The 57671-nt window shown below is 59.9% G+C and carries 47 protein-coding genes and 1 pseudogene (2 of these 48 cut by a window edge); 18 read left to right on the top strand and 30 right to left on the bottom strand.

What is annotated here, in order from left to right; all coding sequences use genetic code 11:
- Positions 1-251, bottom strand: partial view of an NAD-dependent succinate-semialdehyde dehydrogenase gene (locus ACVIHF_RS43175; protein ID WP_456794193.1) — the 5' end (the start) only. Its footprint begins 1228 nt before the window's first position; only the first 251 of its 1479 coding nucleotides appear in the window; its start codon is at positions 249-251; its stop codon lies beyond the left edge, outside the window.
- Between the two features lie 192 nt (positions 252-443).
- Between ACVIHF_RS43175 and ACVIHF_RS43170 the strand changes: the two genes are divergently transcribed.
- The 4 genes from ACVIHF_RS43170 to ACVIHF_RS43155 all read left to right on the top strand — a co-directional run bounded on the left by ACVIHF_RS43170 (position 444) and on the right by ACVIHF_RS43155 (position 4216).
- The gene (locus ACVIHF_RS43170) at positions 444-920 is read left to right on the top strand and encodes an Lrp/AsnC ligand binding domain-containing protein (RefSeq protein WP_438074221.1); all 477 of its coding nucleotides are present in this window, start codon (positions 444-446) and stop codon (positions 918-920) included.
- Between the two features lie 204 nt (positions 921-1124).
- The gene (locus ACVIHF_RS43165) at positions 1125-1388 is read left to right on the top strand and encodes a hypothetical protein (protein WP_456794000.1); all 264 of its coding nucleotides are present in this window, start codon (positions 1125-1127) and stop codon (positions 1386-1388) included.
- Between the two features lie 658 nt (positions 1389-2046).
- Positions 2047-2916: a MurR/RpiR family transcriptional regulator gene (locus tag ACVIHF_RS43160; protein WP_456793999.1), complete on the top strand. Its 870-nt coding sequence runs from the start codon at positions 2047-2049 to the stop codon at positions 2914-2916.
- Positions 2906-4216, top strand: a complete 1311-nt coding sequence (locus tag ACVIHF_RS43155) for a glutamine synthetase (protein ID WP_456793998.1) — start codon at positions 2906-2908, stop codon at positions 4214-4216. The genes ACVIHF_RS43160 and ACVIHF_RS43155 overlap by 11 nt, the downstream gene beginning before the upstream one ends.
- Before the next feature lie 293 nt (positions 4217-4509).
- Here the strand turns inward: ACVIHF_RS43155 and ACVIHF_RS43150 are convergent, their stop codons facing one another.
- Positions 4510-4773 carry a hypothetical protein gene (locus ACVIHF_RS43150; RefSeq protein ID WP_456793997.1) on the bottom strand — a complete coding sequence of 88 codons (264 nt, stop codon included), beginning with the start codon at positions 4771-4773 and terminating at the stop codon, positions 4510-4512.
- 200 nt (positions 4774-4973) lie between these two features.
- On the opposite strand from ACVIHF_RS43150, the gene ACVIHF_RS43145 reads away from it, so the two are divergent.
- Complete coding sequence (locus ACVIHF_RS43145; RefSeq protein ID WP_456793996.1) at positions 4974-5978, top strand: phosphotriesterase family protein; 1005 nt, start codon at positions 4974-4976, stop codon at positions 5976-5978.
- A gap of 691 nt (positions 5979-6669) precedes the next feature.
- Positions 6670-7725, top strand: coding sequence for a hypothetical protein (locus tag ACVIHF_RS43140; RefSeq protein WP_456793995.1), 1056 nt, complete (start codon positions 6670-6672; stop codon positions 7723-7725).
- An 82-nt stretch (positions 7726-7807) separates the two neighbouring features.
- Here ACVIHF_RS43140 and ACVIHF_RS43135 read toward each other — a convergent pair whose 3' ends face one another.
- From ACVIHF_RS43135 to ACVIHF_RS43110, 6 genes are all read right to left on the bottom strand, one after another.
- A complete protein-coding gene (locus ACVIHF_RS43135) occupies positions 7808-8503 on the bottom strand; it encodes an isochorismatase family cysteine hydrolase (RefSeq protein ID WP_456793994.1) in 696 nt (231 codons plus the stop codon).
- Between the two features lie 302 nt (positions 8504-8805).
- Complete coding sequence (locus tag ACVIHF_RS43130) at positions 8806-9516, bottom strand: hypothetical protein (RefSeq protein WP_456793993.1); 711 nt, start codon at positions 9514-9516, stop codon at positions 8806-8808.
- Positions 9517-10049: 533 nt separating this feature from the next.
- Positions 10050-11984 (bottom strand): DUF3732 domain-containing protein, encoded by a 1935-nt coding sequence (locus ACVIHF_RS43125; protein WP_456793992.1) that lies wholly within the window; start codon positions 11982-11984, stop codon positions 10050-10052.
- Complete coding sequence (locus tag ACVIHF_RS43120; RefSeq protein ID WP_456793991.1) at positions 11981-12496, bottom strand: three component ABC system middle component; 516 nt, start codon at positions 12494-12496, stop codon at positions 11981-11983. Before ACVIHF_RS43120 ends, ACVIHF_RS43125 begins: the two co-directional genes overlap by 4 nt.
- A gap of 1 nt (position 12497) precedes the next feature.
- Entirely contained in the window at positions 12498-13706 is a 1209-nt protein-coding gene (locus ACVIHF_RS43115; protein WP_456793990.1) for an ABC-three component system protein, read from the bottom strand.
- 936 nt (positions 13707-14642) lie between these two features.
- Positions 14643-17330 carry an AAA family ATPase gene (locus ACVIHF_RS43110; protein ID WP_456793989.1) on the bottom strand — a complete coding sequence of 896 codons (2688 nt, stop codon included), beginning with the start codon at positions 17328-17330 and terminating at the stop codon, positions 14643-14645.
- A gap of 462 nt (positions 17331-17792) precedes the next feature.
- Here ACVIHF_RS43110 and ACVIHF_RS43105 point away from each other — a divergent pair, with 462 nt between their 5' ends.
- From ACVIHF_RS43105 to ACVIHF_RS43090, 4 genes are all read left to right on the top strand, one after another.
- Positions 17793-17945, top strand: coding sequence for a hypothetical protein (locus ACVIHF_RS43105; protein ID WP_456793988.1), 153 nt, complete (start codon positions 17793-17795; stop codon positions 17943-17945).
- Positions 17908-18129 carry a helix-turn-helix domain-containing protein gene (locus ACVIHF_RS43100; protein ID WP_456793987.1) on the top strand — a complete coding sequence of 74 codons (222 nt, stop codon included), beginning with the start codon at positions 17908-17910 and terminating at the stop codon, positions 18127-18129. The genes ACVIHF_RS43105 and ACVIHF_RS43100 overlap by 38 nt, the downstream gene beginning before the upstream one ends.
- 12 nt (positions 18130-18141) lie before the next feature.
- Positions 18142-19455 carry a DUF2130 domain-containing protein gene (locus ACVIHF_RS43095; RefSeq protein ID WP_456793986.1) on the top strand — a complete coding sequence of 438 codons (1314 nt, stop codon included), beginning with the start codon at positions 18142-18144 and terminating at the stop codon, positions 19453-19455.
- 532 nt (positions 19456-19987) lie between these two features.
- Entirely contained in the window at positions 19988-21841 is a 1854-nt protein-coding gene (locus ACVIHF_RS43090; protein ID WP_456793985.1) for a DNA methyltransferase, read from the top strand.
- Between the two features lie 938 nt (positions 21842-22779).
- On the opposite strand, the gene ACVIHF_RS43085 is transcribed toward ACVIHF_RS43090, so the two are convergent.
- On the bottom strand, positions 22780-23022 hold the full coding sequence (locus ACVIHF_RS43085) for a type II toxin-antitoxin system TacA family antitoxin (protein WP_456794192.1): 243 nt from the start codon (positions 23020-23022) through the stop codon (positions 22780-22782).
- A gap of 341 nt (positions 23023-23363) precedes the next feature.
- On the opposite strand from ACVIHF_RS43085, the gene ACVIHF_RS43080 reads away from it, so the two are divergent.
- A complete protein-coding gene (locus tag ACVIHF_RS43080) occupies positions 23364-23873 on the top strand; it encodes a hypothetical protein (protein WP_456793984.1) in 510 nt (169 codons plus the stop codon).
- Between the two features lie 367 nt (positions 23874-24240).
- Here the strand turns inward: ACVIHF_RS43080 and ACVIHF_RS43075 are convergent, their stop codons facing one another.
- The 4 genes from ACVIHF_RS43075 to ACVIHF_RS43060 all read right to left on the bottom strand — a co-directional run bounded on the left by ACVIHF_RS43075 (position 24241) and on the right by ACVIHF_RS43060 (position 29414).
- Positions 24241-26217, bottom strand: coding sequence for an NACHT domain-containing protein (locus ACVIHF_RS43075; RefSeq protein WP_456794191.1), 1977 nt, complete (start codon positions 26215-26217; stop codon positions 24241-24243).
- Positions 26218-26675: 458 nt separating this feature from the next.
- Entirely contained in the window at positions 26676-27416 is a 741-nt protein-coding gene (locus ACVIHF_RS43070) for a hypothetical protein (RefSeq protein WP_456793983.1), read from the bottom strand.
- A gap of 173 nt (positions 27417-27589) precedes the next feature.
- Positions 27590-27814, bottom strand: coding sequence for a hypothetical protein (locus ACVIHF_RS43065; RefSeq protein WP_456793982.1), 225 nt, complete (start codon positions 27812-27814; stop codon positions 27590-27592).
- Positions 27815-27992: 178 nt separating this feature from the next.
- Positions 27993-29414, bottom strand: a complete 1422-nt coding sequence (locus tag ACVIHF_RS43060) for a peptidoglycan recognition protein family protein (RefSeq protein ID WP_456793981.1) — start codon at positions 29412-29414, stop codon at positions 27993-27995.
- 231 nt (positions 29415-29645) lie between these two features.
- Between ACVIHF_RS43060 and ACVIHF_RS43055 the strand changes: the two genes are divergently transcribed.
- Positions 29646-30728 (top strand): DUF3616 domain-containing protein, encoded by a 1083-nt coding sequence (locus ACVIHF_RS43055; protein ID WP_456793979.1) that lies wholly within the window; start codon positions 29646-29648, stop codon positions 30726-30728.
- A 694-nt stretch (positions 30729-31422) separates the two neighbouring features.
- Here the strand turns inward: ACVIHF_RS43055 and ACVIHF_RS43050 are convergent.
- The 4 genes from ACVIHF_RS43050 to ACVIHF_RS43035 all read right to left on the bottom strand — a co-directional run bounded on the left by ACVIHF_RS43050 (position 31423) and on the right by ACVIHF_RS43035 (position 34374).
- A complete protein-coding gene (locus ACVIHF_RS43050; RefSeq protein ID WP_456793978.1) occupies positions 31423-31701 on the bottom strand; it encodes a hypothetical protein in 279 nt (92 codons plus the stop codon).
- Complete coding sequence (locus ACVIHF_RS43045) at positions 31698-32831, bottom strand: hypothetical protein (protein WP_456793977.1); 1134 nt, start codon at positions 32829-32831, stop codon at positions 31698-31700. Before ACVIHF_RS43045 ends, ACVIHF_RS43050 begins: the two co-directional genes overlap by 4 nt.
- 431 nt (positions 32832-33262) lie before the next feature.
- The gene (locus ACVIHF_RS43040) at positions 33263-33784 is read right to left on the bottom strand and encodes a hypothetical protein (protein WP_456793976.1); all 522 of its coding nucleotides are present in this window, start codon (positions 33782-33784) and stop codon (positions 33263-33265) included.
- A gap of 14 nt (positions 33785-33798) precedes the next feature.
- On the bottom strand, positions 33799-34374 hold the full coding sequence (locus ACVIHF_RS43035; protein ID WP_456793975.1) for a hypothetical protein: 576 nt from the start codon (positions 34372-34374) through the stop codon (positions 33799-33801).
- A 229-nt stretch (positions 34375-34603) separates the two neighbouring features.
- Between ACVIHF_RS43035 and ACVIHF_RS43030 the strand changes: the two genes are divergently transcribed.
- Positions 34604-36610: a DUF234 domain-containing protein gene (locus ACVIHF_RS43030; protein WP_456793974.1), complete on the top strand. Its 2007-nt coding sequence runs from the start codon at positions 34604-34606 to the stop codon at positions 36608-36610.
- Here ACVIHF_RS43030 and ACVIHF_RS43025 read toward each other — a convergent pair.
- Together ACVIHF_RS43025 and ACVIHF_RS43020 are read right to left on the bottom strand one after the other, a co-directional pair.
- A pseudogene (locus tag ACVIHF_RS43025) lies at positions 36502-37517 on the bottom strand (nucleotidyl transferase AbiEii/AbiGii toxin family protein). The gene ACVIHF_RS43030 and the pseudogene ACVIHF_RS43025 overlap by 109 nt on opposite strands.
- Positions 37507-38100, bottom strand: a complete 594-nt coding sequence (locus ACVIHF_RS43020) for a DUF6088 family protein (RefSeq protein WP_456793973.1) — start codon at positions 38098-38100, stop codon at positions 37507-37509. The pseudogene ACVIHF_RS43025 and the gene ACVIHF_RS43020 overlap by 11 nt, the downstream one beginning before the upstream one ends.
- A 311-nt stretch (positions 38101-38411) precedes the next feature.
- On the opposite strand from ACVIHF_RS43020, the gene ACVIHF_RS43015 reads away from it, so the two are divergent.
- The 3 genes from ACVIHF_RS43015 to ACVIHF_RS43005 all read left to right on the top strand — a co-directional run bounded on the left by ACVIHF_RS43015 (position 38412) and on the right by ACVIHF_RS43005 (position 40772).
- Positions 38412-38987, top strand: coding sequence for a hypothetical protein (locus tag ACVIHF_RS43015; RefSeq protein WP_456793972.1), 576 nt, complete (start codon positions 38412-38414; stop codon positions 38985-38987).
- Between the two features lie 316 nt (positions 38988-39303).
- Positions 39304-39660, top strand: a complete 357-nt coding sequence (locus ACVIHF_RS43010) for a hypothetical protein (RefSeq protein ID WP_456793971.1) — start codon at positions 39304-39306, stop codon at positions 39658-39660.
- Positions 39657-40772: a hypothetical protein gene (locus ACVIHF_RS43005; RefSeq protein WP_456793970.1), complete on the top strand. Its 1116-nt coding sequence runs from the start codon at positions 39657-39659 to the stop codon at positions 40770-40772. The genes ACVIHF_RS43010 and ACVIHF_RS43005 overlap by 4 nt, the downstream gene beginning before the upstream one ends.
- Positions 40773-41029: 257 nt before the next feature.
- On the opposite strand, the gene ACVIHF_RS43000 is transcribed toward ACVIHF_RS43005, so the two are convergent.
- On the bottom strand, positions 41030-42430 hold the full coding sequence (locus ACVIHF_RS43000; protein ID WP_456793969.1) for a DUF2272 domain-containing protein: 1401 nt from the start codon (positions 42428-42430) through the stop codon (positions 41030-41032).
- A 24-nt stretch (positions 42431-42454) separates the two neighbouring features.
- Positions 42455-43564: a hypothetical protein gene (locus ACVIHF_RS42995; protein ID WP_456793968.1), complete on the bottom strand. Its 1110-nt coding sequence runs from the start codon at positions 43562-43564 to the stop codon at positions 42455-42457.
- Positions 43565-44112: 548 nt separating this feature from the next.
- Here ACVIHF_RS42995 and ACVIHF_RS42990 point away from each other — a divergent pair.
- A complete protein-coding gene (locus ACVIHF_RS42990) occupies positions 44113-44925 on the top strand; it encodes an alpha/beta fold hydrolase (RefSeq protein WP_456793966.1) in 813 nt (270 codons plus the stop codon).
- Positions 44926-44950: 25 nt separating this feature from the next.
- Positions 44951-45658 carry a helix-turn-helix transcriptional regulator gene (locus tag ACVIHF_RS42985; RefSeq protein ID WP_456793964.1) on the top strand — a complete coding sequence of 236 codons (708 nt, stop codon included), beginning with the start codon at positions 44951-44953 and terminating at the stop codon, positions 45656-45658.
- Here the strand turns inward: ACVIHF_RS42985 and ACVIHF_RS42980 are convergent.
- The 9 genes from ACVIHF_RS42980 to ACVIHF_RS42940 form a co-directional block, all read right to left on the bottom strand.
- Positions 45539-46954 (bottom strand): diaminobutyrate--2-oxoglutarate transaminase, encoded by a 1416-nt coding sequence (locus ACVIHF_RS42980; protein WP_456793963.1) that lies wholly within the window; start codon positions 46952-46954, stop codon positions 45539-45541. The genes ACVIHF_RS42985 and ACVIHF_RS42980 overlap by 120 nt on opposite strands.
- Positions 46951-47097 (bottom strand): hypothetical protein, encoded by a 147-nt coding sequence (locus ACVIHF_RS42975; protein ID WP_438074264.1) that lies wholly within the window; start codon positions 47095-47097, stop codon positions 46951-46953. Before ACVIHF_RS42975 ends, ACVIHF_RS42980 begins: the two co-directional genes overlap by 4 nt.
- Before the next feature lie 44 nt (positions 47098-47141).
- Positions 47142-47768 carry an acyl-homoserine-lactone synthase gene (locus ACVIHF_RS42970; RefSeq protein WP_456793962.1) on the bottom strand — a complete coding sequence of 209 codons (627 nt, stop codon included), beginning with the start codon at positions 47766-47768 and terminating at the stop codon, positions 47142-47144.
- 672 nt (positions 47769-48440) lie between these two features.
- Positions 48441-49799: an ankyrin repeat domain-containing protein gene (locus ACVIHF_RS42965; RefSeq protein ID WP_456793961.1), complete on the bottom strand. Its 1359-nt coding sequence runs from the start codon at positions 49797-49799 to the stop codon at positions 48441-48443.
- Between the two features lie 38 nt (positions 49800-49837).
- Positions 49838-50101 (bottom strand): hypothetical protein, encoded by a 264-nt coding sequence (locus ACVIHF_RS42960; RefSeq protein WP_456793959.1) that lies wholly within the window; start codon positions 50099-50101, stop codon positions 49838-49840.
- Positions 50102-50117: 16 nt separating this feature from the next.
- Positions 50118-52316 (bottom strand): hypothetical protein, encoded by a 2199-nt coding sequence (locus ACVIHF_RS42955; RefSeq protein ID WP_456793958.1) that lies wholly within the window; start codon positions 52314-52316, stop codon positions 50118-50120.
- A 470-nt stretch (positions 52317-52786) separates the two neighbouring features.
- The gene (locus tag ACVIHF_RS42950) at positions 52787-56287 is read right to left on the bottom strand and encodes an NACHT domain-containing protein (RefSeq protein ID WP_456793957.1); all 3501 of its coding nucleotides are present in this window, start codon (positions 56285-56287) and stop codon (positions 52787-52789) included.
- A gap of 452 nt (positions 56288-56739) precedes the next feature.
- Positions 56740-57222 (bottom strand): hypothetical protein, encoded by a 483-nt coding sequence (locus ACVIHF_RS42945; protein ID WP_456793956.1) that lies wholly within the window; start codon positions 57220-57222, stop codon positions 56740-56742.
- A 33-nt stretch (positions 57223-57255) separates the two neighbouring features.
- Positions 57256-57671, bottom strand: the 3' portion of a protein-coding gene (locus tag ACVIHF_RS42940; RefSeq protein ID WP_456793955.1) for a hypothetical protein. Its footprint extends 301 nt past the window's final position; the window shows 416 of its 717 coding nt (coding positions 302-717); its start codon lies off the right edge, out of view — the gene reads right to left on this strand; its stop codon occupies positions 57256-57258.

Raw genomic sequence — 57671 nt, 5'->3', positions numbered from 1 at the left:
CTGAGGATCGCTCCACGCCTTGCCGGCAACGATCCCCGCCACGCAGCAAACGATTGATCAGCCGCCGCAATCGCAAGCCCCATATCCAAAGCTGAACAACGGGCCACATCGGCGATCTCTTCCCCGGTCGCCGGATCGACCACCACGTCTCTGTGGTCGCTCGCAACCCAGCGTCCGTCGATCAGCGCATCTCCCGCCACAAAATCGCGACGGCGCAGGTTCTGCAGGTGGCTGGCAGCAAGACCTGGCAAACCAGAGCTTCTGTGCCTGACAGTTTCAAAGTCCATTCAAAGGTCCGAATCGGTCATCTTGTTGAAATTTCCTGTGCATTCAGGATACTGATGCCGCACAAGACATTTGCATCGCATTTTCTGAAGCCCGGATGATTTCCTGCATCGCGCAGGCATTTTGCGACGAAATTCACCTCAAGGCTGGAGACGACCATGCAGTACGATCGGATAGACGCCCGAATCCTCGAGATCGTGCAAAAGAACAATCGTTTGACATCCGAGGTGATCGGCGAGATGGCGAACCTTTCAGCGACCGCATGTCAACGACGACTGAAGAGGCTCCGTTCAGAAGGCATCATCGAGGCCGATGTCTCGATCGTTTCTGCGAAGGCGGTCGGAAGGCCTATTCAAATGCTCGTGCTGGTTAACCTCGAGCGCGAGCGTTCGGATATCATCGACAGGTTCAAGAAAGCGATCAAGTCGTCCGTTGACGTCGTCAATGGATTCTACGTCACCGGTGACGCCGACTTTGTGCTGTATGTTACCGCCCGTACCATGGAAGAGTATGAGCAGTTCACCCGACGATTCTTCTATGAGAACCCCGACATCAAGGGCTTCAAGACGATGGTCATCATGGATCGCGTCAAGGCGGGCTTTGCTGTTCCAATTGAGTCTCCGCCCGAGGATTAATGCTGCCGTTCCGCTTCACCGATCGTCAGGCGTACTGATCTCGCGACAGGGCGCCGATCATTTGATCTCAAGCCAGAACTCATCTCGCCTTGCGTGCGCGGCCGGTCATATCCGCGCCTCGCGCTTGAAGTCCTGGCTCACGGCGTCGGACCCGGCACGGGAAGCTCGTATTCGCTTCGCACATCGACTGTGCCGACGCAGACGATGGTGCCGACGCGGCGAGCGAGCCTGTCGACGCTGTCGCGGATCGCTGATATCAATGGAAGCCGAAATCCGGAACTCGTCCGCGAGCGCCCGGACGCTGATCGCAGCAAGTCCAATCCCGGCAACGCGCGTCTGGTCCAGCAGCCGGCCGAGCGCGGCATGCATATCGCTCGTCTGCAACTCGAGAATAAACATGCTGGCTTCCTTTTGCTATTGTCTGCGCCGCAAAGGAAGGGTGCTGCATGCCGGATTTCCGGGCAATGACCGCAAACGCATGATTCCCTTACCCAACGGGCGGCGTCCTCGGGACTGCTCACTTTCATCCATTCTGCAGAGCACCGCAGTTCCGCGCCGCTCGTTTCTTGCTTGCGAATACACTCACGAGTTTGAAGCTGGCGGATATACCCGCGAGTTTGAGGTAAGAGGCATCGCTCGTGCTGCGCATCGGAATGCACCTGGCCTTCATTCACTGTCGAGGTCTCTCGATAGCAACGCCCGTGCCACTGCATTCAGAGCCTCAAGTTTGCGGCCGGCCTTTATGCACGCCGGCATCCAGGCTGTTTCGAAGCCGACAGTCCGTCGTCGCTGTCTAAACCTGGACAAAATCAGCCGTGTCGGCGCGCAAAGATCGTAGCCGGCTGTTCCTGGGCAGTCGCCGGAACAGAAATCACGCAGTATCCTTGAAAATCGCTAAGGATCTGCCGGGAAGATTTCTTCTCTAATCTCGGGCAGCGGGCTGCCGGAAGCGTGTCGCGCAAGGCCGCGTGCCCGGCACCGCCCCACCGGATATGGTTGCCCATGCCCGCCACAGGAGCGAATAAAACTTTTCGTTCAAAGCATGACACACCTTTTTATTTGACTATTTTTTTTCACAGCTGGTAGGGTGGAACAGATATCCCGTTCTTCAGCTTCCGCAGCCATCATGACCGTACGTGAAACGATAAGGCGTGAAAGTGCCAACCTGACCGCCAGCGAGCGCAAGATTTCGAATGCAGTGCTCGCGGATTATCCCTTCGGCGCCCTCCAGACCATCCAGGAACTGGCCGAGCGCACAGGCGTCAGTGCGCCCTCGATCACACGCTTCGTCACCAAGATCGGCTTTGCCGGCTATCAGGAGTTCCAGCGCCAGTTGATAGCAGAATTGCGGGAAAGCCGGCGCTCGCCGCTGGAGCTCAAGGCCACTGAAAAGCCCGGCAGCCGTCGTGCATTTCTGGCCGACTACGCACGGCGGGCCTCCGACCGGATACAGGAGATGAGCGCAAGCGTTCCGCAGGAACTCTTTGACCGGATCCTTGAGCTCATTGCCGATCCCGCCCGCGCAGTGTTCGTCCTCGGCGGGCGCGTCAGTGACAGCATCGCCGGTTTTCTCTCGGTACACCTCAAGCAGATTCGGCCGAAGGTATATCATCTTCCGCCCAATCCGGAGCACTGGCCGGACCAGCTGCTGGCAATCCGCAAGCAGGATGTCGTGGTCCTGTTCGACTTTCGCCGGTACCAGCCCGACCTGCAGACGCTCGCAGATATCGTCGCAAGGGAGTGCCGGCCGTCGATCGTGCTGATCACCGACAAGTGGATGTCGCCGATCGCCCGTCACAGCGACCATGTCGTTGCCCTGCCAATCGAAATTGAAACAGCGTGGGACACTCTCGTCTGCGCACTCACCCTTGTCGAGGCCTTGATCGTCAAGGCATCGGAATCGAACTGGTCGACGACGAAAAAACGGCTGGAGGCCTGGGACAGACTTCGTCTTGTGCCACCGGATCAGCCTTCGGAGGAAAAAGATGATCGCTGAGGAAATGCTGATTGCATGCTGCACGGATCTCGCCGGCAAGGTTCGTGGCAAGGCGTTTCCCGCTGCGCAGTTCGACAAGCGCGCAAAGCGGGGCATTGGCTGGACGCCGACCAACGCCCAGATCACGTGTTTCGACACCATTGCCGAAAGCCCGTTCGGCTCACTGGGCGACCTCGTCCTCATTCCCGATGAAGCTGCAAGGGTGCGCGTACAATTGAGCGAGGATTTGCCGGTGGAGCATTTCGCGCTCGGTGACATCCGCCACACTGACGGTCGGCCTTGGGAATTCTGCACCCGTTCGATCCTCAGAAGTGCTCTAGAGCGCCTTGATCGGGTTACCGGGCTGACGCTGCTCGGGGCTTTCGAGCACGAATTCCAGTTCCGCAACGAAGCGGGCCGAATGGGAGATGCATACAGCGTTCACGGCTTCCGCATCGAGCGCCGCCTGGCGGAAGCACTCGTTGCAGCCATGCGCGCCGCAGGTCTGGAGCCGGACACATTCATGAAAGAGTTTGGCGCGGGGCAGTATGAAGTCACGATGGGACCCTCGCGTGGGATCGCCGTAGCAGATCAGTCTTCGATCCTGCGCGAGCTCGTCCGCCTCGTTGCCAACGTTTACGGGAAGGACGTTACGTTTACCCCCATCAGGGATCCTGCCGGCGTAGGCAACGGCGTCCACATTCATCTCAGCTTCCTCAATGCCGAGGAGCCCGCAACGTGGGATCCGAACGGCAAACATGAGCTTTCCAGGATCGCAGGCCGGTTTGTTGCCGGCATCCTCAAATATCTTCCCGCGATTGTCGCGATCACGGCGCCGAGCGTCATATCCTACCTGCGGCTTACACCACATCGCTGGAGTGCGGCCTTCAATAACCTCGGCTTCCGCGACCGCGAGGCCGCCGTACGGATCTGTCCCGTTTCTGATCTGAGCGATATTTCCAGGGCAGCTCAGTTCAATTTCGAATTTCGCGCTGCCGATGCCACGGCAAGCCCGCACCTGCAACTGGCCGCCATCGTACACGCCGGCGTCCAGGGCATTGAAGAAGAACTGCCGACACCGGACGCAACCACCGAGGACCTCTCGCTTCTTGATCCGTCGGCTTTGGCGGCGCGTGGATATGTTCGCCTGCCAACATCCCTGCCCGAAGCACTTGATCGCCTGCTGGCGAATCCCGCGGTAACCGGCTGGTTTCCCGCCGGGTTCACCGAGACATACGCAAAGCACAAGAAGGGAGAGATGGCGTTCGTTGAGGGGAAAACCCAACAGGAAATCTGCAGCCTGTATGAGCAGGTCTACTGAAGGACGGAAAGCTCCGTAGCTCTACGGCGCGTGACGGCCGAGGACGCTTCAGGAAACTGCTATTCCTACCCTGCATCCGTGAAGCGTGGACTGCATGCCGGCCGGGTCTGCACATGAGAAATTAGCATCAATTGCGCATGATATTTGGCGACGAGTCAAAGTTGCCCGCCGGAACAGGGATCGCCGCCCCGATCGACGTGACGGCAAACGGTCATTGAGGGTCACGCAACACCTGTCTACCCCCTTGCCATTGCGACATGCGGGCGCCTCTCCGGTGATGCCGGGATGCTTTGTTACGCCTTCACCTGCGCCTTGCGGTTGAACAGGCCATCTAGAGGCCTGGGCCGGAAAGCCTTCCTGATAAGGCCATGCATGGCCATGATCCCGAACGGGTAGCGCTGCCCCAGCTGAAGAAAGCAGTTCGTGCCAACGGCTGGCAGGACGCAGCCATGACGGGGCCGGCCGACCACGTTTTTGATATCGAGTTGTCGGCCCGCGCGGCACGCCAGGTCCTTTTTGTCCGGAAGAAGACCTTTGACGATCGGGAATCTGTCCATGTGTTGCAAACGCGACAATTACCCCGAAATTCCGCAGCAGTCTCTGTCGACATACCTGGCCCAACTCGTGCACCGGAACGAAGCAGTTCAATCCGCCAGCCGGAGCCGCGCAGCGCCTTGCGCCGCACCTGGGCAGATGCCTCCGCCCGGAAGGCGAGCGGATATGCGCCCGGACAGGGCACGCAAGGAGAGGTGGCGCCATGATGATCGAGACCGTTACGGGGGCGATCCCGGTCGAGAGCCTCGGACGCACCCTGATGCATGAGCATCTGTTCATTGCTTTCCCGGGCGCCTGGTTCGATCCGCTTGCCAGATACAGCCGCACGGAATTGATCGCGGAGGCCGTCCGGCGACTGGTGCAACTGCGTACTGAACATCAGGTGCGCACGTTCGTCGACCCCTGTCCAATCGAACTCGGGCGCGACGTCACCCTGATGAAAGAGGTTTCTGAAAAGGCCGGCATGCAGATCATCTGCACGACGGGATTCTATTACGAGGAACGCGGGCTGCCGTTCTACTGGCGCGCCCGTAGCGAAGACGAGATCGCGGAGCTTTACATCCGCGAGATTACCCATGGGATCGGCGAAAGCGGCGTGAAGGCGGGCGCTCTCAAGGTCTCGACGAGCGCGCCGGCCATCACCGGTCAGGAAAAGAAATTTCTCGCCGCTGCGTGCATTGCACAGAAAGCGACGGGAGTGCCGATTATTACCCACACGACAGATGGCTGCGGCGGGCCTGAACAGCAGCAGCTGTTCGCAGTCGGCGGTGTTGCCGCCCATCGATGCCTGATCGGCCATTGCTGTGGCAACGCCGATCACCTTTACCATCGGCGGATCGTGGATGGCGGTTCCTACATCGGGTTCGATCAGATCGGAGCCAACCACTTCCAGCCTGACGATGTTCGCGCCAGCAATGTGGCGAAGCTCGTGCGCGATGGCTTTCGCGCGCAGGTCATGATGAGCATGGATCGCCTCTGCGGCCACCTCGGCAAGCCCAGTGCGCGCCGGATGACTCCCGGGGAGATCGCCAGGATCGAAGAGCAGAAGTCGCGAAGGCTTTGGCAAGAGCATACCTACATGTTCACCGACTTTATCCCGATGCTGCGCGCCCGCGGCGTGAGCGAAACCGACATCACCGCAATTTTGGAAGACAATCCCCGACGTTTCTTTGCCGGTGCGGTTCCGCCGGGAAACCCGGCAAACTAGAGCGCGCGCGCCACACTGCATGAGGCGCGGGCGAAGCCGTTTCGCTGCACTTCGGCTGAATGATTGAAGCTGCACCAATGCAGCGCGGTCAAGCCGTCGGTCCAGGGCCAACTGGTCGGTGAGTTGATCTGACGTCGGCAAATTGAATCGCTTTGGCTGGACTTTTTGCCACCGAACTCTCTTCGAAGGCCCAAGAGGATGACGACTTGACTGGAAGTACTCATCCTGGAGCACCGCAATGATGGACCTGTAGCAGAGTTCCACTGCAGGTCGGGATCAGCCAGCCTGGGGCAAGAGGAGGCACGATGGGCAAGTGCCGACAGAGATGCTGCCGTCGAGACAGCCCGGAGAGGAATACAGGCTGGAGAAGCTGGCGGCGGAGATGTCACCTGACCTGGAAATGCTGCTGCACGTGATCCTTCGAAGGCATGGTACCCGCCGGAAGGTGTGTGCAAGGTGGCGATAACGTCGCAGCGGCTGGCAGATGTCCATTCCCGGCCAGCCCGGCGAGGAGTTTGCCCCCAGGAACCGGCGCCTTCGAACAGCAGGGCGGAGCAGTGTCATGGCCGGCCAGGCTTAGCCCGTTGGCGAACACCGCAAGTCGTCCCGTCCGCACGTCGATACAGAGCGATCGCCGCTGCTCGCGCGTCCTGAAAACCACAATGAAGCAATGCCCCTCACGAGGACGCGCATGGACCTGAAGGTCAACCCGATCGACGCCGACTTCATTCCCGCTCAAAGCCGCGCTGACTATCATCGGCGATCCCTGCTCGGTCTGTGGCGCAAGGCAGTCCGGCATCCTGCCACGCGGCATCAGTTTCCGGCCGGGGCTGCACAACCGACGCTGGCCGACATCCCGTCAGCCTGGGGAACGGTGGGCGTGAGGGATGTCTACGATCACCTCGAGCATCTGAATTCGTCTGCTCTCCCGGAGGCCGGCCGATCATGCCCCCGCTCTGACGTTATCCTTTCCGCAGAGGGCACAGCGAGAACGACAAGGATCCTCATCGGAACGCATGAAGAGATTCTGTACAACGCATGCTTCGATGGAAAGGCATACTGCCTTTCGGGCATCACCAGTGGAGACAGGGTGCTCGTGCTGGGCGGCAGCGGGACCTGGCTGGTGGATGATTGTAGTTTCTATGCTTTGTCACGAACGGCGTGCACGATCATACCGGTCAGGGATTACAGGAGAGGAGGAGAGATTGCTGAAATCATGCGGGCGCTGCGGGCAACCGCAATCCTCGGATCTCTGGGCGCTCTCCTTCCGCTCCTGACTTACCTGGAACTTCGCGATCTGACTTACCCCGGGATTACGCACATTGTTCAAGGCCGGGAGCTGCTGTCCCGGCAGCTTCGATCGAGACTCGTGCAGCGGTTCGGGGAAGATTTATCCTTCCACTCTGTCTTTCAGACGCCGGATCACGGCGCGGTCGGCTTCCAGTGCCCCTCGTGCAGGCCTGGCGAATACCACCTTCATGAGGGCCTGATCTACGCCGAGCTCAGTCCGAGGGACGATGACAGCGCGACAGAGCTCGTTATTTCAAACCTGCACCGCTCCCGCATGCCCGTTGTCCGGCTCCGGACCGGCGACTACGCTGAATGGACTGATGCCGAGGGATGCTGTCCGTGCGGGCTGACCTCCAGAAAAATACGAATTCTGGACAGAACAAGCGAACAAGCGACGACGCGTGATAACGCGGTAGATGCGCACCCGATTACGCAAACCGGCAAAATACCGCCTTGATGGCATCGATCCTGGCCAGGCGCGGCCCGGAATCATCATCACGGAACGCACCAACCGTAAGCCTCGCTGGCGCATTTGTTCATCACCGCGAGCACCTCTTGCCGGGCGCGGCAGGCAGACAAGCAGCAGCAGCGATCTCCTCAATCAGCGGATTTGTACAGACCTGGCGGCAATACCCCGCGGTCACCCGCAAACTGCTGTCGTGGCGCTCCTGGCTGTAGGTGGCGCAGGCATCCGGCACCAGCGTCACGAGGTAACCGAGGTCACAAGCGTCACGCACAGCAGATTCCACGCACTCGTCGGTCACCACTCCGGCCAGCACCAGTTGCCTGACGCCAAGATTGCGCAGCAGGTAGTCGATATTGGTGGACACAAAGACACTCGAAGACGATTTCGGCAGTACGATTTCATCATCGCCAGGCGCAATCTCGTCAATGACCTTGCCATCCCATGAACCTCTCGGGACGTTGAAGCCAACGATCTTGTAATTCAGACCACGATCACGACCATCCTTTGTGAGGCTTTCGATCGTCGTATAAAGTACTTCTATGCCCGCCACGCGGAACGCCGCCTGCAAGCGCTGCATGTTGGGTATGGCAACGCTTTTCAAGCGGTCAAAATAATAGCCGTACTTGCCGGCAATCTCGGCCCCCGGCACATCCTTGAATTCGCCGCCACCACGTCGAACGCAAAAATTCTGCACGTCAACGAACAATAGCGCCGACTCGTCCGGATTGAGCGGCATCTCGCGTGTCACCGGGAGTTCAGCCTTTGACATCCTTTGTTCTCGCAGCGATCCAACCCATCCCATTCAGTCCCGATTTGCCAAGTCCCGATTTGCCAAGTCCCGATCTGCGTCGCCGGCCGGAAGAGCCAACGAGACAATCTACGAGTTCAGACGCAGCTAGCGGAGCGCCCCTCACCATGTTCAGAAGGACTTCAGATGACTGGACTTGCGAGTTCTCGCATGTGAGGCCGGCAACCGGAACAGCACCTTACTAGCCTGCCCTTGCGGCCGGCCGGGATCGGCCGGATCCGAGTTCGTACCAGGCTTTACACATCCCGATACGCCGGCGAACGTCACGAGGCCAACATCAGCCCGGCTTTCTCCTGACGAACAACACGGCTCCTCAACTCTTCGCCAGTCAGCCAGATCAGCCAGTCATCATCAACAATGTCCTCTTGGACCAACCGCAACACCGAGCCGGCTCTCTCGTGGTGAGCATAGCCGTACTGCGAAACAACGCCTTTGTCGATCAACCAGTGCGCCACCAGTCCACATACGAAGTCAGGAGCCCACATGGCAAAGGACACGCCAAATGCTATTCCTGCCATGATCCTGGGCATGCCCGTCCCCCTGAAGTCCCTGCGCACCCAACCATCGCCGTGATACGCAACCTTCCCGGACATCTTCCTCGCAATCGGCGCCCTGCAGGTGCACGCGTCGTCAGGATGGGCGTGCCTTGCCGGATCGGCGTAGAACGCTTTCAGGGATTCAAGATGCTCTGCAAAGTTGCTGCGCGAAAGATCATAAAGCCGAACAGCCTGCAGGACCGCAACTTCGTTGTTCCTGTCGACGCCGACCATCCAGAATCCCTCACCTGGCCCAATTGGCGACCGGTCCGGCCGGAAATTCGGATATGTAGGCCCCTTCGTGGGAGTCGCCCGCGTGATCGAGACATACTCATGAAAGTCGCCTCCCAACGAAAGCATTATGCCTTTTTGGGCGGCAGCAGCGACGTAGCCCTGGGTGAAGCGCGATACGTTCAGCAGGTCCACTACGCTCATCATTGCTGCACGTTCTCCCGTTGCGATACGCCAGGCTCCAGTTGCTACAGCAGTGATGCAGATCGAGACACTACCAATTCTGACAGGGAAGATTCGATCCGGCATCTGATGAAGCGGTCTTCAGCGGCCGGCGGCGACATCGCGGTCCCCGACAATCAAGGAGCAAGATAACGATCGCCGAAGGGCCGCATCGCAGATATTCCTTCCATCCGGGCAAGTTCGCAGAAGTCGCAATCAAGGCGTTGATGCGGACGGGCCTGCTCCAGGAGCAATTTAAACCTGCCCTGCGTCAAACGCGCAAGGCGCATGATGCTGCGCTATCTTGCCAGGATTACCTCGGGAAACCTGGATCTTGAGCCAGCGCGCTCTGATTTCAATTCAACTGCTGACGTGGTGGTCAGCTGGCTCGCTCGGAAGGCAGAACAGGCGCGTCACCGTTGGTTCGCCGCCGACAGTGACAAGCTCGAAGTGACTGCGGGAAGGACGTGTCCCGATAGCCGCACGCGGGCGAGTGACCGCGAGTTCGAGACAAGGCACTAGCGAAGCCACGTCATCGGCACGAGCTTTATGCCGTCGCGCCAACGTTGAACCGTTGAAGTGCGGAACCACTCCTGGAGAAGATCGACGTGGTCAGCCACGATGAGCTGCATGTTTGGGGTCAACGTCGTACAATATTCGAACAGCAGCCTGTACAAGCGGGCAACCGCCGCCTGATCCTCGTCTTCGGCGCCGGAAATCTCACCGACGTCCTTGTCCTTTGGATAGTGAGCCTGGGAAGGCTGGTCGAGCATCAGGAATGCCGGTACCGGCCGATCAAGTGTGCGGAAGAGCTTGTGCAGAGCCAGGTGCGCGGCGACATGATAACCGACCCAGTTCTCACCGCTGCCGATCTGGGGCAGAGACAGCGGCCCGTGCACGGTGTCCGCAACGACGGTGAGGTTCTTCCGGTCCAGGCGGAGGCTGTTCTCACCATGCTCCAGCTGAAGCTGGCTGGCGTAAACGGTGATGTCGCGACCGACCAGGCCGAGGGCGGTCGTCAAGCGCTCCTCCATCGCTTCCCGGTCCAGGACCGCTTCCAGCTCGACCACTTCGGCTCGCACCCTGGCGATCTGCAGGCGAAGCCCCTCCTCGTCCGAGAGCGTGCGTGCATTCTCGAGATAGTAGCCGATGCGGCCCGACACACGGGCCTGCTCGGTGAACTGGTCCTGTTCGATGCGAAGCCGCTCGTTGTCAGCGATCCGCATCGTGATGTCCCGCTGGATGACCGTCAGCTCTTCTTCCAGAGTCGTCCGCCTGGTTTCGAGCTCTGCGATCTGGCCCTGCAGACGCGGATTGTCCCGTCGCACGGTGCTGAGCTGGCGGTTTAGTCGACCGAGCGAACGCCGAATCTCGTCCACCGAAGGCACGGCCACCGCCAACAGGCTGTCGCACAGTGGACAAGTCTCATGCCCGTCTGCGCCATCTCCAACCAGGCCGATCGACGCCAGTCGGGCCTGCTGCTCGCGAGCCTCGGCCTCGAAGTCCGATGCCTCGCGCGTCAGTCGTTGCAGATCCTTGATCTCGTCCCGCAACTCCTGAAGTTCAGTGCGAATACGGCGGCGACGATCCTCCAGATCAGTCAGGTCAGCCGCCGGATCGTCCGTCTTCGCATATTCCAGAGACCGTGGCGCGGCTGCTCGAGCCAGCAGGCTCCGGATCCCTTCGAGGGAGTCCGCCGGAACGTCGAGCGGTAGCAACCCGACGCGCCTGGCCTCCTGAAGGAGGTTGCGGGCCGTCCCGGATGCTTCGTCGGCCAGCACCCGGGCGTCGGCATAGTCACGCTCCATGCTCCTCAGTCGGCGGCGAGCGTCCTCGTACCGTTTTTGCTTCAGGTAATGGTCTTCGCCCATGGCGCCGACGAAGTACGGGAGCGTGTCCTTGATGGCCTGCGGGATCCGCTCGTCGCCTTGCCGGTGGAAGAGCAGACGGCGGTTGGCGATTTCGTCCTGGTTTTGAAGGCAGAAGAAGATCGCCTGGCTGGCCGATGCCTCGAGCGGACGACGCGTCGCGCCAGGCTCGGGCACGTACAGGTTTTCCGCCACACCAAGGATAGCCGAAAGCCTTTGCCGCAACCCGTCGGCCGTGGAATTTTTCACAAGCGTTGCGGCCGTTTCCGGAAAGTCGCCGGCATTGCGCTCGAAGTAAATTTCGTCGCTGGCCCTGCCTGCCGGGCCGGGATTCCGCCTTGCGATCAGGATACCCTCGCCATCGCGGTCGAAGAGCACTGCAAACCAGGACACGCCCCGCCGGATTTCACCCTCGGCGATCGTGCACTCTGAACGGCCCCAGCAATAGTCGACGATGTCCAGAAGGGCCGACTTGCCCGTTTTGGACGCACCGGTGACGATATTCAGCGCGCCAAGATTGAAGCGGATGTCTCGCCGCTCACCGTCGTGCGAATAAATCGCGATTCCTCTGATCTGGACGGTCAAACTCGTACTCCCAGGGTTTGCAGGACAGCGGCGGATTCCGACTGGTTGCCGAGCCAGCGTCCCAGCAAGCCGGCGGCTCGCCGCATCGCGTCAACCTCGTCCGTTGTCGCCGAAGGCCTCGTACCCAGCTTGATGGGTCGCTTCCCGACCATCACGCCATCCGGATTGATCGTGATGGCCTCGAGCTGCGCGAGAAACAGGAGTGCCTCCCGCGTCACAGGCCTGAGCCGCAGAGTTCGCTCGGGAAGAATGCCGAGCGTGGCAGCGTTTTCGCCAGCCCAGGAAGCGAATGCGGTATTGGCCCTGCCGGGGAGTGCCTTTCGGGCTCCGGGATGGAGGACCAGCGGCAAGACAACAAACGCGTAGGCAAGTGGCATCGCACTGCCCGCCTGTTTGCGAAACTCGTTGATCGCCCGGACCAGCAGTTCGCCGCAGAATGCCGGATTGAAGTGAGTCGCTTCCTCTTGCGGTCTGTCCCGCCAGGCGAGTTCGAAGCGCGTGAGCCCAGCCATCTCACTTGTTCTCCGCGCAAAGCAAGACGTAGTTCCGGTGCCAGCCAACCCGGAGATCATTCGCCAGGATGTGGTAGGACCCCACGTTCAGGAAGCGGGCCGTCAGGGAGCGGAACGGAAACCGGGCTTCATTCTCGACCCATTGGTAGAGTGCCTGCCCATCCTGCCTGAGCGCCGGCCCCTCCGGGGGCGTACCATTGTGTCCCTCGCACATAGCCTCAAATCGCGGTTGCCATTCCTCGACCAGCCGCTGCTCGAACCGCCCAACCTCGTCGTCGACCACGACATGCTCACGTGTCCATTTGGAACGCTGCGCAAACGCCCGATAGAAATCGCGCTTCGCAAAGCGCAGACGGATCCCTCCAAGTCCGATGAGCTGCAACTGATGCACGAAGCGAAAGCCTTCATACTCCGCATACTCCGCCTCACCAGGCTCGGCATGTTCGAAATCCGCGACCAGGGCATCTCGCTTCAAGGCGTCCCGTATATCGTCGAGCTTCGCTTCCAGGAGGCCAACCGGAATGGGCTCGGAAGGGCTCTTCATCAGCGCGGCGCAGACCTTGGGCCACCACCACCCCTCGAGTGCTTCACGTGCGGCAGCCGCTTTGCCGGCGGGGGCAACCAGCCTGAGAGCATGCTCCAGCTTGTAATCCAGGTCGGCTATCAAAGGCTGATTGTCGAGGACCTCCACCGCACTCAGGAGCGCGGACCGCATCGGCTCAGCCAGCGCGAGGAAAGCTCCGAACGCTGGCGCCAGGGCCACGTTTGCTGATGTCTGTGCGATCTGGGTCAGGATTTCGTTTGCAGATTTCGGATTGCGCTCTAACCCAACCGGGCAGGCGACAGGCGGCCGAAGCAAGGCGGCCGCCGATCCCGCGGGGGCTGCGGCGGTGGTGACCAGGACCAGCTTCGCGCGCGACGGCAGCGATGGATCGTCCTTGGCCGCCTCGGCCCAGATCCGGAGGGTTTTCCAGAGATCGGGGCTCGCATTGCCAAGGCTCGCGACGCGGTCAATGTGATGCTTGGTTTGAAGAAGCTCGAAGGCAGTGCCGTCCTTCTCGAACGAAATGTCGTCAAGACGCTCGATCGAAACCTCGACTTCCGCACCACTGTTCAAATGAGGAATACACAACAGTAGCGCCAGGCGAGCCTGATAAAGATATCCGACGGCTGATGCCGCAGCCGTGAAGTGATTTCCCCCTTCGCCCAATTCACCCCCCTATGGGGTCAGTTTGACCGCCATGGCAATTCAAAAACAAGGAGCCGCAATATCCTGGCGAGCAATTGTCTCCGGTTCGCCCTTTATGAGCGCGGCACAGCCGGGCTTCCTGCACTGAGCGGATGGTCGAGAGCCGGCCGCAGACAATCCCCAAACTATCCCGTAAATCGCTGTTTGTGCGACGCTGTTTCTCAAAGCCCTCTGCACGCTTTCCTCGTTGAAATAGCTCATCTCACTGCTCCCGCGAAGGTTCGAACATGGTGCGGACCAGCAGCGGCGCAATCAGATCGAATGGTCATGAACGAAGAACTGTCGTCCTCGCACGGAGGCGATGGCACATTCGGGGCGCCTTCTCTCCGGCAATCACCGTACGTTACGAACAAACAACCTCCCTTCTTGCCTGACTGTGTCGCCTCGGCCTCAGATTGATGCGTTTCGTACGATAAAGCTACCAGCTGACCTTGAACCTGCGGCTCTGTTGCAACAGGCACCCACCGGGGATCAACGCTCCAATGACCTTCATTGATGTTTGAGAAAGATTTTGACGACCTTTCCTCGCCGACCTCCAGGTCATGGGGTTACGCGCTCTTCGTCCAGGAAGTGCTTTGGACGGGGCGGAATGACACCATCAAATCCAATTGGATTTCTACTTCTCACTTGAGAAAGGATTTGCCCCATCAAGTATTCTCAAGTCGACATGTACACGAAATGGCCGCGAGCATTGCTCCGTTTGTGATACCGCGGCCCCGAAACCAGCGACCAGCTGCCACACCGGCGCCATTGACTCTTTTGCCGGAGCAACCGACCTCATCACAAAATGGAGCACACCGGCTGATTGATTGCTATTGTGACTGACCGATTGGCCATGAAACTACATCCGTCGGGCACATCCGGGCGGTTACGCATGGCATTCCAGAAATCATGAGACTAGTCGAGCACCTCGGCCACCATAGGGCTCTCCTCGTAGAGCTGCCCCACCTTTTCAAGCGCCTTGCGACGGGCGTTTGCAGTTGTAACAAAGGCGGTTAGCTTGTCGAGATCGGTCCTGATATCTGTAAACTTTGGAAGATCGGGCGGGACGCCCGCTGATTGGTCATGTCCGGAGAACTTCGAACATCGCGTCATTCCGCCGTACACCGCTTCATAGTCTGCTTTGTCGACATGGGCAGCCCTCAGTCTCAAGGTTGCAACATTTGGCCGCAAGCGGCCGACAACTCCGGCGAAGAGAATTTCCTCGACAGCATGCTCCCACGTTTCGCGCATCCTGGTGTACACGTCCGTCACAAACGAGCGCTCGGCCTCATCGGTCTCAGAATATGTCGCCTTTTTCTTTTGGAGCAGGCCCTCGATTATCGCCAGCCGCTTTGTGACACCCATGGAAATCCACGGCTGCTGGTTGTTGTCGATGATGCCGAATCGTCCGTCACCGTGTTTGGCGATCCATTCCTCCCGTACCCGGACCTTCATGTCCTTCGCCGCCTCAACTACGGCGTAGTGAAAGAACAGGTTGTGCGTGAAGATTATGACCTGCCTTCCCGCGGCTGCCTCCTTCACAAGGCGCTTCGCGACCGCCTCCATCCGGGCATGATCCAGCGATGATACCGGATCATCGACCACGATGCCGTGCCTTGCCCCCACTTCCTTCAACTCGGCAAGGAACCCGGCAAGGGCGAACGCCCGCTTCTCTCCCTCGCTCAGGATCTCACTGTTCTTGCCAACCTTCTGTTGCGCCTCCAGTCCGATATGGACCTTGCTTTTGCCAACCTCCCCGCGGTCGGCAAGCTTCAACGGCAGGTGCTGAAGGTCAAGGGCAACAATTTCGGCTTCAAGGCTGGCCTGCAGGGAGGCCGTCAGAACCTTCCGTCTCAGGCGGGTGATGTAGGACGTGATACCGGCGACGGAACAGGCCGTGATGCACGCCTTCGTCTTCAGAAGCAGATCGAGGGAATTCCGCCGTGCCACGAAGATCTCGATGTCGGCCGAGAATTTCTTGCGCGCTTCCAGTTCATCGAACTCTTGCTGGCGCCGCAGTCGCCTGGCGGTCTCGTCCGCCGTTGGTTTCAGGTCATCGATCTCCTTCGCAAGCAGGGTCACTTCATCCGACAGATTGTCAACGACTGACCTGTCGAGGTCCGCGAGGCTGTCCAGACTTGCATAGTCGACAGCCTTGATGGCCGTCAGGACCAGGGCATGACGCTCCTGGCTGACAGCGGAAAGTTTCTCAATCCGGTCTGCCAGTGCCTGACGCGATGGCGAACCCTCCACGAAATTGACGAGCCTGTTCTTGATGTCCTGAGCGCTGGAGATCTTGAGATCACGGATCGCTTGCGCGGTTTCTGCGAAATGCTTCTTTGCATTCTCGGCGTCCGCATTGGCGCGGCCTTCGACATACGCATCGAAAGCCGCCAGTCGCATGCGCGCCTGCGCATTGAGAGGCTGATGGCAGAGCACGCAAGTATCGGCCGTGGCCAACTGGGGCGGTTCAAGGGCCGGGTATGCTTCGGCGGCGAAGTCGCGCGCATACATCAGCATCTGCCGCCAGCTCTCGCTGCCAAGCTGTGGCACTGCCGAATCCGCCGCCAGGGCCGAAGCTGCGGCCTTGGCCGCATCGCGTGTTGCGGCAGCCTTCTGCTGCGCTTCCTTCAGTCTCGCGAGGCCGGCATTGCCGATCGCATCGAAGACCGCGTTTGCATCGGTAACCAACGTCTCGATTGCTGATTTGGTCGCTTCCTTCACCTTCGTCAGAAGGACCGGGTCCTTGCTCAGCTCGAGTGTGAGCGCTTGCAAATCGGCCTCGTCCTGCTCAGTCCAGGCCGCCAGCGCCCGCATCACCTCCTCGGCAGGGAGATGCTGATCCGCCTTCATATCTGCAAGCATCACCGCTACTTTGGTGCGCTTCTCGTATCCAAGCGGCAGTGGCGCCTGGTGCGCCTTGTTCAAACGTGCTTCTTCAGTCCTGAAGCGGCCGTCCAGCGTGCGCAGAGCCTCAGCGAGATTGGTCAGCAGCGCAAGCTCGAACGGCAGGAACTCGATGTTGCGCTCGGCATCGACATACAGGCCAGCCGCATCACTGTCGAAGACGGAAATTCTGCCCAGTTCAGGCGGCGGAGCACTCCGGTCATCCCAGACGACCCTGCGCTGTTCCTCGCCATCGACGCGGAAAGTCAGGGTAACCTCGCGGGGATCAGACGAAGCCGGCTCGAACACGTTGCCCCGCAGGGTGACGTCGTGCAGGCAATGACAGATCTTCTTGGCGATACGGCAATAGCCGCTCTTGCCTGAACCGTTTGGACCGAAGATGAGTGTTACACCGTTAATTGCAAACCTGAGAGGCGGCTGCTCTGCAGCCAGACGGTCGATATTGCGCAGCGGCCCGATGGCCCCGAGAACAGTTACCGGCGCAAATCGATTGCCCGTCTTCAGATGGGTCTTCGTAAGCGCAGGCCAGGCGGGTGGCTCCCCAACCGAAATTCCCGCATCTATTTTGACGGCTTCCTCAAGTTGATTGAGTTCTTCAGTATCCAGGCCTGGTTTGGCGATCAGGAGCCGTACGGCTTCCTGTTGCCAGCGCGGACGTGCAGCGCACCATTCAAACAAATCACTGTCGTTCGCCATGATCACTCCGGAGGCAATTGTAGATCGGTCAATGCAAAGTCATTGATTGCAGCAATAGTGATGCGCGGTTTCGGTGGTCAAGACATCCTTGGGCTACCTTCGTGGGAAGGTGTTGACATGCGCGCGGTCAAACCCACAGCTTTCGTGGGAAAGACCTGCGGGCCTTTCCCGCAGCTGTCGGAAGCGAGATCGGCCGGACCCTTTTTTGAAACGTAGCTCGGTGAACACCCGCGCAATGCAAAGCACCTGAAGGGCTTTAGCTGTGTTTTGGAAATTCGTGACAATTTTGACGGTAATGCCTGCCGCACCGTTTCCACAACGCGTTTAGAGGCTACCCCGTACGTTCCGTACGCATTTTAAAAAATTCCACCAGCGGCATTGCCAAGCCGGAGGCACATTGACCTGGTCCCGCAGCGCCTGCGCGACACCGAGGCTATCCACAAGTCAACACAGGGACCTATGATGAGCACGAAGAAGAAGCTGCCCGCCGATAGCCGGAGCTCCGGCAACATTTCCGCTCATCTCGGCCTGCCGAACGCCGAGGAGCACCAGCTCAAGGCCGCGCTCGTTGTTCAGGATGGCGGAGCAGGAGATTACCCAGACAGAAGCCGCTAAGCTGGTCGACATGAAGCAGCCCGATCTGTCCAAGCTGTTTCGGGGTCATTTCAAGCTGGTTTCAGTGGAAAAGCTTCTGCGGATGCTGACGGCGTTCGACCAGGACGTTGAAATAGCGGTAAAGCCACATCGGAAGCGCGGGGAAGCCGGCCGGATCACGTTCATTCCGGCCCAGGACTGCTGAACGGGAGGGTTTATGAAATTTAACACTACAGCGACCAGTAGCGCGCATGAACCGACCCTTCACTGCCCCAATTGCAGCCACGAGATTCGGCTGACTGAATCGCTTGCCGCCCCCCTTCTCGCGGAGACCCGCCAGCGCTTCCAGGAACAACTCGCGAGCAAGGACGCCGAGGTCGCACGAAAGACTGAAGCGCTCCAGCGCGAGCGGGAGAAACTCCAGAAGGACCGTGAACAGGTCGAAGACCAGGTCACCAGCCGGCTGGCAGCTGAGCGCAGCCAGCTCGTCGCTGCGGAAGCGAAGAAGGCGCGCGAAATGGCTGCCGCCGAAATTCAGGCCAGGATGAACGAGGCGGCCGAGCTTCGGCAGATGCTCGAAGCGAACAACGCCAAATTGGCGGCAGCGCAGCAGGCGCAGGCCGAACTCATCCGCAAGCAACGCGCCCTCGACGATGAGAAGCGCGAGCTTGACTTGACGATCGAGAAACGGGTTCAGGCGCTGGTTGACCCGATCAAGGTCAAGGCCAGGCAGGAGGCCGACGAAGGGGCACGGCTGCGCGTTGCAGAAAAAGACCAAACCATCGAGTCGATGTCGCGCACGATCGAGGAGTTGAAGCGAAAGGCCGAGCAAGGCTCGCAGCAGTCGCAGGGCGAGGTACTCGAACTGGAACTTGAAGAGCAGCTGCGCGGCCGTTTTCCAACCGATTTGATCGAGCCGGTCGGCAAAGGTGAGCTTGGCGCCGACGTTATCCAGCAGGTAAACGGATCGATCGGCCAGCCTGCCGGCATCATCCTTTGGGAAACCAAGCGAACCAAGGCCTGGAGCGACGGTTGGCTTGCCAAGTTGCGCGACGACCAGCGCCGCTCCGGCGCGGACGTCGCTTTGATCATCTCCCATGCCCTGCCCAAATATATTGAGCAGTTCGACCTGGTGGACGGCGTCTGGGTGGCTCATCCGCGATGCGCGCTGCCTGTGGCGGTCGCGCTGCGTCAGGGTCTGGTCGACGTCAGCACTTCACGGCTGGTCCAGCAAGGTCAGCAAACGAAAATGGAGCAGGTCTATCACTATCTGACGGGCACGAAATTCCGCCAGCGCGTTGAAGCCGTTGTCGAGAAATTCAATGACATGCGTGAAGATCTCGATAAGGAACGCAAATTTATGGGACGCCAGTGGGCAAAGCGCGAGACGCAGATACTGGCCGTAATCGATTCGACGGTAGGCATGGTGGGAGACCTTCAGGCCATCGCGGGCAAAGCCATGCCAGAGATTCCGAGTTTGGACATGCCACTGCTGGAGAATGGCGCCGAACCAGAGCGAAAGCCGGGATGAACGCCCCGCCACCCCGGAGCGCTGTCTGCTTGAGAGGCTATCTCATATCGTACTGGTTTACTATCAGTCCTCCCGCTCCCTCCTCGCGGCTCCCGGATGGCAGCCCTCACACCGGCCGGCCAAGTTGTTGAACGCGGGCGCGGGACTCAACCTTAGCTGACCGAGGCTTTCCGCTGTTGATCGCAGGCGACTTCCCTGGCGCTGTCAATAAACCGGAATGGCTATACGTATCGACGTCCAGTTTCGCGCTCTCCCCCATGACATCGATCAGCCGTTCGAACATGCCGCGTCCAGAGGGCCTTCCGACCCGAAGGACATGGCCAAGAAGGGATAGCTCGCAACGAGGAAACCCGGACCCTTCTCCAAAGTCCGGGTCAACAAACACCACTAGAACTTTTTAAAGCGCTGGTGGCCCTAGCTGCTGATCGGGGTCGATACCGCCGCGATAGCGGGATCGCGGAGGTTGCCGCTCGTTCGGTCCCACGAGGGTACTGGCCAAAACAGGCCACTCCCCTCGGGCCGGCGACGAGCCATGAGTGAACGCTGTTCACCACGGGCTAACTATAGCGCGAATCATTTTGCAGAGAACAACCTCGGGTTAGGACAGGTGGAACTGGTTGTACCGGACCATCCGCTCCCGTGTCAGGGCGGGGGTTCTGTTGTGTCCAAGTCGCGTATATCTAACCAGCTATTCTATGGCGATAATCTATATTACTTGCGCGAACTGCAAAGCGAAACGGTCGATCTGATTTATCTCGACCCACCCTTCAATTCGAAGGCCAATTACAATCTGTTGTATCGCACGCCGCAGGGTGATGCCGTTCAGGCCCAAACGACAGCTTTTCGCGATACGTGGCAATGGGACACGCCGGCAGCTCGGGCTTTCGATGACGTCGTGGCATCCGGCTCTCAAGCAGCTCCGATTCTGATTGCCCTGAAGAGTCACTTAGGCGAGAGCGATTTGATGGCCTATCTGGCGATGATGGCCGTTCGTTTGGTAGAGATGAGGCGCATCCTGAAGCCCAACGGCAGCCTCTATCTGCACTGCGATCCTACCGCGAGCCACTATCTCAAAATCATGCTGGACGGCATCTTCGGATTTGATCGATTCCAGAACGAGATTATTTGGAAGCGCACTACGACGCATAGCGACAGCAAAACGTGGAGCAGGATTGCTGACACAATTCTTTTTTTCACGAAAGGCAGGCAATTTACATGGAACACACCACGCGAGGCACACTCATCAGAGTATCTGGCATCAAAATATAACAATGATGATGGCGACGGACGGCGATACATGCTCGACAACATGACCAGCCCGAACCCGCGCCCGAACATGATGTACGAATGGAAGGGCTTTCCATTTCCGGCCAAGGGCTGGCGCTATTCAAAAGAAACCATGACCAAACTCGATAAAGAGGGCAGAGTTTGGTATCCCAAGCACAAGGATGGCACACTAGATCGCACCAAACGCCCGCGCCTCAAACGATACCTTGAGGAAATGGAAGGCGGAGTGATGGGATCTATCTGGACAGATATTTTCCCCGTCAACAGTCAAGCCAAAGAGCGTATGGGATACCCGACGCAAAAGCCTGTGGCGCTGCTTGAGCGCATTTTGAATGCCTCCACCGAGCCTGGTCAAACGGTTCTCGATCCATTTTGCGGATGCGGAACCACGATTGAAGCCGCTCAACGCCTCGGACGCAAATGGATCGGCATCGATGTCACTCATCATGCTATCGACGTAATAGAAGGCAGGCTTGATGAGAGATGCCCCAAAGCTGATTACAGGGTTAGTGGCCGGCCCGAAAACATCAGTGAAGCGCGCGCTCTTGCGAAGCGAGACCCGTATGAATTCCAGTGGTGGGCAAATTGGCTTGTCGGCGTTCAAAATTATCTCGAACAAAAGAAAGGCGCAGATAAAGGCATCGATGGCATTATCTATTTTCGGAATGGGCCGCGCGGGATTGGCAAAATAATTGTTTCGGTCAAGAGCGGCGAAAATGTCGGCCCCGAAATGGTGGCGGCACTCTCCGGAACCGTGCAGAGAGAGGAAGCTGAGCTTGGCGTTTTCGTTTGCCTGGCAGATGCTACGCGAAGAATGAGACAGGACGCAGCGGGCTCCGGAATGGTTAGTACGTCTCATGGGCGCTTCCAAAGAATTCAGATCGCAACTATTGGCGAGTTGCTGAGCGGAAAGCGGCCTGAATTGCCGCCAGCAATCGAAACTGAGGCATTCAGGCATAGCCTGAGGCCAGTCAGGCCGGCCGCAATTCAAGCTCCCTCCGAACAAATGTCGTTCACCTTTGAAATCAAGGGCGGAAAGAGGTCGGAGAAGGAAACGCATTGGTCGGGCAAAGTGCTTGCACGACTTGCTGCACACTAAGAGACTGTTTGAAAAGCTAATTTAATTACGTGAAGCGAACAAGAAAAAGGCTGCGAGACGGTGATCTCGCAACCAGTCAGAAATACTACAGGAAATGTTCTTCGCCAGAATAAGCTTCAAACTCAGGAGGTCGCTTACGAGCGACTTTTTTTGTACTCACCGCAGATTAGCGGGCGTCGTCGATATCACCTGGTGTTGGCATATGACGAAGATCCCTCGTCAACTTGACCAACAACAGCTTCAGCTCGATACGCCTACGCTTTTCTTCTTTGCTCATAGCGAACCTCCTATCAGTGAGCATTGAAGATCGAGGCAGGTCGTTGGCGCGACCTGCCTCAACTATCTGGTGCTCGCCTCAAGCAACATCAAGACCATCACGTAATCCGTACTTGTGGTGCGAACGAACGAATCAAGCTCAAAAACTGATCTCTCTTGTTTTTGGTGTGAAAGACAATTCGCCGTGAACCAAAGTTGCCCGACAGATTCACGAAATAGCGTTTCGTGGTGCCGAGTTGCGATTTGTTGAATTTCCTCGAGAGCATGAGCCGCACGTCCCGAATTCCGATCATGTGAGAAGCCTGCGCAATTCGGTGCAGCGCGTCACTCGGCAGGTCCCGGCAAAGAGCTGTGCCTTTTTGCGATAAGTCACGGCGGCCCTGCCAATGTTGCGACAGGAATTGGGTTCAGCATCCCACGTTTTATCAGAGATCTGGGGAACTTCTCGCGTTCGATGGAGCCTATCAGAATGCAGTAACAGCCTATGATCGCGTTGTCGCCGCAGACGACGTAAGTCTGGGCGGTCTTGCCCTGACTCTTGCGGGCCTGCTTCTTCAGCCAATCGTTCGGGACTTCATTGCCACAGTCTAAGCGGCTGGAGTAGCGCCCGGACGTCAGAGACGCGGGCAGTGTAACGTTCCCACGTCTTGCCAGATGCAGAACTACTTTTGCCAGGCGGGCTTACGCATCATCAGTGCCTTGAGATTCCCGGCCGGCGGACGCGGATTATCCAGCGCATGGACAAATGCATCGTATTTGTCGGGATCGAGCACGAACAGACGTTTGTCCAGCAGGACGTTGATGGCATCCTTATGGGCGCTATCGAGCACGAACTCGCCTAGAGTCTTGCCAACAGAACTTGCGGCCGTCTGTATCAGCTGCTTGAGCTGAACAGTGGCTCGAATATGGATACTGGCTTAGCTCCGGACGCGGCGTGACCGCGCGGAGTGCTTTGTCTCGCCTGCTTCCATTGCTGACTCCTGTTATATCCTTACTGTTTGAGCGGCTAGACTGTATGAGCGTATGTGCAGACAGGCTACGGCGCATATTTCCGGCTCTGAAAAGTCGACCAAGTACATATTGTATACTTATGTTTCAGATAGGCCCCTGCAATCCACCCAGGAACTCCGGTGTGGCGTTCATAAGCCGCCATCTATAGCAGATCGGTAAGTGCATGCCCGCGCGAGTGGCCGGCGCCATACACGCGCATCTCAAGGATTTCACCCTCGCTGCCGAGGTCTGACCAGTGACGCAGCCGCCGCCCCTGATCAATATCGCAAGCGCGCCAACATCGGCCTTGCTCGAGCTTCACGGCGATATTCTGGTCGAGCTGCGGCGCCGCGCGATCGTCCGCAGCGCGAACAATCCCACCGGCGACTACGGCGAGCTCCTGTTCTCGCGCGCCTTCGGCTGGACGCTCAACGGCAATTCCTCGGCTGACGCCGACGCGATCGATACGGAAGGGCTGCGCTATCAGATAAAATGCCGAAGGCTGGCGACGTTGCGGGGCTCGCGCCAGCTCGGCTTCATCCGCCGCCTTCCGCAGCGGCCTTTCGACCACCTGGCCGCCGTGCTGCTCGACAACCGCTTCCGGGCGTTGCGCGCGGCGATCATTCCCTATGAGGTCGTCCAGCTCCGCGCCGCCTATGTCGACAGCATCAAGGCGTGGAAATTCATGCTGCGGGATTCGGTGTGGGAGCAGCCAGGAGTGGCTGATGTGACAGCAGAGCTGCAAGTCGCCGAACTCGCCCTCTGACGCTTCAAGCGAGAAAAGACCGGGCATTTTGCCGGCCTTTGTCATTGATGCGACTAATTCCGGCCGCCTCAGTGCGTCTCGACGTCTCCTCTTGTGTGTGTGTTTCCGGAAAGGGCGCGCACGGACGGACCGGAGCGCCGCAGGTGCCCGGTCATCGCGCACGTCCGGCGCTTCGGAACCTTTTTCAGGACCAAATCCTGGGTGCCGCCGAAATCGTTCCGGACGGCAAGGATGACACTTGTAATTTGAATCCTTGAAACTGGTCCGCCCGCCGGCTGTCGCGGGCCGGCGGGCGGTTCGGACGTCCATCGTCTGCGAATGTGGTCAACCGGTGATCTCCCCAAGTCCTGACACACGCTTTGGCATCCTACGTCCCACCCTGGCGCTTCGACTTGATGTGGCTCGCCGCGATGCGGTTGATCGCCTGCCCCACCGGACCAGTTGGCGTCGACTGCTGGATGAAGGACGCGACGGCCGCCTTGTCCGCAACCTGAAGTCTGTGACGATTTCCGAACTTCCGCTCCTCCAGCACGCCCGTCCTGATCAGCTCGTCCAGAAGGTCGTGGCCCACGAGCGAGGCCTTGGCGGCCTGGTTGCGGATGTCGTCGTAGTTTCGGTCCCTGAAGCGCATCTGCCCGATGTGGAACGGCTTGAGCGTGTAGTGGCAGGCGTCCTCGATGTGCGACCTGTCGATCGGAATTCGTCCGACCTGGTTCTTGTGCTGGCGGAAAGTCGCCTTCGCAGCCTCCGACAGCGTGCAGTTCTCCACCACCACGTCTCCCAGATGGCGGTTGCTCGAGGTTGCTCCGAATTCTCCTTCGAACACGCAGTTGTCGAAGCGGGTCGCCGCATCGAAGGTGCAATGCTCGAGGTGGACATCCTTGAAACACGAGTCGGTGATGCTGACGCCTCTGAGGTCCAGCCTGGAGATAAGACCTGAAAAGAAGGCGTCCCTGATGGATTTGCCGGAAGGATCCCCGAAGTATACACATATCTCCCTTGTGATCTGGGCGGCACCCAGACTGGTGTCCCGCAGCACCCGGAACAGGATCTGGACGAGACCCGCCCGTTCCGGCTGGACGTCGCGGCCGGTCACTCCGACGTATCTCTCGCGCTGCTTCGAAAGCGCTAGCAATATCTCTTCGGAGGACATCCGCCATCTCAAAAGAAGCGAGATGAAGTCCACGAGGCGGGTCTGCTCCACGGCGCACTTCCTGAACACGTCGTCGTCGCCGATCGCGACGGGTGCGCCGCCGATCGATTCGACGGCCAGGCGGGCGCGTAGATAATCCTGCACCTCGGGATATTCGAACCGGCAATTGTAGGGCGTCTCGTTGCCAACGATACGCAGAAAGCCGTGTTTGCGCAGGAATTCAACGTGTTCCTTGCGGTTGGGATAATCGGGCTGTTCCGAGAGGAGCTCGTGGATCGAATCCACCTGATCGATCGAGAAAAACTCGTCGCAGAGAGCAGCCAGCGTGCTGAAGAATTTGATCTGCCCATCGGAAGACATCGAGATTCCGATCCGCTGCTGCTCGCGGCGGCAGAACTGCCACAGCACGTGTCCAAGCGGATCGGCTTCCGGCGGAGCTCCCATGGAATCAAAGGCCGAACGGGACATGACGGCGTCGCTGATCGCCTCCGCCGCGAACTGAACCACCCAGGGAAGAAAGGACAGATTGTGAAGCTCGTCGCCCTGCCCGCGGGTGGGCGCCCGGCGGATACTCGCGATTTTTTGCAGGAGGGAGATGGTCTTGTCCTTGCTGGACCTGGTCTCCGGCTGGTGGAAACGTTTCGAGAGATATTCGTCGCGCTGATCCTCGGAAAACGGACTGAGACGGAATGCCGTCACCTGGGACTGCAATCGGACGTCGACGTTGTCGTGCCAGAAGCTTTCCCGGCAGGTGAGAAGAATTCGACTGCCTTCGACACCCTCCAGCGCGGTGATGAGGCCGGCGATCGTATCGTCGGCGTTGAAGTCCGCTGGTCTGGTCGCACAAAGCTCGTCAAAACCGTCGAGAATGGGACAGATCGCTCCGTAGCGAAGACATCGTTGAATGCGCTCGATCGACGGCTGAAAGCCGGATTGCTTGTAGATGGCGTGGCCGACCAGATCCGCCAGGTTGTCGGAGGCATCGCGAAACTCATGGTTGATCCATGCGAAGCGGTCGATCAGCAGAGGGTACGGCGGTTCGGTCGTACGGAGCGTTCTCGGATCTTCGGGCTTGTTCTGCAGAAAGTCATTGAACAGTTCCCTCGCGAGAGCCGTCTTGCCCGTTCCGGCGGGCGCCAGCAGGACGCCGACCCGGCTCGGTGCGGCATTGCCCCCGATTCCACCCCGCATCCAGCGGAGCAGCGTGAAGATGGCCCCCCCTTTTGGCGTCTGCCCGGACGCCGTCATGATCGTCGGCGGGACATAGAAATTGATCGGAGAAGGGTCGCCGGGCTTCTGGCCTCTGAAGATCGATTGACGCAGTCTCGCCCCGACTGTCATCACGCGGGCTTCGGAGAAGGTCGACTGCACCCTGGAAATGAGCGCGAACGCGGGAGTGCTGTCTTCGAAAAGGACGAGATGAGGGGCCGCCGATCCGAGGGAAATGAGCTTCTGCCTGGCCGGCGCGAGGTGCTCTTCCGCGAACTGCGAGTGAAGGATGAGCGTACGGACCGCCTGGCTATGCGAGACGTAGGAATCATCCTCGCCCAGCCAGAGCTCGCATCGCACGAGGTGCGGAGGCTTCTGTATGGACTGGACATTCGTAATCCCGATGTCCATCAGGATACCGGGAGCGTCGAGGGGCTGGGTCATGACAGCTTCAATGGTGAAATGGCCGAAACGACCGCGTCTCGCGTGGCCAGAGGGTGGATCTTGCGCTGCTTCTCGATCGATTCGATCTGGAGGACGGCAAGTGCAGCCGACTTGCAGGCCCATTCCGCCACGGGAGGCTGTGAGAGGATTTCTTCCCACGGCCCGCGCCGGGATGAGGCGGACAGACCCGTGGCGGTTCTGACCGCGTCGCAGGCGCCCAGGAGAAATTCGGAAGGCTTGTCGAAGTCGTGGTGAACGATCGCATTTCGAAGGGTGTTCAGGACGAAGACGGTCGAGAACTCGGACTCAAAATCAATGATCAGCTTGTGGGTTCGCTCGGGACACACGATCAGAAGCAGCGCCTGCAGTTTTTCGCCAATGCTCATCTCGCGCACGTCCTGATATCTCTTCTTCTCTTCCTTGCTGAAGCCGGTGAGCGAGACGCGTGCTTCGGCGACCAGACGCCAGCGCTGCTTCGAGAGCCGCGGGCGGGAGGAAGGACCTTCCGCGAACTTCACCATATGGGGAAGGCCGCGCAAGGCGAAGAGCTCGTGAAGATAGGCGTCCAACGCCGTCCTCGCCATGATGAGTGCCGTGTGCACCTCCGCGGTGCGCGCCAGCGTCCTGGAGCGGGCACGGACCGCGGCCTGCGCCGCAGCTGACAGCAATGTCGGCCAGACGCGGGTCGCCCGCCTCGCGTAACCGGTTGCCGCGTGAGCTCCGTTGGATTTGGTCATCTACCGGTCCGAAGCGTTGTCATGCGTATGACATGATCGCAAAAGATATCGTTCGTGCAAGGTACACCTGACAGCTGCCGACCTAGTGCTTTCCCTGGGTTTGCGGGACAGCGCCCGTCCCCGGAACTTTCCAGCCTGCTCGTGTGATCGATGACCCGGCACACCCGGCTCCGTCAGGAGATGGTGACTTTCATGAAGATCGATCGATCGAGGTTCGAAGCCAGCGTGGAGGCGAGCCGGCGGAGCTGGACCGCCGTGAGGCAGCCGAAGACCTGCGTTGACGCGGTGAGGTGACAGGTTTTCGCATTCGCCCGCCAGGCCTGCTTGCTCGTTCCCGGTCCGGATCGATGCGTCGCGTCCAGTGCCAGCGGTTCAGGAGGCTCGATCACGCCGGACATAATGCTCGCAGGACCAGGAGGAGCCGCTTGTGCGGGGATCGCTGTACGAGTCCCGCTTTCGGCCTCACCATAAAGCGCGCATCGAGGGAATCGACGTGTTGCGGGTTCTTGCCGCCCGTCGCATTTCGAGCGAAGACCCGTGAATGCGACAAGACCTGTTCTTTCCGGAATTGAGCGCTCAAGCCACACCGTCTCCGACGTGATGATGGTCGTCGGCCGGTCGCGCGATCAAGGGTGCATCGACAGGTCTGAGATTTCTGTAATGGCGCTGCACCCTGGCAAGGAAGTCGCTCCAGCCGTTTTCCTTGTGCCGCAGGACCCGGGGGCAGTCCTTTCCGGACCAGTCGTGGTGCTGGTAGACGCCGCTCGGGACGTGAATCCCCAGTCGATACGCCAGCCAGGCTGTCAACAAGGCGGCCCGGTCATAGCAGGCGTCGACGTTGCCGAGATCCGCATTCATGCAGATCTCGATTCCGATGCTGGTCGCGTTACCTTCCCTGGTCGCCGTGTGCCAGGCCACCTCGTTCGTCGGCAGGCTTTGATAGACGAACCTGTCGTCTACCGTGAAATGCCAGGAGACCTTGCGCATCTGCGCATCCGGCCCCTTCATGTAGCGGGCATGCGCCGCTGCGTTTGCACCGGGAGAGTCGTTGTCGGTGTTGTGGATGGTGATCGACGTCGCGGCCATTTGCGTGCCCGGGCGGTTGCTGTTGCCGACCGGCACGTAGTCCTGGACGATGTTCAGCTTGAGCTGCGCCGTATCGAGGTTCATGGTTTCTCCCGTCTGCGAGGTGATGCGTGCGGACTCCCCTCCAGGGTGATCCGCCAGCAATTCCCAGATCTCGTCCGGCGCCGTATCGGCACACCAGAAGCTGCAGGATCGGAGTCCCTGGTTTGCGACGAGTTCGAGAAATTTCGAGGTGGCCGAAAGGCAGGTGGCGACGTCGGGGAAACGGACGTCCTCCGTCATCGTGATGTTGCCGGTCGGCTTGTAGCGGGTAGCGAAATCGGCGGCAGGAATAATCGCCTTGTAGTCGCGGATGGACTTGCGCAGACGCATTCCGGGATCCGCCGTGGTATAATAGACTTGAGGACAGACGTCCTCGATGTGATCCAGGAAGGGTGCGAAAGGCATGTCAGCATGCAACGACGGCTGGTCGTGGCTGGAGAAGGCGATGCCGCGTCCCGCGGATTCGAGCCCCCGCCGGAGCGGATCGAGATAGGCGACAGCCTCGGCTTCGGTCCCGCGGAATCTCGGACTTTGGGGCGTCCGCTCGGCGTCCACCACTACTCCCGCGAGGTCTGCTTCGTCCGTCCAGCCCAGCACGTTCGATGCTTCGCGAACGGCGGCACTGCGGTCAGCACAGAACGGAACGTGCCATCCCCACAGCTGCAGGTCGCGTCTTGACAGTTCATCCGAAAGTGCCGCCAGCTTCGCATGCCGCAGGTTGCCGTCCCGGTCTGCGCCCCGACCGATGCGGATCCAGACCCCGTCGAAATGCGCAAGAGCACATCTCTCCGCAAATTCCGCCGGGTCGGCGCTCCGCAGAACCTGCGCCAGGCTGGTGATGAAGAGGTTGCGTCCTTCGGTTCGCTTCATGGTGGCCCTTCGCCGGCCGTGCCGTCACCGGACAAGATTGAGCCATTTCGTCGGATCGGCGCACCAGGGATTCGCCTGGGGCGGTGCGCACGGAAATCGCTCGACTATCCGCGGTGAGGGCGCCAGTGTCGCAAGGAAGTTCGGCCCGTCGGCGCAGCCCGTATCCTGACGCATGATGATCGGAAGGGTGCAGCGCTACCCGTGATCTCTTGCTCCTGAACGGTGGATCTCATGACCATTCATTCGTCGGCAGTCGCGGTGCTCTCATCTTTGCTGGCGATCGGCGTAGCGCTGCCTTGCCGGGCGGATCCCGAAGTGAAGCCGCTCTCCGGACCGTGGGAAAACGGCCAGTTCACTTTTTCCTCGCACGAGGACAAGACGCGCAGGTCGCTCAGCGGAATCGCTTGTCCGGTTGTCGGATCGAGCTGTCTTGTGGTCTTCGATGAGGGCACGACGGCCCATTACGTCACGATCTCGGGCGATGGATATTCGATCGACAATGCGTTTGTGGAGCTGGTGCCTTCCTCGCCAGGCAAGGAGCTCGATGCGGAAGGTGCGACGACGGACGGGAAGTACTTTTTCGTCACCGGCTCTCACTCCGTGAACCGCAATTCCTGCGACGACAATCCGGACAGTCGATATGTCCTGAGGTTCGCGCTCGATCCCGCGTCCGCAAAGGCACGCATGGATGGCCCGTCCGGGCTTTCAGGGTACAAGGCAACCGGTGCGCTGTGGGAGATGATGGCTCGTCATCCCCTGCTCAAGGATAGTGTCGGCAAGGGAAAATGCCTCGGTACCGAATCTCCACGCGATCGATCCGATCTGACGGGAAAGCGGGGCGTCAACATCGAGGGAATCGCAGCGCGGGATGGACAGCTGCACTTCGGATTGAGGGGCCCCGCGAAGGATGGCCACGCACCAATCTTCACCACCGGCTCTCAGGACCTGTTCGAAAGCTCCGCTCCTGACGGGAGGGTGACGATGCTGCGGGTCGGAGAGGGACGCGGCATCAGGGATCTGGCGCCTGTAAAGGACGGAATCCTCGTGCTCGCAGGCCCCGACGATGACAAGAAAAACGCAAAGGCCGGCTGGATCGTCGGTCTGTGGGACGGAGCACCGGCAGCCCGGGCGGAGCTGAAGGAGCCCGCCTACCTGGCGCTCGAGAGCGTGAAACTGCGGGATTGTGACAAGGATCTGAAGCCGGAAGCCCTGGCCGTCATTGGCGACAGACCGGAGGCGTTCGATATCGTCGTCCTGTCGGACGGCATGTGCGACGGGGGCCCGCTCAGGTTTACCATTCCCCGGAAACGCTAGAACGCGTCTCGCGCGACGGGTTCTCGGCTGCTCGCCGATCGGCCGCCAGGATCTGGAACAGCATCCTTCCGGCAGGCCGGTCCGCAGATTTCTGGTCCGAACGGACGCTACTCGCCGCCAGGATCGACTGGCCGCTTCAGGAGGTCGGACCTCGATGCGGCCAACAGGTCGTTGGCCGGCACGGCAGTTCAGGTGTGGCCGGACGAAAACGGCGCGTCGGCCCATCCGGCGCTCGAACGGGGCCTCCGTCGCGATCAACGTGTGGGCGTCGACCTCAAACCGGCTCGAGGCGCCCGGCGGAATCTGCTGCGAAGACTGCAAGGTTGCCGGGACCGCGATGAGGCCGAAAGGTCCTGGACGGCTTTCGGTGCGGCCGGGGCAGATCGACCGCCGCGAGCATGAGTCTGCGCCTCCAGTCGCGCCGACTGCGGATGCGCTTCATTCGGAAACGAATCTCAACGCCGCCTCGAGGCCATCGAAATTCCCGTCGATTCCATCAGGCCCGTGCTCGAACGCCCTCCACTGCTCGCGGCCCTGAACGACCAAGCTTCCGCCCTCTCGGGCTCGTTCGCGGCGGCGCAGCACCGCCAGCCTTCCGCTGCGACGCCTGACCCGCCGGCGGGCAGCCGCAACGGCAGCGAAGGAGCAACCGCCTTGCCCGAGACCGCGGTGACAACGCAATGCTCCTTGAGCCCTAGAAACGACGCGGCACGTTGGGCAATCGAGGAACGTTGATATTGGGCGTCTTGGGAACATTCAGGCCATCCGCAGGTCGAAGGGCGTTCGTGCCCTCGCCGCCAGTGCCCTTCCTCGAACCAATGCCGCCGGAATCGTCGGCCCCGGAGCCGCGAAGTCCGCTGCACACGTCGGGATTGCGGTCGCAGATACCGCCTGGACCGGGTGTCTGCGCCTGTGCGGAGAGCGAGCAAAGCAGTGAAACAAGCCCCGCACCAATGAATGACGTCCTCATCATGAGCCATCTCCCGGAATCCACCTTACGCTTCGATACCCGAACGCCACCGGCCTCTGAAGAATGTCTACGGTCGAGATCACGGACGAGTTGCCGAACTGCAAGGAAGTCGTCACTCCTGGTGAAGTGGGTGCCGGCTTCGCCGTCTCGCCCGTGACGTCACCTTCCGGCTTGCCGGATGCAACCGGGGTGCCTGCCGAAGCGCTGTTGTCTTCCAGCCTGGCGGTCGGCAGCGGAACCGGCGGCATCTCGGCGCCACCCGAGGCCAAGGCACTTCCTCTCCCGGCCCTTCTGATGGTGGTGTGCATTGAACGCGTCAGAAACACACGTGAGACCAGCGCGATTTCCAGGGCGTAGCGAGGCCGCTTCTTTTTCGTCCCGGGATCCTCAACCTGGTCGAAGATCTTGCTGCCGACCACTATCGACATTTGCTTGCGGGCCTCCGCATCGGTGCACTGCAGTTTCATCACCGGATCCCTGCAAAATTTCGTCAGCTCGTGCTCGGCCATGAGACCTGGCAGGCCGTAGGATTCGGCGGCCGAGATCCTGACTTCCGTCGTGACGTCGGAAGCTGCAGAGCCGCCGAACGCTCCGCCAAACCAGCGGGGCGTGTTCGCGCGTATATTGGCCGCCCGGGTGCTTGCGATCGTGAATCCGGGAAAAAGAACGAGCGGCAGGTCACCCCGGGTCGTCTGCGTTCCAAAGATCGAGTTTTGGGAAGAAGTGAATTTCCAGGGCTTTCCATCTCCTGGCGGGTCGGGTGTCTCCGGAAATTTGTACATTTCGGCATAGGTCTGCTCGAGCTGCGCGGACAGATCAAGGTGCCACAGTTTGAGCGCCTTGACTGCGATCGGCTCCTTTTCCAGGTTCTTCAGGGCATCGTCGGTGATCAGGACGAACACGTCCCCCACCGCGATGTCTTCCTGAGGAGGATAGACCGGCTCGATACCAAGACGTGCGATCGCTTCGTTCCATTGCTGTGCGACGGACATCTCTGCCGGGACAGGTTCGACCCATCTGAAAGAGAAATACGCCGCGGCGCCAAGAGCCCCCAGCGCGACCACTCCGATCGCTATTCGCTTCAGAAACAGATGCCCGTTCGCCGGGGACGGCCTGCCGTCTGTGACGCTCATCCGTCAGATCCTCCACATCGCAGCGGACAGCATGTCCGATGCCGGAGAGTTTCTGAACCAGGGAGATCACCGGGGTGGCCTTCACCTGCACCTTTGCGCCTTGGCCGCCAACACTGCGACATGGTCGATAAGGAAGCGGAAGAAGGCCCTGTCGGCAGAAACGCGGTGTGGAAAAACGACCTCAACAAATTGCGGGCCTGGCGACCGAGCAGGTCTGGAAGGCGAACGCATTCGGCTCGTTCCTTTGCTCGCATGAGGTCATTTTCGCGATGCTGGCGACCCGTCCCCCTTGTTGTCTTCGAAGGAGCACCGAGCCTTAACGATCGTGGCGAACGCTTGCTTTCCGCCATGCGCGGCCAGGTGCCGCACTCGACCTGCTCCGCACACTCGCGAGCCCACGGCCATGCCTGGATCGGGGGCGCACGGGGATATCAATGTCTGGGGCAGTTCTTTTCAGCGACGCATCTGACGCACTGGATCGCCCAGGTCTTCAAGTTCTCGGCTGTGGGTTGGCGGATGATCACTCCCCGAATGCGAATGTTTTGCCACGCCCGCCCCTCTCCAGGTCCTTTGCCATCACATGCAACGGGCACGGTAACCGTCCGATTGTCCGCCGATATTTTCGGTTGACCATACCTGCCGTTGTTCTGACTTATATTCTCGACGGTGATCGCATCGAGCGAGCGGTTTTGAATGATCGTTCCCGCTGGTGCGGTGTAGGTTACTGCCCCACTCCTGTCGTCCCGGCGAATGCGGGGCGGAAAACCCACGACATCCCCGGCCGGGCAAGTGATTTCCCCTTCCTGGGTGAACTGTTGCGGGCTTTCGTATGCGGCCTGCTGATCGGCCATGCATTGATCGATCTCGTCTGACCAGGCAGCGCGCGTGGAATGCGCCATGACGAGCAACAAGGCTGCAACTGTCGCCGCGCGGCGACGCACTGACCTCGGCATATTGAGTGCTCCCTTCACCTGCCGGCCTGCAGGCACTGACGTGATTGGACCGTCACCTCCGCCACGGACAATTTTTCCTTGTCGATCGCGTTCAGGCAGGCGTTGACACGCGCCACATCGACCTGCGGCCCCTGCCCGGAAGGCGAAGCAGCAGGCGTTTCCGAGCGTGGTACCGGCTGGATGACCGGTGGCGACTGGGTCGGCTTCTCGGATTGGGAGACAGCGACCGACTGACCGAACGTGACGAGTTCTGCAAATGAACCCGGCCATCGGAAAAAGAAACAACTAATGCAAAGCCCCAACACCACGCAAATGCTGAGGGTGAAGGCCCATACGATTACGAACACCGGCAGGCGCAGGATGACGAGGCCCTGGCGCTCGCGACCGAGGATCCGCGCTATGGCAGAAACGATGAAGAACAGGATGAGCAATACGAGAATGACGATTGCGCCAAGGGCGGCAACATTCCAACTGATACGGAATGACTCGATGATTGCCAGCACTGCGACGATGGCGATCGCGGGCCATACAATCCGCGTGGCGGGATACTCTCGATTTGCCTCGCGCAAGAGTTCAAAAGGCGAAACCATGCGAATTCCTCAATTCAACAATCATTTCGCAAGACCAAGGCGATCGCCGACCGCGTTAGACGCAATATCATGTACCTAAAGAAGCAACAGAAAACTTTTTGATTATCCAGGCTTGGGCAGCCTACAATCTAGAGATGTGATATCGTTGTCAAGGTGAGCAATGGCGGCGCTTGTGACTCAAAATCAACCCGATGTATGAGACGTCGTGCGCGATTCCGCAGGAAGGTCGATGACTCCTTACAATTTCGCATTGGATACGTTTCTCGATCGCCGCGAGATGCGATCGCTGATCATCAGCGATACGAGGCTTCAGCCAGACCATTTCAAGTTTGACAAGGATCAAGCGAACGCGCTCATTGAGCAATTTCGCGCCAGCGCCCCCGACTTCTGCCGGACATATGACACCTTCATTGCCATCTTCGATGATTTGCGAAGCGCACTCGCGTCCTATCGCCTGTCCGCGCAACACGCGGAGCCGATACGCCGGTCCGCGGTTCTGTTGTCCCTGCTAGACGGTTTCCACATATTCGACCAACCATTCATTCGACCATCGGATTCCGACACGATCCCCGAATCCGACCTGATGAACCTTCGCGCCCTCCGGACAGCCGACGGCAACAACTATTCAGCCGACGATCTCCTGGAGGGCATTTTCGACGCCCTCAAGGGTACACTGGATTATTGCGCATTCCTCAGGACGCAAGCAGATCGAGGCGATAGTGCAAGGCCGGATCTTCGCTTGTTATTCAGAGTGTTCAATCAGTTCCGGGTTTACAAGAACGACTGGTTTGAATGCCTTTGTCTCGGCAATGAGGTGGACGTCGAGCCGGAAGCGCTCGCGGATAATGCTATTGAGATCGCCCAACGAATTGGTCTGGCGCGCGAGAGCTCGCTGAGAATGCAGCACGTCTCCTTCGGTGCATTCAAAGGGTTCGCGGCCGCGCAACACCGGTTTGTCGACGGTCAGTTACGCGTGGGGCGGAAAAATCGGCGGGATTTCGCGAAATTCCGCGCGAGCATGCACGATCACATCGCCTACCCGTTCCTGCGCCACGTCATTCGGGATATCAGCGCGGATAGTCCGGCATCGTGTACCCTCGATATATATCTTCTTCTCAGTTTCATTTCACTCGGAAACCTCACTCGGTACGGCCTCAAGGCCGAGAGCGGCTCATATTTGTTCGATACGGCCTCGTTCCGGAAGTTCGTCGCGGCCATTCTCGGCATCGACGAGAAGTTCGCCGTTGAGCAGTTGGCGCGATTTGAGTTCGTACCAGGTCAAAAGCACGACATATGGTTCACGCCACTCGTTCCTCTCGGGACGAACTACGCGCTCCTCTCGCCAATGTGCGCTCATGCGAACTTCGAGCGTTTCGTCGAACATATGATTTCGCGCGCCGACGGCATCGACCTTGGCAGGCGCTTCGAATCCTACGTCGCCGACCTGACGGCACGTGCCATTAGACGGGCGTCGCTGCCTTTCTCGGTCCAGGGACGCGGAAAGCTTTGGGCGAACGCGACGACTTTCGAAGAGATCGATCTCCTGATCCTGGCCGATAAGGCGATCTATGTCGGGGAAGTGAAATACGATGCGTTCTCGGCCGAACCGCTCACGATTTTTCAGCATGTGGAGAAGATGGCGGGCGCGTGCAGACAGGCGGCAAAAAAGGCCGACTTCGTCAAGGCCAATTGGTCGATACTCAGTTCTGACCCGGGTTGGCCGGCCGACGTCGAAAGGGTGATTCCGTTTGCCCTGACTGAAAAGACTTTTCTGAATGGCTTTTCGTTCCGAGGTATCCCCATCGTTGCTCTCAGGGATTTCGAGGACTTTTTTGACGGCCGGATCCTGTTCAATGTGAGCCTGGGCAAGGGTGGCAGTATGTCCGGCGGGGCCTTCCAGAAAACCTTCCAGAGTCGCCAGTCCGCGGCCGTCGATCTCGAAACGTATCTGAACGAGTCCCTCAGACGACGGGAATTCGCAAGCGCCTCAAAATCCGGGCTATCGACCGCAGACCGACACAAGAGGTCAGAACTTCCTACCGCAGATATGAATTCGAAGTTGTTAACGTGGTTTCGTCCACCGATCGGGATTCGCCTTAGCGTATCCTGCCGATGCTGGGTGGCGGTTCAGGACGGCTTGTTGGCTCGCGTTTCAATGTCCGCACAGCGCCGCATCAACTCATCGAACTTGTCTGGCGTATCGAGCAAAAGACCGTCATCCACCATGTGCTTGTAATCTTGCTCCAGGACGTCTCGCGTCTCTCCCTCAGGGACGAGCCTCAATGCACCACCGACAGCTGCGCGATAGTCGATGATCGAGCCTGCAGCATCCTTTTCCGAGAAGAACCAGGATTTGTGCTCCGCGACGACCCCAGCAAGCTTCCGGTCTTTCAGTGCCTTCTCTGCAATTCCGGAATCGTCCAATCGAACAAGATCGTACCAGTGGCGAGCGAAACGCTCGCCTTTTAATTTGCCTTGAACGCAAAAGACATGGATCGCGGTAGCCTTTCCCAGAAGGTACGCTCTGCTTTCATGGTCTTCGGCTTGGCCGTGGGAAATTCGAGCGTCTCGAGATATTGGCCGGCGTCGCAAACGACCTCGTGTATCTCGCTCGGCTCGCCCGTCGATCGTGCGCCGAATTCGAGCATCACCGCAGGACTTACATAACCGCTGCCGGTCTCCAAAGGATCGTATGTGACGAAGATCTTGTCGTCCTTGGCTTCAGCCTTTGCGTTAAGCTTGTCATCCTTCAGGCGCTGGTTAATGACGGGCAGCGCCTGGTCTCGAACCCAGACGGGAAGGCGCTCTCGCGCCTGCGCGCTCCATTTCTTGCCCTGACTGCGATTCTGAGGGACAGGGTTGTCGTCGTTCGTGTTCACGAGATCCGGAGCTATTGTCCGGATATCGTAGGTCAGATCGACATCTTCCGAAAAACGGCGGATGGCACCGTAGGCCTTCGAGAGCGACGTTCCGCCCTTGAAGACGAGATGCTCGCCCAGCGCCGAGGAGAAAAGCGCGTTCAAACACCAGACGACCCAGACGTCCTTCTCGAGCAGATGGGCTGGCCGTCCCGAGTTTGAGGCAGCAACGCCGAGCGCCTCTCGACGCTCGGCGTCCGATAGATTTAAGAACTTATCCGACACGCAGTTCGCTTACCGGTCTGGCAAGCCAAGTCGGCAATGAAGAGGCGGCGGACTTCAGCTCGCTCACTTCAGTCGGAGTGAGTTTCTGACTGACGGACCGCAGCGCTTGTCGTGCCGTCTTTGGACCAACCCAGGCAAGCGCGCGCACCACCTCGCCTGCTCGACGGTTTGCAAGGGTGAGCTGCCAACCAGGTGCATGCTTGAGCTCCACGATTTGCTTGCCGAGGTGAAGCTCGCGAGACGGACCGGACGTCAGGTAAACTTGGCGAACAGGTACCTGCGTTGTCAAGCCAAGACGGTTAGCCGCCGCAGCTCCGCTGGACACGATGGTCTCACCGCTACGGACCCTGGTTTCCTCGACGACCTTCTCGACCGACGGAGCTCTGACTCCGAAACGGCTTTCGACCGGACGCAAATAGATCCCTCGTCTCGCGCGCAGGAGTTTTCCTCGCTCGGTAAGACGCGACAGAGCCTGATCGATGGCGGCCCGCTTTCCAAGATGCAAAAGTGCCTTGGCAGCAATCGGCGCGCCTTCCGGCAGCTCTTTGGTGAATTCCAGAATCCGGGTGCTCAAGGTGGTCATGGCGCATACTCCAGTGTCAGAAACATAGGCGAGCTTCTGACACTCTACAAGCACCAGCCTCAAAAATATCTCTAAACAAAATCAATGGCTTGCCGTAATATGACCGATTCGGCCCTTCTTGGGGCGGGCAAATGGAGCCATTTCCCCCCTCCCCCGGGAAAGCGACCTATGCCAATCCGCCCGATGGTTCCCGCCCTGGAGCTGGGCGGGCGGCTCCCACGCTTCAGATATTGTGGGGACTAACGAGGAGCATTACGCGCCGGTTTGCATGAGGCGACGTAATTCTGCTCGTCGACAACGCTCAACAACCGATGCAGGCCGCGTCCCTCTCGGTGATACGGGCCGCGGCGTTAGGCGGTCATCCACAGCAGAAGCTGGCCATCGCCTTCACGCAGTTCGATCAGGTCAAGGGCGTCAACCTTCCGGGCTTCGCCGAAAAGCGAGCATACGTCATGGCGTCCGTGACGACCGAAGTCGCGCTTTCGTCGATCAGACAGCAGGTCTACACCGATCTTCACCGGATCGTCGAACGCAGGTCGGTGCAGGACCACGACGATTGGCGCGCGGCGTACGATCTGCGCGGCCAGAACTCCACGTTCGGCCGCGCTCAGGAAATAAATGCAATCTTCGAAGCGGGCGCGCCGATCGCGCCTACCGTGATAAATTCGGTCGCAGCCGAATTCATTCAGGAAATGCGGCGCCTCGTCTATCAGGCGATCGTTGCCAATGGAGGCGCAGGCCGACGATCCTGGTTAGTGCTCGCTGCCGCGTTCTGGTGTGGCGTCGACTGTTTACGCGGGCAGATTCGCCTGGAAACCGGAATCGTTCTTCGAACAGGAGCACAGACCAACGCCCGGTCAGGCACTGCCTCATGGAATCGGGCGTGACCCGGAGCTGGCGCAGCTTCCAAATACCGCATGCGGCAGGAGGCGTTCCGAATTCTGCCAACCCGGTTTGCCCGGGGCATTATACAAGGTCCGGCGCCCGACTTTGCCAATCTGCGAGCGGAGTGGAGATGATTGCCTCGTGGCCGACGGGAACACCGTCGCGATCCCTCGCGATCGGGAGACGGGCTCTTCCACCCGGACCTCATGCCGAAATTTTTCCTGCCGGTGATCCGGGCCCGATGGAGATCATGCTCGGGATTCCCCTGGTTTTCGCCTCGTCGGCCGGGTGTCACACTTGGTTCGGGGAGGACCAGGGATGGGCACGAAACCGGGGAATAAACCAAAGGCAGCAGCGACGCCGTTCGCGCAGGCGACGGTTCAGCACGCGCAGGCTCTGCAGGCCAGGACGATAAGGGATGTCCAGATCGTCTCGCGGATCGTCACGGCTCTCGGGCTGAGACCGCCGATCAAGCCGGCCACGCCTCTGTCCAGGCTTCTCGGCGGTGATGCAAACAACTGGGATATCGCGCTGATGCTGATGGCGTACCCGTCGTTCAAACACGATGGTCTCGTCCTTCAGAAGGGCGACGCGATGAACGCGGATACGCTCGGCGATATGGGGGATCTGGTATTCGCATGGTATGCCTCCGATGGCTGGACGATCCAGACATGAGAAACCGTGCCGCGATCGCGCTTTTGCTGCTTGCGACCACACCGATATCGCTCGCCCGGGCCGCAACTCCCGATATCGAGCACGCCAGCATCGACGAATTGAAGAAGCGGGATGCTGCTCTCGAAAAGGAGAAGGCGGCCATCCAGAAGCGTCTCAGGGAGCTCTCCCACAAGCAGGGAGGCGCTTTCGAGCGTGGCGCCGCAAAGCTCTTTCCCAATCCGCCGGACAGTCCGGCCGCGGATCCGGAGAAGACCTCATTCTGCAATCAGGACCAGCGTCTGTTCGTCAGAGCCGACAGCCTCGACAATTTTCTCTACATGGCACCGTCGGTCGAGAACGCGACCGGCGCTTCCGTCAGCTACACCGGCGACACGGTCGCCAGGACCGGCACGCTCGCGGTCGACGGGCAGGTATCCTACGTACTCTTCCGCGACCTGTGTCCGGACACTCCGAAAAAGTACATTCCCTTCGTATCGGGCTGGGCCGTCGTGCCCTTCGTCTCCGCCACCGGAAACCTGACCTCGCCGCGCGCCAGGAGCGAAGAAAGCTCGACCAAGATCGGCGTCGATACCCAGTTCGAGCTGGCGCGAAGTTTCGGCATCTTCGGCGACTTTCCGCTGCGCCAGGTGTTCACATTCTCCCCCTACTACCAGACGGATTTCCGCGGCGAGGCACGCGCCTGGGGCTTCAACGGCTATTGGGACGCGTATGACCTGCGGTACCATCTGGGTGGCTATCTCAAGACCGATCCCTACCTCGGATGGTTCGTTCAGCTGCGCGGAGAAACCGACATCCGGCAGGTCGATATTCCGGGCGTGACCGGGCTGACGAGATCGAGCTACGAGTGGGCGGGAGCGACCGCGAGGCTGACGATGGTCTTCCTGCCGTTCGCGGACGTCCCGGACTGGCTGCAGAACAGGTTCAGCTTCGTCGCCACCGCGAAATACTTCCACGACTTCAATTCCGGAATGGACGTCAGTCTGTACCAGGCCCTGCTGAAATACAAACTCAATCCCTATTCCTCGATCGGGTTCGAGTACACGAACGGCACTGACAAGGACACGCTCACCTACTCCCGGAAGTACCTGGTCAAACTTCTCTATGCGCAGTGAGCTGGGCCGTGACTGACAACGAGCCCGGGGACGGCGCGGGATCGCGCCGGTTCTGACGCGATATCTTCGGTCATGCGTCCTCCCTCCGGCCGTTTCGTTCAACGCGCAAATTCGGCCGGAGGCTGCGTACCCGGAAAACGCCCGAAAGATGACTGACAGCTTTCTCCCGGATATATGCCTACGGGCTTGTGATCGACATTTCGATATGTCGCGCGGAGATTTGAGATTCGCAGCGACATATCGTCGGATCAATCGTTTCACAGTCTGCAGCGCATGATCCCGAAGAGGTTCTCGCCCCCCTCGGTCGCGGGCTGCAAATAGCCCCCTCCATTCAATCCCAGCGGACGCTTCGTGACCGAGTCGCCAACGTTGCCACCTACCACCTGCACCTGACCGGCGGCGACCTCCACCACGACGTCGCAATGGCCCGCATAGTGACCACCGTTCTGGTGCTGGTAGTCGATGCTCGCCTGTCGCGCCCAGCAGACGATATCTCCCGCCTGGGGCTTCCATTCGTTCAGTTGATAGCAGTAATAGCCTGCCTCGGAGTTGCCCTGCAGCAGGTCCCTGATCGCGCGGAAGATGTAGAACGAATGCTGCGGATAATAATTGAAGCGGTCCCCCGCCCCGGCCGTCTTCATGACCCAGGAAATGAATGCCGCGGACCATGGAACGCTGCGATCCCGCCCGGTGAGAGTACCGTCGCCAACCCCGTCCTTCCAGTATTCGCCCACATACCGGTAGTACGGATCCTCTCCTTCCTTGTGTCCGATATGGGTGGCGTGTCCGGAGATATCATAGGTCTGCTCGCCGAACCTGCGCCATTCCCCGAGAGCGACGCTGGCCGCACGCGCGCCGAAGCCGCCCGGGGTGGCAGGAACAGCCGCAGCAACCGACGCGGCGGCAGCAGCGGGAGCCGGTGCCACCGCGAGGGCAGCCGCAACATCGGGCGCAGCGACCATGGCCGCCTCGAGATTGGCGTTGGCACGACTTGTCATCGTATCCGATGCGACCGCTGACGCGGGCCTGACCCAGACGGGCTTTGTCTTCGCCAGCCAGAGGCGGCGGTCCCTTATGCCGGTCTGGCCGCCGTTGATCGCGTAGGTGACGCCGACGATGTCGTCGCGATCGGCGAGCTGGTTGCAGGTCTTCCCGCCGTACCCGCTCGCGGCCCACTCCGCCGCGGCTATCTCGAGGCAATGATCGCGATGGAATGCCAGCTCAGGATTGCCCTCGAGGTCGATCCCCAGTTGCTGTCCGTACCTGGCGTACGAGGCTCTGCCGGTGATCTGAAGCAATCCTCGCCCACGGTAGCGGAATCCGTCTCCGGGGTTCGTGTTTCCAAGCCGTCCGCCGTAGACGTAGTTTCCGAGCTTCTCCTCGTTGTAGGCGTACTGCCCGGCGATATCGATGGTCGGAAAGCGGTGAGGCCAGACCTCCATCAGGCGCGAAGGTGAATACCGCAGACTTTCGATCTGCACGTGGAAGCCGCCCGTCTCCTCAAGCATCTGGGCGAAGAAGTGCGCCAGCCTCAGGCCGTTGTCCGAAATCCGGTATCTGGAAAGAATGTCGTTGACGTCGGCCGCGCCGAAACCGGCGGCGTATTCGTCGTTCATTCCGGGAGCCAGCGAATGAACCTGTGCAAACGTTACGTCCATGGCAATTGATCCTCACAATGTGCATCAAAGATTTGCTTGCGCTCGCGAACTCGGCATCGGCGCCTCGCCCGGCTCCTGTGCCTGCGCCCGCCCGTTGCCGCCTCCCGGCGGCTTGCCCTGTTCGGGCGGGGGACCATCGCCTGTACCTCGGGGAGGCCCGGGTTTGCTGTCGGCCACGTCGGCTGCACTCGCTCTCAGCCGATTGTGTGTTGGATCAGGCCGGGCTGCGGCCGCCTCGGGCGGAGCCGGAGCCGGCGGAGCTGCAGAGAAAGCCGCGACAATTCGATCCATGGCGGCAAAGACGAGATCGGCGCTGTAGCCCGCGACAAAGGCCAGCGCGAAGGGCGAGAGAGAAGCCGTCATCGAACCGGTGGCTGGCTGCAGCAGCCACCCGGCCGCGAGGCCCGAAAGCGCTCCGATCGGAACGCGCAACGAGTAGCGTCTCTTCAGGGTGCGGGCTTCTCCGGACAAGCTCTCGTCGGACAGACGCCTCAACACGAAGGCGATCGCTCCGAGCATTCCGTAGAGAAGCGGCAGCAGGAAGCCACCTGCGAAGGAGGTAGCCAGTTCGAGTTCGACCTGTGCGACGATTTCGGGTCTGTTGGCCGCCTGGGGACCTGTCCCGAGGCCGATCACCGTCAACAGCCCTCCGAACTTCCGCGGGATTCCCATCAGGTATTCTGTGGCGTTGAGGTAGGTCTTCCGCTTTTCGTAGAGATCGCTCGTTTTGACATCCGCATTTCCGGCCGCACCATCCACCAGCGGCGCGGCCTCGGCGGCCTCGATCATGCTGCCGACCTTGAGCAATCCCTTTTGAACGGTAATGAATGAGGAATAGTACAGCTGCAGAAGCAGCAGCGCGGAAAGAATGCCGTAGAAGAATCTCCGATAGTAGCGTTTCGCCTCTTCCGGCGATTTTATCCTCGAGTTGAGCGTCCCGTACGCAGCCCAGAACTGCTGCTGGAGCCCGGGCGTCGCGTTCGTCAGGTCACCCAGCCGCAGTGCCTCTATGATCGGCCCGGCGATGTGAGAAGGAATTTCGATTCCGAGCTCCGAAAGCTCTCGAAGCGATGCGCGAGCCGCCTCCAGCGGACTCTGCTTCGTGACTATCGTCCTGGCAGGCCAGAAACTCATGAGATGCGACCGACACGCAGAGACCGCGGGAGCGCGGTTTCGACGAGATCACCCTGCTCCACTCCGCAGCGGCGGAAGCCCAGGTATTTCACTAGGCCCAGGAGGTTCACTAGGCTGCCGTGCGCGATGGTTCGCAACGGACTGCTCCCGGGTCAGGATCGTGCCCGGCTTCGAACTCGAAGAGGCACACCGCGCCGTGCGGTTGCTGCTCGCCCGGCGCAGGACCGCGCCGTAACTGTGTTCGAGCCGGTGGCTCATGGTGCGAAGATGGCGACCGGGCGCCGGGTTGAAGCTCGCAGCAGTCGCTCTTTCAGGCAGCCTGGATTCTGTCCACGAGGCAGGGAGCGCTCCACGCTCTGTACAAAACGAACCAAATCAGTCGGCCGTCCGCTGCGATGCACGCATGAAATCTGTTGACCGGCAAAATTGTTGGTGCATCAATACGGGAATATTAGGTTCGATGTTTCCGAAGGTTGTGTGAGTTCGTATTTTGAGAAATATTGTCGCTCCTGCGCAGGCGCAGGCCTCATTCCGTCTGGCGGCCATCCATGCGCTCGCGTAAGCGCGCGATCGAGGGGCTGCGTCTGGGTGTCCTGGAAAGTGCTCCAGGCACTATCGGAGTTCTTTTGATCCACGGCAATTCTTCCTCGAAGGAAGTCTTTGCGGGTCAGTTCCGAGCGCTGGAGAATGACGGCTTCGCCGTCGTGGCCCCCGATCTTCCCGGACACGGAGCATCCGACTGGTCGTGCACGCCACGAAAGACCTACAGTTTCCCGGGCTATGCGGCCTTGCTTCACGGCCTCATGACCAGACTTGGTTATCGATCGTACCATGTCATCGGATGGTCGCTGGGCGGCCATATCGGGCTCGAGATGCTCGCGCGGTATCGCGAGGTGAGGTCGCTTGCGCTCACGGGTACGCCTCCCGTCCGGCTAAATCCTGAGGGCGTGGGAGCCGGATTCCGATGGACGCCGTCAACCGCTCTGGCTGGCCGCCAGAGGTTCTCACCCGACGACTGCCAACGATATGTTCGGGCGATGATGGGAACAAACCGCGCTTCGCCAGTTCACTTGCGCGCTGCCACTGTGACTGACGGTAACGCCCGGTACTGGATGGTCCGAAACGGCATGGCCGGCGTGGGCGCGGACGAGGTCCAGACCGTTGGCACCGACGAACGTCCGCTGGCGATCCTTCAGGGAGCCCGGGATCCGTTCCTGAAGATCGATTACGTGCAGGGGCTGAGGTACCGGAATATCTGGAGGGGAGGACCCGTGTTGTTAGACGCCGGCCACGCGCCTCACTGGCAGGTACCGGCTACTTTCAACAGGCACATGAGGGAGTTTTTGAAGCACGCCGGCTAGATCCGATGGAGCCGGGGGAGGCACCATGATTACGACTGTAGAGGAATTCATCGAGAGAACCCGGGAAGCGAACAACGACGTCGAGCTGAAGAATCTGTTCCTCGCGACGATGCGCAAGGTTGGCTACGAGAACGCAGTGTTCGCGAGAGCCCGTCACAACCGCCTCATTTCAATTCCATGGAGCGAATTTCCGTCCGGCTATCTCGACACCTACCGGTCGATGGAGTGGGACAAGATCGACCCCGTAGTCCAGCGCGTGCAAAGTGCGCGCGCTCCGTTCCGGTGGTCCGACACCTGCAATCCGGATCAAATCAGCAGAGCCCAGCGAAGCTTCTTCGAGGAGTGTCGGGAATTGGGCGTCCATTCCGGAATAACAATTCCCATACGGGGACCGGCTCGCGAAACCGATCTGATCAGTCTCAGTTTTCGCGATAAGGGAGTGCCGGATGCCGACAGGTCGGCCTACATATACATGGTCAGCATCCAGTACTGGCTCAGATACTGCGAACTGATCGACAGACGAAAGCCTGAAGCGGTGGTCCTGACCAGCCAGGAAATCGAATGCCTCAAGTGGTGCAAGGAAGGCAAGACCAACTGGGAGATCGGCGAGATCCTAGGCATCTCCCAGAAGACTGTGGAGTTCCACGTTGGCAACAGCATGAGGAAGCTCGGGGCCGGCAATCGCATCACCGCAGTGATCATGGGGATCAGAAACGGCATCATTTCGCTCTAGGCGGAGAACAGCTTCGTTCGATCCCAGAACCGAATCGATGATCCGCGCGAGCCGCTCCAGTGTCGAGGAAAACAGATCGATCTCGATATTGAGAGGAGCCATGATCTTGAGAACTTCGTCGCGAGGTCCGCAACACTCGATGACGATACGCTCACGTGCTGCGTGTTCGGCCACCCGGACGGCGTCGGAACAGTCCGAAAACCGCAATCCCCGCATCATGCCGATTCCCTTTGCGGAAACACGGCCGCAATAGCGGGCGACCATCGAACGACACCAGTCCGCCAACAGCCGGGAGCGCGCCTCGATGCCGTCGATGAACTCTCCGGTCCAGAGATCCAGGGCGGCGGCAGCGGTCACGAATGCGAGCGAGTTACCACGAAACGTTCCATTGTGCTCGCCAGGCGACCACACGTCATGCTCCGGCCGCAGCAGGAGCAGAGACATGGGGAAGCCATAGCCCGCGATCGACTTCGCAAGACATACGATGTCAGGCTGAATGCCGGCGCGCTCGAAGCTGAAGAACGGGCCGGTGCGACCGCATCCCGTCTGTATCTCGTCCACGATCAGAAGAGCTCCGAGCCGCTTCGCCACGGTGGCAAGGCCACCGAGCCATTCGATCGATGCAACGTTCAGCCCGCCTTCTCCCTGGACCGTCTCGACCACTATGGCTGCGACGGGCTCCACTCCGCCCGACGGATCGGCAGCCATCCGCTCGAAGCGCGTGATGTCATCGAGACCTGCACCGCAGTAGCCGTCGTAGGGCAATCTGGTCACGCCGCCCAGAAGACCTCGTGCGGCCGCCCGGCACGAGGACGAGCCGGTCGCGGCCAGTGATCCCATCGAGACTCCGTGAAATGCGTTGGTGAACGCCACGATGTTCGACTTGCCGGTGGTTTTGCGAGCAAGTTTTATGGCCGCCTCGACGCAATTGGTGCCGGTCGGGCCAGGAAACTGCATGACGTAACGCAGCCGGCGAGGAGCGAGGATCCGCTCTTCGAACTTCGACATGAAGTCGAGCTTGGCTTCGGTATGGAAATCGAGGCCCGCGGCAAGCCCGTCTGACAAAAGATAATTCACGGCCGCGGACCGGAGTTGCGGGTGATTGTGCCCGTAGTTCAGCGAGCCACAGGCGGACAGAAGATCGACATAGTCGTTGCCGCTGGAGTCCCGGATAACGGCGCCCCGGGCGGAGGCGAGGAGAGCCGGCAAGCGTCTGCAATATGAGCGCACTTTCGATTCGTGATCCGCGAAGAAGCCAACATGGTCGGAATCGGAAAAAGTCGCTTTCGGCTTCATGCGTTTGCCCTCCTGGCCCGTGCCGCCTCTTCCGCTCTCGCAATGCAGTTCAACTTGTCGCGGATCGCCAGAATATCACCGACAAGCGCGTGATAGCCGGCATCGCGTGCCACTCGTCCAAGATAGGTCAGCGCGTCCGCCATGTTACTTGCCGTATCCTCGCTGCATGGCTCGCGGCACGTTGCGGTCATGCTGCATTCCTTTCGGAAGCCGTTTCGGGCCCAAAGGCCAGAACGTTGCTGCCGATGCCAAGCTTTTCGCAGTGCCACGTCGGTCGTATACTCTGGGTCGGGACAAAAAAGGCGCGCTCCATCTCACCTTCGATCAGCCGGGTTGGACCCAGCCACTGGACTCCCGACCGGATGAAGTGCGCGAGCAAATGTTCGCGGGTCACCCCGATCATGCCTATACCGCGATCCAGCAACAGGAACTCCTGAATGGCGCACAGAAGCTCGGGAAAGATGGTCTGCCGGATCACCGGCTCGACGCGCTTGTCGACGCACACGCGAGTAACCTCGAAGATTTTTGAGGATGCCGGAAGGTCACGATTTTCGACCAGCTGCGGCCAGTAGCTGCGGAGCATGTACGGTCCCGTCGTGCGCAGAAGCCGTGCCAATCCCCGTACCACCCGTTCCCGGTCTCGCCAGACCAGGTAGGTCGCGGCCGGGGTGTCGAATTCGTCGAACTCAAGTCCTCGCCAGGACGAGTGATCCAGTTTCCTTCTTCTGACGAAGACCTCGTGTCTCAGCCGGGCCTGGGAGGCCATGGCATCCTGAAAATGATGCGCTGTCGCTACGGAAAACGCTTCGATCATGCGATGTCGCTCCGATGAATAACGCACCCATCGGATCAAATTGCGCCATTGAGGTGTACTGGGAGAGTCCCTAAGGCGCCGCCCGTAATCGCATCCGATCCTTCGGAAGACAGGATGTGCTCGGTCTCTTCCGGATGTTCCCTGGTAACTCTGTCGAGGGCTTTTGGCCTCTCCCTTGATCCTGAGCCGATCATGGGGCACGCCGCGTCGGCGAAGCGCCGGACGACGACTTTCCTCTGAGCATGGATCAAGGCTGCCAAACGTTGCATGGTCAGTCCGGCGGATGCCGTCGCGGCCGGCGCAAGATGGTGTGGCGACACGCGAAGGAAAGCAGCCCGGTCCGGCCAAGGGTATCCCCTGGTTGCGCTGCGCATATCTACGGCCCAGTGTGCGACGGTGCCCGTTCTCTTCACCTTCGGCAGGAGCGCAATATGAAGTACGCGTCACTGATTCTCATCGCGCTACTCTCGACGACTTCGGCAAAGGCTGTCGAAACCTCGACCAAGTCTCCACCGGCAATGTGCAAGAATATCCCGAGCTCATCCGCAAACGTCTGGCGGTTCGCTCAAAGCCGCGCCCCCCGATGCTGCGGTCAATGTACCGACCCCAATGGGCGCTCGGGCTGCTGGATGAATATCAACGGGCAAAACTATTGTTCAGCCTGTTGAGCTTTCAGCGAGCCTTCCCGCGTGATCGATCGAGCAGGATTTCCAGCTCTTTCGCATCGCCGCGGCCCTGGATGAAAGCATAGGCGTCCTTCCCGTTGCGATCGACGGCATCCAGTTGAGGGGCGCCGTCAAGTATCGACTGGATCGCGTCCAGGTCCAGGCCGGCCTGGATGGATCTCATCAGGATCGTCCTGCCCTCCTCATCCCTGAACGATTGATCCGCCCCGTTGCGGAGAAGGATGGTCAGGATTTCGCCAGCCTTGCGTCTGGCCCGGTCGATGCCGGCTGCCTCCTGACTGCCAGTGAAACGAAGGGTCAGGACCTCGTCGAGGGCGCCATTCCCATAGTACTCGAGAAAGTCGTTTCCATATAGCGCCCTGCCCCGCTCGACGAGATAAAGAACGGCATCAGGCCGGTGAGACCTGACCGCCAGCACGAGGGATGTTTCACCGGATTTGTTTCGCGCAACGATCGCAGCCCTGGCCTTGAGGCGAGGATCATCCGTGAGCAGAGCCTTGATGGCGGCCGTATCACCGCCCGAAGCCGCTTCATGAATGGCCCAGTTTCCGTCTTCGTCGACTGCAGTCGCATCCGCGCCGTGTTCGAGGAGGGACTTGAACATATCCCGCTGCTTGAGGTGTATCGCGATCTTCAGCGCGTCGAGGCCGTCCACACCACCCCATCGGGAGGCTATCGCGGCTTTTGCGTTTACGTCTGTGCCGCCATTCGCCAGAAATTCCGCGATTTCGAGCCGACGCTCGATCAAGGCGATCATAAGCGCCGTACGTCCGGGCCATACGACGTTCCCGGGCAGTTTTTGCTCTCTGGCGTTCCAGTCCGCCCCATGCGAGACGGCACGCCTTGCCGCTTCGAGGTTTCCGGCGACCACCGCGTCCAGCAACGGCTGATCTGACGGTCTGGAGGCCCGACGGTAGGGAGAGGCCAGGAAGCAGGACGTCGCGGCCTGGCCAGTCATGATGCGGGGAAGGCCGGCCCTTCGGGTCGTGAACTCAGGAAGAATGGAGTTGAGAGGCAGGCTGACAGAGATGAGGTATCCGACGTCGCAGGACTCTCCACGTCGCGCCCCCGCATCGATCAGCGCCGCAATCGCATCTTCGTCTCCAAGGAGCACCGCGATCGTCAACAGCGAAAGATCGTACTTCCGGCTTCGATGGTTTATGAAGATCGCAGCGTTCGGATCGGCCCCCGGTATCAAGTCTCGAAGCCTGGGATCGGCAGCCATTATCGCTTTGGCAAGCTCGATGCTTTGTTGATCCTGAGATGCATTTCGGGCTGTCTCTTTCGACGGGATCGGTCGATCCGCTGCCACGGTTCTGCCAACCGGGTACGAGACAGCGGCCACCAGCATCACCGCGGCAGACGAACGACGCAGAAGTGAGGCTACTCCCCGCACAGGCCTTCCTTCTTTTTCATCTCCTGGTAGATGATTTTGCATTCGTTGCATTTGGGAAGACAGCTTGTCGAATCCGGCGGACATCTGTCGCATGAGGGCGGCCGGCCGAATTTGGGCGCGCATTCCGTGTTGTACTGCTCGCCGAGCTCGGCCAGTTGCTGGGCGCACGTCAGCGACTCGGGGCTTCTGTTTTGCGCCAGCGACAGTGAGACGCAAAGGGTCAGGACTAACGCCGCAATGATACGCCGCATTGGATTGCCTCCGCATTCATTCGGTACCCAATTGATCTGCAATGATTCTCTTCAGGCAGTCCGGCGAAATCACGCCACCCGCGGCTGGGACAGCCCGGCAACGCGATCGGGTGCCGATCTGGTTGGCGATCAGGAGCCGCGTGACCGCGGACAGGCGCCAGCCGAGCGGCAATGGGTAACCCAGGCCATCAAGATCGAAGCGGAAGAGCTTCTTTGGAATGCCCGTCGTCGACCTGGTCGACCGTTCGACGAGCAGTTCGGCCCGGGACGTCTCCAGCGGCGCACGTGCGCTTCTCGTGCTCATCATGGTGGAAATAGGGGAGACCCATTCTCCAAATCCGGCGAATGACCCTAAATCGAAACGCCTCGAGTTAAGTGTGACGATGTTGATCTCGATCTTGTCCCGAAACGGTTGCAGAGCGGGATCGCGCTCCAGGGCGGACTCGAGAGAACCAAGCAGATCCAGGGTAGTGGCCAGTCCGGAATTCTCGAAGTAGCCGCCGTCGACCACCCTCACCTTCGTTGGCTCCTTGTCGTCGGGATCAGAGTCTTCAAAGAATCCGGCCGGCGTAACCCACGGAAATCGTGAACTCAGGAACGCAGCGGTGCTCAGCGGAATATCCGGTACCGCTTCGGGAAAGCGGTTTGCCAGATCCGTATCGCTCCATACCGGGAGAAACGAGACATCGATACCGTCGAACTGGAATGGCGCGACAATGCGCCGACGCCCGGTATTGACTTCGGTCGTGTTCAGCACAAGGGCTGGAACCGGAGAGCTGTCGGGCTGCCACAGGCTTGTGAATCGTGATGACAGCGGGAAGCTCAGCTTGTTGTTCTCTCCGCGCAGTATCCTGAATTGCTTCGACCCCATTATGGTCTGCCATGACTGCTCCAATCCCAGCTCCAGCGAACGCGCCCGGTCGAATGGACGAACAGGCCCTGGAAGGATCTGCTGGAAGGAATCCGTGAAGAGGAAGCTGCCCAGAAGCGGGGCAAGATAATCCTCGCTCAACAACTCATCGACCGCATCCTGGAAGACGGGCGCCGTGTCGTTGGTCTTGCGGCAGGGACGGTCCGCGATAAGGTCGAGCGCTTTGGCTTCGTTGGCCTGGTACAGCAATGACGCGAACACCGAACCGCCGACGCTGCCTCCGGAGACACCGCTGATCGCGAAGATATGTCGGCCGAACCGCGGACAGTCATCCTGTACGCTCGCGAGGAAGCTGGCGGCGTGATAGGCGGCGTAGATGCCGCCTCCCTGCGCCGCGACCAGGTAGATCGGGAATCTTCTGCCTGAATCGACATGTGGGTCGACCCGGACTTTCAGCCAGGCCCCGAATTCATCGCCGACTGCCTTTTTCGCGGGCAAGCCAGGTTTGGAAACCGTGCGTACGCGATGATCGTCGTTCAGATCGAGCGCCGAGAACAAGATGGCCGCCAGAACAATGCCGGTTATGATCGGAAATGCTCGATTGCGACCCAGCGCCGCCAGCCACGAAAGCCAGAAGCCTGCAAGAAACAGAGCCGTCGCCAGCAGCGGAGCGGGCATCAATGTTCTTGCTGCGGATACCCTCGTTTCCGAGATGGCGAACAAGGCGATCAAACCTGCCGAAACGACTATTGCAGCGACGGCCAGGTATGCAGGGCCGCAGCCCGTCGAACGGCGGGACCGCCCTGCGACTATCACGAACGACAGCATGGCGGAAACAAGCGCCGCCACCCCGCATGCGATCGACGCGTAAAGCAGATAATCGTTGAACCGCATGATGTTCGACGAGAACCTGTCTGCGATCGGAGCGACCTGCTCAGCCGTCCCGGCTCCATCGAGGACGAGATAGTCCAGTCTCGCCTGCATGAGAGCCGAACGGACCGGCTCCAGCGCCTTGCCGTCAACTCTGGACCAATAAACTCCAAGCGCTGCGCCGAGTATTGGCAATTGAGTGATGAGCGGCTGCATGATGCCGGGGTTTCGCGATCCGTCCCCGGCGGTGTGCGGACCATAGGTGAGATCCAGGACCAGCAAGCCCCAACAAAGCAGCACCAGGAAGATCGCAGACAGAGCTGGCTCTATCCACGCACCAGGAACACCGATGGCGATCGCCTCGGCCATGGCCCGATAGATTTCATGAACCTGGGGGGGAAAGGCCAGGATGAAGCCACAAGCAAGTGCCATCAGCAAGAACTGGCTCTGCTTCACCATCTCCTCCTTTGCCACGCGACCCGCCCCCGTTCGGATCGGTAGCTTCACCGGGGGAACGACCACAATCCCTGAGCTTGCCGCCGCTCCAGCCTGACCGATCTTGTCACATGCGAGACATTGGTCCGCCCAGGGGCATCCCTGGGAGAAGCATGGGATTCAGCAGCCGGATCCTGTCGGAATCCGCGCCGCGGTAAAATAACGACGAATCCGAAGAAGGCCGAGCCTCGTCCGGGCAATCTCGTGGCTGCGCTGCTGGACGACTGATCCGTCCATATTCGGCACGCGTCGCTGGTTCCGGACTGCGGTTGCCGAATGGTCGGGCGCCGGACTGTGATCATCACACCGCAAACGTGCCCTTGCGCCAGTGTGCGCATGGGGTGCGAGCGGAGAACCGGACGACGAAATGAGGAAACCCTATTAAGTGCACACGGCAGCCGCGGACCGACAGCTGGACTTGAAGGGGGCGGCCGAAGCAAGACGAAGGCTCACAAGAAGCCACGCTCGAGATGTTCTTCGGTGATCGTGATATTGAGACGGCTTGCGACAACCTCGATCGCGCCAAGCATATAGGACTGACGATCAGGTTCCATATGTTTGTAAAGTGCCAGCAAACGGTCCAGTGCCGCTTCGGTCGCCAGCGCTTCGAGCACGTTCACGCCCGCGTAATGCAGATTCGACCGCCGTGCCCTGATGAATGCTTCGGCCAGATCTAGTGGCACGTGCACGCGCATACGCCTGAGCTCGTCGAGACCGTGCCGAAGATGGTGTCCATCCTGGTCCTCATCCCATTCGCGAGCATCGGGATCGACGGCGCTGAATACGATGTCCTTGATCGCCTCGATGAGTTCCGGGCGATGCTTCAACAAACCGCTCAGCGCCCTCAGTCGCTCGATTTTCGTCAGACCGTTCGTGGCGATCCATCGGTCGAACATGACAGACCAGGCTTCGAGCGAAGGGTGCGGCCCCGCAGGGTCAATCGCGTAGGAGGACCAGCCATCATGGCTGATCCTTTCCGTCAGACCGGTAAGAGCCGCTCTGGAGAGTCCGGGGACCTCGGAAGGCCTGTCGAGGCGGCTTTGCACCTTCTCGAGCGCTCGCAGACCAATGGCCCCTTCGGGGAACTGGTTGAGCGATATCAGCACGGCCTGTGCCATTTCGCTCGATAGCGTATCCAGGCGCTCAACCATATCTATCATCGCCTGTCGGTCACCCGCCCGGAGACGATATATCCGCAGGATGTCGGCATGCCGCGCGTCGAGATTTGGAAGCTCGAGGATTTTGCCGGCGACCTGCCCCCTCGCCGCCGGATCGCGCAGAGCCATGCCCATGTGCTCGACAAGATATGCCTTCGCCTCGTCGGTGACGTCGCCGTCGGTCAGGATGACCCCGAATGCATCAGCCGGGTCAAGGCATCGAGCGAGGACTCTCAACGCTGCCGACTGGACTTTCCATTCGCTGTCCTCGAGTCCGTCTCTGGCCATCGAAATGCTGCTCTCGTCCGGCGGGTCGGCAATCGCACCCCGGGCAGCGAGTCGCAGATGCAACGGAAGACCGACATCGTGAGCCATGCCTGCAAGCGGTAGCGCGTCTTCGCCAGATACGCTTATATGATCCAGAAACTCCCCCAAGGCTTCAAAAACGTTCTCCGTAGCATCGGGATGCCGCGCATAGGTAGCGATCCTGGCCGCTACTTCGGACGCGATGGCCTGAAGAGCATCCTTGAAATCGTGCAGATTCATGAAGCGTTCGAGCTTGCGATCGAACAGCTGCTGCACGACTGCGCGGGTAAGAGCAGGATCCGCCGCACGGCTTATGATTTCGCCTGCTCCGCTGCTCAACAGCCAACGCCAGCCAAGTCGCTTGCGGACCTCGGAATGAAGGGGATCCGCGTAGGCATCGACTATCAGTCGGCCCACGCGTTCGCGAATATGGTAGCTTGATTCTCCCCAAAGCCTGGCGAGCCGTGAACCGATTTCGTTGCGCAATTCGGGAGCTACCGCCGCTCCGTTGGCGACACAACGGCCGATCAGACGTAGTCCTGTCGAAAATACGTCGTCCTGCTCATCCAGCATTTCCCTCACGTGGGGCGTAGGATCGGCAAGGAGTTCGAGCGCGAATTGAAGGACCTGCGCCCAGGGTCTCTTTACGACATCACCGATGCGCACCGCGATCTGGTCGGATTCCTTGTCGACGAGATGTGCCGCCGCCAGATATTCCTGGACGACAGGATAGGGGAATTGGAGCCGACCGTCGCTGGCTGAACGCAACACCCCTGCGGCCACCAGCTGGCCGAGCACCGCATCAGCCGGACCGTCGGCGTGCAAAGCGATGGCCTGCAACGCTTGCCGCCTCGACAATCCTATTTCCTCCCGCTCGAGACTGTTGAAGGCAAGAGCTTGCGCAACCTCCCGCAACCGGGCCCCTGTCAACGTCGGCAGTAGCTGGTTTTGACGATCGGGGTCGAAGAGCGTCCCTAAATAGGTCTCGATTACATCCGCTCGCTTTCGAGGCAGGAGAGTGTTCGGCGACCAGCTCGCAAGCATGATCGACAGGAACAGCGGTATCCGCGCAAGCCGCGCCAGGTCGGGATAACCCTTCAGATCGTCGGTAAAATTCCAGCGGTCCAGGCCGGGTGACCAGACCTTGAATTTGTCGACCAGGCTGGAAATCTCTGGATTGTCGAATGGCTGGAGCTCCAGTAGTTCACCATCCAGCGGACCGTTCAATGCGGCCGGGTCGCGAACGGTCAGCAGCCATGGCACGTCGGGAAAACGCGATGAGAAGAGGCCGATCTTGCGCAGCAATGGCCCGCGCCTGGAGGTGGCCACCTCGTCGAGACCATCGAAAAAAACGCAAATCAGCCCCTGATCGGCAACCCGTTGCCAGTCGACGCGTACCGAATATTCCCGATTGATCGGCCCTTGCAAAAATTCCATCACGCTCTCGCCGTTCGCAGCGAAGCTGCCAAGAGGAATTTCGACGGGAATGATCGGGGTATTTACCAAACCGGCCACCAATGCAGAGATCAGGGTCGATTTGCCCATACCCGGTCCCGCGATCAGAATGCAGCGAGCGAGGTCGGCTTGCGGAAAGCGCGAAAGGTCGACGTCGCCGGACTCCCGTCCGGGATCCCAACGCGGGATTTCATCTTCGAAATCCTGTGCCGGTCCGGCATTGCGGCGTCGCACGCGCGGCCAGACAACAAGGTCTCGAACAGGCGCGCTGATGCCTTTGCCGGGCACCTCCACGCGCGCCGAACGCTGCAGGGTGCCTCGATAGGCCGCCAGCCCCCATTCTCTCGGCTCGAACAAGTCCGTGCCGAAGCCTTGCGATAGTCTGATCCGCAACGGCAAGGCCCTGAAAGTGCCTCTAAACCTGGCCGCGCCGCCGACCATATCGCGAAGATTGGAGAGTAGCGGTCTCGGGACGGCTGAGGCTGTGCCCAGATCGAGCCGGGCGAACCAGGCCTCGATGTCTTCGAGCGGTAGAACGCGCAACTGCGTGTGTCTCAAAAGACGGAACGGAGAGACGGAGTCGGGCAAGACCTCTTCGATCGCTCGATACGTGTGGGCGGAATCCGAACCCACACGAGCCAGCAGCTCGCTTGCGCTCTCGGAAGTCGATGCGCGATCTATGAGCGCCTGCAACCGATCCGAAAGGCCGGTCCGCCGTCCGATTGCGATGACGAGCCGATCATCCGGATCAAATGTCCGGTTCGCCGCCTGGGCGGCGAAAGATTTCCAGAGATCGCCCCAGGGCTCCCCAGACTGGCGCAGACTGGACTTCGCTTGTATCCAGTCGCGATGTCCATCCGCGTATCGCACGACCATATCGTCGACGTGCGCAGGAGCCTCCACCCTGACCTCCACGACGCGCTCACCAGGCGGGATCGGCTGCAGGCTCAACAATTCGGCCAGATACTGCGAGGCGACGCTGTTCTGATAGAAGATGCCCTCCTGGTTGGAGGGACCAGCCGACTCGGCCATTGGATTGCTTTCGTTGGAACCGGAATGTCTGAAAACTGCAACGTATTGAGATTTGGCGGCTGCTCAAACAACCAGTCCCGGAATTCTGTTCGCCTCTCCGGATCGACGATTGGTAACCAGACCAGGGGCTGCGAGCAAGAAGATCGCGATATGCGCTGCGTCGACGAGCAGCCAGGCGCAAAGACGGCGCCGAACGAAGCTTGCGCAACACTTTCGAGTTGGTGATCCGCTTCTGGTTGAGCTTGCGGACCACCGGCTTGACCACGTCCCGGCGTCAGCAGCTTCTTGCTGAGACGACGATCAACTCGCGAGCCCCTGTCGCGCCGACGACGGCGTCCGATCTCGCTGATCGGCCATGAACTGCCGTTTCGCGATACCCGCACGATCGGATTCGAGCTTGAAACCGGGCTTCGTGCGCAAGTGTGCGAGGCTGGTAGGTCGTATACTCGTATCTACGAAGAGCGCTCCAGGCTGGACGAAATTGCCTCTAGATCCCTGAAGGCGTCAGCGGCTTGTTCGCTGGCGAGCTTCATCCATTCTTTCGATAATTCAATGCGCCCTGCTTCAGGAGGCATACCGCCCCTGGTTACAGAGAGAAGCTGTTCGCAGACTACCTTGAAGTCCTGGGTCAGGTCGTAGATCAGATAGGCTACGTTATCGAGTGTAAGTACGTTGGCAAAATACGGTTCCTGTTCGCCTTCGAGCTTCATCTCGACGAACGGGACAAGTACCGGTTGGCCGGGCACCGGTCCCTTGCCTGGCGCCTTGTCGGTTCGATCAGTTGTGCCTTCGATGCTTCCGACCGCGAGCAGCAGAGACATCAGCGAATTCCTGACGACGGTCACATTGTCGAGGAAGTCACCATACATCCGGACGGCATCGGGACTGCGTTCTTCCGTCTCGGGGGGACTGCCAACGGATCGATCATCTACCATTTCAGGACCTCCGATCCGGACCGCTCGTCCGGCTCAGCCCGCAACGGCTTTGCTGAAGGCCGCGGGCTCGTATTGACTCGCGCTTCTGGTGGGGTGGAGAAGCTCCTTGGAGTGTCGAACCTGCTGCGCACCCTGATGTTTTACCGGATCAGGCATGTGGTACGTTGTCGTGAGCCCTGCCCGCCGCGGACCAGGAGCCGGAGTCTCTGCTTCGGCGATGAGCTTGGCGGCGCGCAGCCCCACAGCCGTCAGACTGAAGGCTGCGTGTTTGCCGAAACTGGTACGCCGGATCAGACCAGCTACCGTCATCAGATTCAGTACCCGTGACAGATTGGCCTGGCCAAGCCCAAAGTTTCGCAAGAGCGCTGCCCGGTAGGCACGACGGTTCGGCTCCCGGAAGATCTCCATGAGAATGTCGCGCACGTGTCCGCGCTGCAGTACTTCCTGCA

The sequence above is a fragment of the Bradyrhizobium sp. USDA 4506 genome (genome assembly GCF_054058795.1).
This window is presented reverse-complemented; position numbering and strand designations above follow the sequence as displayed.

Bases quoted from the DNA above. Each gene is read 5' to 3' on its own strand.
- ACVIHF_RS43170 (WP_438074221.1), top strand. From the start codon at position 444: ATGCAGTACGATCGGATAGACGCCCGAATCCTCGAGATCGTGCAAAAG.
- ACVIHF_RS43165 (WP_456794000.1), top strand. From the start codon at position 1,125: ATGGTGCCGACGCGGCGAGCGAGCCTGTCGACGCTGTCGCGGATCGCT.
- ACVIHF_RS43160 (WP_456793999.1), top strand. From the start codon at position 2,047: ATGACCGTACGTGAAACGATAAGGCGTGAAAGTGCCAACCTGACCGCC.
- ACVIHF_RS43155 (WP_456793998.1), top strand. From the start codon at position 2,906: ATGATCGCTGAGGAAATGCTGATTGCATGCTGCACGGATCTCGCCGGC.
- ACVIHF_RS43150 (WP_456793997.1), bottom strand. From the start codon at position 4,773: ATGGACAGATTCCCGATCGTCAAAGGTCTTCTTCCGGACAAAAAGGAC.
- ACVIHF_RS43145 (WP_456793996.1), top strand. From the start codon at position 4,974: ATGATGATCGAGACCGTTACGGGGGCGATCCCGGTCGAGAGCCTCGGA.
- ACVIHF_RS43140 (WP_456793995.1), top strand. From the start codon at position 6,670: ATGGACCTGAAGGTCAACCCGATCGACGCCGACTTCATTCCCGCTCAA.
- ACVIHF_RS43135 (WP_456793994.1), bottom strand. From the start codon at position 8,503: ATGTCAAAGGCTGAACTCCCGGTGACACGCGAGATGCCGCTCAATCCG.
- ACVIHF_RS43130 (WP_456793993.1), bottom strand. From the start codon at position 9,516: ATGATGAGCGTAGTGGACCTGCTGAACGTATCGCGCTTCACCCAGGGC.
- ACVIHF_RS43120 (WP_456793991.1), bottom strand. From the start codon at position 12,496: ATGGCTGGGCTCACGCGCTTCGAACTCGCCTGGCGGGACAGACCGCAA.
- ACVIHF_RS43110 (WP_456793989.1), bottom strand. From the start codon at position 17,330: ATGGCGAACGACAGTGATTTGTTTGAATGGTGCGCTGCACGTCCGCGC.
- ACVIHF_RS43105 (WP_456793988.1), top strand. From the start codon at position 17,793: ATGAGCACGAAGAAGAAGCTGCCCGCCGATAGCCGGAGCTCCGGCAAC.
- ACVIHF_RS43100 (WP_456793987.1), top strand. From the start codon at position 17,908: ATGGCGGAGCAGGAGATTACCCAGACAGAAGCCGCTAAGCTGGTCGAC.
- ACVIHF_RS43095 (WP_456793986.1), top strand. From the start codon at position 18,142: ATGAAATTTAACACTACAGCGACCAGTAGCGCGCATGAACCGACCCTT.
- ACVIHF_RS43090 (WP_456793985.1), top strand. From the start codon at position 19,988: ATGAGTGAACGCTGTTCACCACGGGCTAACTATAGCGCGAATCATTTT.
- ACVIHF_RS43075 (WP_456794191.1), bottom strand. From the start codon at position 26,217: ATGCGGGGTGGAATCGGGGGCAATGCCGCACCGAGCCGGGTCGGCGTC.
- ACVIHF_RS43070 (WP_456793983.1), bottom strand. From the start codon at position 27,416: ATGACCAAATCCAACGGAGCTCACGCGGCAACCGGTTACGCGAGGCGG.
- ACVIHF_RS43065 (WP_456793982.1), bottom strand. From the start codon at position 27,814: ATGTCCGGCGTGATCGAGCCTCCTGAACCGCTGGCACTGGACGCGACG.
- ACVIHF_RS43060 (WP_456793981.1), bottom strand. From the start codon at position 29,414: ATGAAGCGAACCGAAGGACGCAACCTCTTCATCACCAGCCTGGCGCAG.
- ACVIHF_RS43055 (WP_456793979.1), top strand. From the start codon at position 29,646: ATGACCATTCATTCGTCGGCAGTCGCGGTGCTCTCATCTTTGCTGGCG.
- ACVIHF_RS43050 (WP_456793978.1), bottom strand. From the start codon at position 31,701: ATGATGAGGACGTCATTCATTGGTGCGGGGCTTGTTTCACTGCTTTGC.
- ACVIHF_RS43045 (WP_456793977.1), bottom strand. From the start codon at position 32,831: ATGAGCGTCACAGACGGCAGGCCGTCCCCGGCGAACGGGCATCTGTTT.
- ACVIHF_RS43040 (WP_456793976.1), bottom strand. From the start codon at position 33,784: ATGCCGAGGTCAGTGCGTCGCCGCGCGGCGACAGTTGCAGCCTTGTTG.
- ACVIHF_RS43035 (WP_456793975.1), bottom strand. From the start codon at position 34,374: ATGGTTTCGCCTTTTGAACTCTTGCGCGAGGCAAATCGAGAGTATCCC.
- ACVIHF_RS43030 (WP_456793974.1), top strand. From the start codon at position 34,604: ATGACTCCTTACAATTTCGCATTGGATACGTTTCTCGATCGCCGCGAG.
- ACVIHF_RS43020 (WP_456793973.1), bottom strand. From the start codon at position 38,100: ATGACCACCTTGAGCACCCGGATTCTGGAATTCACCAAAGAGCTGCCG.
- ACVIHF_RS43015 (WP_456793972.1), top strand. From the start codon at position 38,412: ATGCAGGCCGCGTCCCTCTCGGTGATACGGGCCGCGGCGTTAGGCGGT.
- ACVIHF_RS43010 (WP_456793971.1), top strand. From the start codon at position 39,304: ATGGGCACGAAACCGGGGAATAAACCAAAGGCAGCAGCGACGCCGTTC.
- ACVIHF_RS43005 (WP_456793970.1), top strand. From the start codon at position 39,657: ATGAGAAACCGTGCCGCGATCGCGCTTTTGCTGCTTGCGACCACACCG.
- ACVIHF_RS43000 (WP_456793969.1), bottom strand. From the start codon at position 42,430: ATGGACGTAACGTTTGCACAGGTTCATTCGCTGGCTCCCGGAATGAAC.
- ACVIHF_RS42995 (WP_456793968.1), bottom strand. From the start codon at position 43,564: ATGAGTTTCTGGCCTGCCAGGACGATAGTCACGAAGCAGAGTCCGCTG.
- ACVIHF_RS42990 (WP_456793966.1), top strand. From the start codon at position 44,113: ATGCGCTCGCGTAAGCGCGCGATCGAGGGGCTGCGTCTGGGTGTCCTG.
- ACVIHF_RS42985 (WP_456793964.1), top strand. From the start codon at position 44,951: ATGATTACGACTGTAGAGGAATTCATCGAGAGAACCCGGGAAGCGAAC.
- ACVIHF_RS42980 (WP_456793963.1), bottom strand. From the start codon at position 46,954: ATGAAGCCGAAAGCGACTTTTTCCGATTCCGACCATGTTGGCTTCTTC.
- ACVIHF_RS42975 (WP_438074264.1), bottom strand. From the start codon at position 47,097: ATGGCGGACGCGCTGACCTATCTTGGACGAGTGGCACGCGATGCCGGC.
- ACVIHF_RS42970 (WP_456793962.1), bottom strand. From the start codon at position 47,768: ATGATCGAAGCGTTTTCCGTAGCGACAGCGCATCATTTTCAGGATGCC.
- ACVIHF_RS42960 (WP_456793959.1), bottom strand. From the start codon at position 50,101: ATGCGGCGTATCATTGCGGCGTTAGTCCTGACCCTTTGCGTCTCACTG.
- ACVIHF_RS42950 (WP_456793957.1), bottom strand. From the start codon at position 56,287: ATGGCCGAGTCGGCTGGTCCCTCCAACCAGGAGGGCATCTTCTATCAG.
- ACVIHF_RS42945 (WP_456793956.1), bottom strand. From the start codon at position 57,222: ATGGTAGATGATCGATCCGTTGGCAGTCCCCCCGAGACGGAAGAACGC.